The organism is Luteibacter yeojuensis (assembly GCF_000964085.1).
Taxonomy (GTDB): Bacteria; Pseudomonadota; Gammaproteobacteria; order Xanthomonadales; family Rhodanobacteraceae; genus Luteibacter; species Luteibacter yeojuensis_A.
In genome coordinates, this window is sequence record NZ_JZRB01000025.1 from 1 (window position 1) to 56,904 (window position 56,904).

Below are 56,904 nucleotides of genomic sequence, written 5' to 3' on the forward strand. Positions count from 1 at the left end.
GAGCCCACCCCTGTGGGCGACGGCGTTTCGCGAGGAGCCGTCGCCCACAGGGGTGGGCTCCTACGGGGGGGTGCGGTTACTTCACGCTTTCCTTGGCACCCAAGGGCACTACGGCGGCTTCTGATGCATCGCGGCGGCGCACCGGCGCGGGGCGCGGCAGGGAGGGCGACGTGCGCCCCAGCGTAATGTTTTTTGAAGCCCGCACGTCGCGGTTCGCGAACGTCCAGATCTCGCCCGTTTCGGTGATGAACACCGTCCAGTACAAATCTGACTCCGGACCGTAATCGATGAGGAAGTGGGCGAAGCCTTCGCCCTTGGGGGTATTCAGCGGCAGTGGCGGGTTCAGTTGCAGCATGGTGTCCTCAGCCCTTCTTGTGCTGGTTGTCTTCGCCCGAGTCGTCGACCGGATCGCCTGACGAATCAGTCTCGCGCGGGCGCGTCGGGTTCCGCGGGTTTTCCGGCATGTCGTTCTGGCCGGGGTGCTTCTCGGGGGCATTCTTTTCGTTGGCCACGGCGGTGCTCCGTCCTCGTTGGGAGCCCAGCGTCGCGGCCTAGCCCTGAAGGCCGGGTGCTGGAGCCGTGAGGGCGATGTCACGACGGCCGCGAGCCACATCACCGTGTGTCCACGCCAACGCCCGGACAGTCACGCCATGAAGATGGCAACCTTCAACGTGAACGGGATCACCTCGCGCCTGCCGCATCTGCTCGAGTGGCTGGAGCGCGAGCAGCCCGATGTAGCCTGCCTGCAGGAGCTGAAGGCACCCGATCGCGGCTTCCCGCTGCAGGCGATCCACGACGCGGGCTATGGGGCCGTGTGGTCCGGGCAGGCGTCGTGGAACGGCGTGGCCATCCTCTCGCGCGGCGAGGATCCCATCGAAAGCCGGCGCAGCCTGCCGGGCGATGCCCGGGACGTGCACAGCCGCTATATCGAAGCCCTCGCCCACGGCGTACTCGTCGGTTGCCTTTACCTTCCGAACGGCAATCCGAGACCCGGCCCGAAGTTCGACTACAAGCTGGCCTGGTTCGAGCGTCTCATCGCCTACGCACAGCCACTGTTCGATACAGGCTACCCTGTGGTGCTCGCTGGCGATTACAACGTCGTGCCCACGGATGCCGACATCTATGATCCGAAGAACTGGCGGCGCGATGCGCTGCTGCAACCGGAATCCCGCGATGCCTACGAGCGGCTGCTCGCGCAGGGCTGGACCGATGCTCTCCGCGCGGCGCACCCCAACGAGCAGGTGTTCACATTCTGGGATTACTTCCGCCAGCACTGGCCCCGGAACCGTGGTTTGCGCATAGACCACCTGCTCCTCTCGGCCAATCTGGCGAAGCGCATCAAGGCCGCCGGTGTCGATCGCTGGGTACGCGACCTGCCGAAGGCCAGCGACCATGCGCCGACCTGGGTGGAATTCGCCATGCCGCGCCGGAACGGCTAGCGCTTCTTCAGGGCCTCCGGCTTGTGTGCCGCCATGGCGCCTGTCTTTTCGCTGCGGACGAGGTATTCGGGATTATCTTCACTGGCTGCCACCACGTGGCCCTTGATCTTCGACGGCTGGACAAGTTTCTTGACGACCTTGCCCTTCACCTTTCCCTGTGAGCTCTCCCAGCTCACGTTGTCGCCGCGGCTCGGCTCGCTTGCCATGATGCTCTCCGGTTACTTGCGGTACGCCAAGAATCCCGCTGGACCCGTGGCAGTGGCGTGACGCATGGCCCAGCGGCCCGTCACAGAATCGCCAAAAACCTGCCCCACGGCGCGGCAGCTTTGCTAGATTCGGCCCAACACGGCCACGACCACCCCGATGCCCCACGAGCGCCACGCACGGCTCACCCACCTCGTCGACCGCGGCACGCGTGCCAGCGTGGCCCTGGTGGTGCTGCTTACCTTCGCGGGCGTGGCCACGGCGCTCGGCCTGCTCGCCACGCAGGGCATCGTTGGCAAGCGCTACGAGGTGCTCATCGCCACCAATGCCATCGGGCAGGACGTGCACGACATGCGCGCCGCCATCGGCGCCTGGGTGCTCCGTGACGAACCCAACGCCCGGGCCATGTGGCGGCAGGCGGTGGGTTCCGCCCACGACCACATGGCCATGCTCGGCGGCAGCCTGGGCCGCGACCGCCGCGAAAACGAGCTGGTGGCCCAGCTCGGCAAGAGCCTGCAGGATCGCGTCGACACGGCATCGCCCCTCCTCGCCCGCTCGGCCGCGAGCGAGCGCCAGCGCTACATCGACGAGCTGATGGGCGCCGACTACCAGTCGCGCAACGACGCCGTGGCCCACGATGTCAGCGCACTGGCCGCGTACGAGCGCCTGCGGCTGCAACAGGGCAAGACCCGCCAGGACCTGGTGCTGTCGATCGCCGGGCTCGCGCTCGCCGGCCTTGTCGCGTGGTCGGTGGTCACCCTGCGGCGCTCGCGGCACATGGCGGGCGCCCTGCTCGACAACTGGCGCGATGCACTGGCCGCCACCCAGCAGGGCCGCGCCGAGCTGCACGCGTTCACCGATGCGGCGCCCCTTGCCGTGTTCCACGTCGACGCGAATGGCGTTCCCCTGTGGTTGAACGCGCAGGCCGTGCAATGGGTGGGCACCCGCAAGGGCGCCGATGTCGCCAGCTTCATGCGCGAGAACATCGAACCGAGCGACCAGGCACGCGTCGTCGATGCCTGGCGCAACCTGGTCACGCATGGCGATCGCTTCGAGCAGGTGTTCCGCTTCCGTGGCGACGACGGTCTGCTCGTGTGGGCGCACGCCCACGCCACCCCCGTACGGGTGGACGGGGCCACCAGTGGTTTCGTGGCCGTGCTCCAGGACATCACCGGCGCACGCATGCTGCAGGAGGAGCTCGACCACTCCCGGCGGCGCCTGCGCCGCATGACCGACGCCATCCCGGCCCTCATCGCGCGGGTGGACGCCGACGAGGTCTACCGCTTCGTCAACGGCACCTACCGCGACTGGTTCGGCGACGCGGCCCCGCGCATTGGCCAGACCCTGCGCGACTTCGTGGGCGAGCTCTACTACCAGCGCGTGGCGCCAATGATCGCCCGCGTGCGGCAGGGCCAGGCGGTGCGCTTCGAGATGAACCAGATGAACCTGCACGACCGCCTCTTCACCGGCGATGTCACCTACACGCCGGAGTTTGGCGACGACGGTGCGTTCAGCGGTTTCTACGTGATGGTCACAGACATCAGCGAGCGCAAGCGCCTGGAGGAAAGCCTGTTCGCGGCGAAGGAGCTGGCCCAGGTCACGCTCGATTCCATCGGCGACGCAGTGCTCACGACCGACATCACCGGTGCCATCACGTTCCTCAACCAGCGTGCCGAGGACCTGCTGCTGCGCCCCGCGATGCGCGCGCGCGGCATGCCGATCGAACACGTGGTGAAGCTGCGCGACAGCAACGACGAGCCGAGCGAAACCTCGCTCATGCGTGCGATCACGGAAGAACGCACCGTCGACATGCTGCAGCCACGCCAGCTGCTGCTGGCCGACGGCTCCCGGCTCGATATCGAGGATGTCGCCGCGCCCATCCGCGACCGCGACGGCCACGTCGTGGGCGGCGTGCTGGTGCTTCGCGATGTGTCGGTGGCCCGGGCCGTGGCCGACCGCATGCGCCAACTCGCCGAATCCGACCCGCTCACGGGCCTGCCGAACCGCATGGTGTTCGAAGAACGGCTGAAGGGCTCGCTCGCCCACCTGAAAGCCGACGAGAGCCTCGCCGTGCTTTACATGGACCTGGACGGCTTCAAGGCCGTCAACGATGTGCATGGCCACGCGGCAGGCGATGAGCTGCTGCGCCAGTTCGCGGGCCGCTTGCTGCGCCGCACGCGCAAGACCGATACGGTGTGCCGCCTGGGCGGCGACGAATTCGTGGCGTTGCTCGCGCCGCCGGTATCGCTCCGTGACGCCATGGTGCGCGCGGAGGAGTTCATCAACGCCGCCAGCGAGCCCTTCTCGTGGCACGGCATGCCGCTGCACGTGACGCTGAGCGTGGGCATCGCCGAGGCGCCCTTGCATGGCGTGGATGCCATCGCGCTGGTGCGGCGTGCGGACGATGCGTTGTACGAGGCGAAAGCCGCTGGCAAGAACAGGGTTTCCGTTTTGTAGGTAGCGCCCGCGTTCCTGTGGGAGCGCGCTTGCGCGCGATGCCTACAACAAAGCGCTAGCCGCCCGCCGCCCCGCCGCAAGGATCTCCTCCGACAGCGCCCCATCCTTGGTCGCCCGCGCCATCTGCAGCGCACCGTTGATCAACGCATATAGCGCGATGGCCCGCTCGCGTGCGGGGCCCTCCTCCAGCCCCGGCCACTGCCGCGACAGCCGCGCCACCAGCGTTTCCATGCCCTCGGCGAAGGCTTCGCGCACGGGCTCCGAGCGCCGGGCCACGTCGCCCACGAGGGTCGATATGGGGCAGCCCTGCTGGGGGTTATCACGGTGTTTCGTCGACAGGTACGAATCAATGTATGCCTGGGTGTTGCCACCCGTGGCGATGCGCTCGTTGAGGAAATCGAGCCGCTCGGCCATGGCGAACGCCACGACTTCACGGGCCAGGTCCTCTTTCGAGGCAAAGTGGTTGAAGAACGCGCCGTTGGTGAGCCCGGCGTCGTGCATCACCGAAGCGATGCCCTCGCCTTCGAAACCGCGCTCGCGGAAATTCGCCGCGGCCGTTTCGATGATGCGCTGGCGTGTCTTTTCCTTATGGCCTTTCGCGTACCGCATGGTCACCTCGAAACATCAGCCACCTTGTCGGCCGGGGCTTCCCAACCGCCACCCAGTGAACGGAACGCGCCGACCGCGGCGCGCGCATCGTCTGTGCGCACGCGGGCAAGCAAATCGCGCGAGGCAAGCAGCTGGCGGTCCTCGTCGAGCACCTCAAGCAGGCTCACCGCACCCCCTTTGTACGCATCCTGCGCGGCATCACGGGCCCTGGCATGGGCCTTTACCTCGTTCTCCAGCACGGCGTGCTGCGCTTCCAGCTGGGTGAGCGACACGATGGCGTTTTCGACGTCCTCGGTCGCCTTCAGCATGGCCCCACGATACCGCGCCAGCGCCTCGGCGTACGCGCCGCGTGCCTGGCCGACCTCGGCATCGACGCGCCCGAAGTCGAACAGCCGCCAGTGCAGCCCCAGCGCGCCCTGCGATTGGGCGGCCGCCCCGGTGAACAGCTTGCCGCTATCGAGCGAGGCGAACCCCAGCAGCCCCGACAGGGACACCTGGGGATAGTACTGCGCCAGCGCCACGCCGATACGGGCGTTGCTGGCGGCCAGCTCCCGTTCCGCGGCGATGACGTCGGGCCGCCGGCGCAACAGCGATGCGGGGCCGCCCGCGGCGTCCACCGTCGGCACCTTGGACGAGGCCGGGGTGGAGGCGATCTCGCTGGCATAGGTACCCGGAGCCGCCCCCATCAACACATCGAGGCGGTTGAGCTGCGTATCGAGTTCGGCCTGCAGCGGCGGCACGGTGGCCTGGGCCTGCAGCAGCAGGGCCTCGGCCTGGGCCACCTCGCGTTCGGTGCCAAGCCCGTGGGTGAGCCGCAGCCGCACCAGGTCGACCAGGCCCTGCTCGTTGCGGATCTGTTCGTTGGCGATGCCGATGCGCGCCTGTGCCCCACGAACACGGAAATACGCATCCGCGGCCTCGGCGACCAGGGTGATGCGGACGCCGGCATGCGTGGCTTCCGCGGCCTCCCGTGCCGCGTTCGCGGCTTCGTCACCGCGACGCAGCCCACCGGCCAGGTCGAGTTCCCAGCTCGCGCCGGCACCGATGTCTTCGTACGTTTGGTCGCGGTCGTAGCCCGGCGTGGCACGTGCCAGCTTGCCCAGCGGGCTAAGCTCGGACTGGCGCAGGCGCGCGCCGTTCGCATCCAGGCTGCCCTGCGGCAGGCGCTCGGCGTGGGCCTGCCGCGACGCGGCCTCCGCCTGCCGCACGCGGGCGGCGGAAGCCGCCAGGTCCAGGTTCTGGCCCAACACGCGCGATACGATTGCCGTGAGCTCCGGATCGTCGAACCCTTGCCACCAGGCGTCGAGCGCGGGTGCCGGCGCGTCGCCCTGGCGCTGCGCCAGGGCCGCCCCCTGGTGCCACGTGGAGCCGGCGGGGACATCGGGCTTCACGTAATCGGGCCCGACCGTACAGCCGGCGAGCAGCATGGGGACAAGCAAGGCAAGCGGTTTAGTGCGCATCGGCGGAAGGGCCCTTCGGTGGTGCCACCTTGCGCATCAGCGGCACCATGGCCGTCGCGATCACAAAGCACACCATGATGGAAAAGAACGCATCGCTGTAGGTCAGCGTCTGCGCTTCGCGGTACGTGAGTTGCCACAGCTGGTGCAAGGCGGCTTCTGGCGTCGCCCCCGTGCCTTCAACGCCCTGCAGCAGGGCGTTCATCGGCTCGTTGGCGGGCGTGAGGTGCTCGGCCAGCCGCTGGAAATGCAGGTTGGTGCGGTCGTTGAGGATCGTGGCGCACGCGGCGATGCCGATGGCGCCGCCGAGGTTGCGCATGGTGTTGAAGAGGCCCGAGGCGTGGCGAAGGCGCGCGGGCGGCAGGCCGCCCAGGGTCAGCGTGACCACGGGCGGCACGGCCAGTTGCTGTGCCATGCCGCGCAGGGCCTGCGGGAACAGCAGCTCCGCACTGCTCCAGTCGTGCGTGATCGGCGTGAACTCGAACATCGAGATCGCGAACAGGCCAAGGCCCGCCATCATCAGCCAGCGCAGGTCGACGCGGTTGGCGAGGAACGCGTACACCGGGATGGTCAGTATCTGGAACACGCCCGTCGAAAACACCGCCTTACCGGTCTGGAACGCGCTGTACCCCTCCACGCGGCCAAGGAACAGCGGCGTGAGGTAGATGGTCGCGAACAGGCCGATGCCAGTGACGAACGAGAAGAAGGACCCTAAGGCGAAGTTGCGGTCCTTGAGGGCACGCAGGTCCACCACGGGGTGCTCGGCCGTGAGTTCGCGCCAGATGAAGAGCACGCCGGCCATCAGCGTGGTCCACGCCGTGGTGCTTATCACCCGGTCCTCCATCCAGTTCCAGCGCGGGCCCTCTTCCAGCGTGTATTCAAGGCAACCCAGGAACACGGCGATCAGCACGATGCCAACCCAGTCACCCACCTTGAGCAGGCTGAGGTCGGGCTCGTCGATCTTCACCCGCATGGGTACCACCACCGTCACGAAGATGCCCGGCAACAGGTTGATGAAGAACAGCCAGTGCCATGAGTAGTTGTCGGTGATCCAGCCACCCAGCGTGGGGCCGAGCGTGGGTGCCAGCGACGCGAGCGCGCCAATGGTGGCGGCAGCCACCACGCGCTGCTTGCCCTCGAAGAACACGAACGCCGTGGTGAACACGGTCGGGATCATCGAGCCGCCAAGGAACCCCTGCGCGGCGCGGAACACGATCATGCTCTGGATATCCCAGGCCATGCCGCACAGCAGGCTCGTCAGCGTAAACCCCGCCGCCGAGGCCGCGAACAGCCAGCGCGTGGAGAACACCCGCGAAAGCCAGCCACTCAGCGGGATGACGACGATCTCCGCGATCAGGTAGCTCGTTTGCACCCACGCGGTGTCGTCGGCACCCGCCGAGAGGCCGCCACCGATATCGCGCAGCGACGCCGACACGATCTGGATATCCAGCAGCGCGATGAACATGCCCACGCACATGCTGGCGAAGGCGAAGATCTTCTGGCCGTGGGTGAGTTGGGCGACCGGGCTCATGGGGCGGCGTTCGTATCGATGGTGGCGGTGACCGACAGGCCGGGGCGCAGCAGGCCGAGGTCGCCATCCTTGCCGTCCAGCGCCACGCGCACGGGCACGCGCTGCACGATCTTGGTGAAGTTGCCGGTGGCGTTTTCCGGTGGCAGCACGCTGAATTGCGCGCCGGTGGCGGGTGCCAGCGACACGACATGGCCGTGGAACGGGTGGTCGGGCATGACGTCGGCGCGCACGTCCACCGCCTGCCCCACCTTCATCCGTGCCAGCTGGTCTTCCTTGAAGTTCGCATCCACCCACAGGCCGTGAGCAGGCACCACCGAAAGCAAGGGGCTCCCGGCCGACGCGAAGGCGCCCGCGCGGGCGCGGCGGTTGCCGATGGTGCCGTCCACGGGCGCACGCACCTCCGTGTACGAGAGGTCGAGGTGGGCGGCGTCCGCCTGCGCCCGCGCCTGCGCCAGCGCGGCATCGGCCTGGTGTTTCTGGGTGCCGATGACATCGAGCTGGCGGCGGGCCGCTTCCACCGTGGCAGCGGCCTTCTGGCGGTCGGCGTCGGCGGTTTGCGCCGCCGCCCGCGCCTTCTGCGCGGCTTCGACCGATACCGCCGACCGGCTGGCGAGGTCGCCGTAGCGGGTATCGTCCAGCCTGGCCCGCGTGGCCTCGGCGTCGGCCGCGGCCTTGGTCGCCTCGGCCTGGTGGATGACGCTCTCCTGCAACGCGGCCACCGCGTCGAGGTTGCGCAGCGCGGCTTCCTGCGCCGCCACCGCGGCGTCGGCCTTCGCCACCGCCGCGCGGTAGTCCCTGTCGTCGATGCGTACCAGCAGGTCGCCCCGGTGCACGGCCTGGTTATCGGTGACCGCCACTGCCTGGACGTAACCCGGCACCTTCGAGCCAATGACGGTGACGTCGCCGCCCACGTAGGCGTCATCGGTGTCCTGGATGAACCGGCCCGTGGTCCACCAGTGGGCGCCATAGGCCAGCACGCCAAGCAGGAGCACGGCACCTGCCGCGAGCTTGAGGGGTTTGCTACGCCGCGCCGGGGCGGCGGGCGAATCGATGACAGCGGACACGGGGACACCCATAAGTCAGTTGAATTACGTACATACTTTTATGGATGATCGAGTAACTTTCAAGAGGCAAGTGACTCTTCGGGGCAAAAAAAAGCGCCGCTCCGGCTGATGGTCCGGGCGGCGCTGGGCCTGGCGATGGGGGATTCCGGGGGGCGCCAGGCAAATCCATGGTGCCGGTGAGACACCCCGGCTAGCGTGACCGGCGTCGCGTTTCCGCCCCCCCACCATTTATGCGTACTGGTCGAAGCATGCCGTCAGGCACGGTCGCGCGGCGCCCGCGCGCCCCTACCATCGGTTCACGACCACCCATGGGAGGAACACCATGCGCCGCACGTGGATCCTGCTCACCCTTGTCGCCCTCGCCTCGCCGGCCAGCCATGCCGACGAAAAGCCCAGGATGCTCTTCCTCGGCACTACCCACCTTGCGAACCACAACAAGGACGTGGCCAACACGCATGTGGAAAACGTGCTCGTACCGAAGCGCCAGGCGGAGATCGAGGCGCTCGTCGACCAGCTCGCGGCATTCCGGCCGACGCACATCGCGCTGGAGCTACCCTACGCCAGCCAGGGGGATCTGGACGCACGGTATGCGGCCTACCGCGCCGGCACGTACACGCTGAAGGCCGACGAGACCGACCAGATTGGCATGCGCCTGGCGAAGAAGCTGGGCCTGGCGCGCGTCGATGCGGTGGACTGGAACGGGAGCCCACCCGGCGACGAGGCCAGCTACGATGCCAAGGCATGGGCCCAGGCACACGGCAAGGCCGACCTTTACCAGGCCTACGTCGACCGCTGGAAAGCCTTCGCGGCCCGCGATACCGCGTATCTGCCGGGCCACACCGTGACGCAGTGGTACCTTCGCTTCAACGACCCGGCGCGCATGCGCGAAGACGGGGCCAACTATTTCGACATGGCCAGGTTCGGCGACGACACCGACAACCCCGGGGCAGCGTGGGTGGGCCACTGGTACGCGCGTAACCTGCGCATCTTCACCCACATCCGCGACCTCGCCACGAAGCCCACCGACCGCATCCTCGTCATCTATGGCGCGGGCCACGGCCCGTTCCTGCGCAAGGACGCCGTCGACTCCGGCGTTTTTGAACTGGTGGAGCCGCAACAGTATTTGAAAGCTCCGTATCCGTGACGCCTGGGCAAAGGTGCTTTTCCGCGCGACGTATCACAGCCGCCGCGGCGCGGCCCCAGTGATAGGTGCAGGCGGCTCACGTCGAGCCGACCCCACTATCAAGGGAACCACCATGGGCAAGCTGCAAGATAAGGTCGCCATCGTCACGGGCGCTTCCAAGGGCATCGGCGCGGGCATCGCGAAGGCGCTGGCGGCCGAAGGTGCCGCCATCGTCGTCAACTACGCCTCCAGCAAGGCGGGGGCCGAAAAAGCGGTGGCCGAGATCACCGCCGCGGGTGGCAAGGCCGTGGCCGTGGGCGCCGACGTGACGAAGGAAGCCGACGCCGGCAAGCTGGTCGACGCCGCCATCGACAACTTCGGCCGGCTCGACGTCGTCGTGAACAATTCGGGCGTGTATGAGTTCGCGTCGGTGGAAAACAACACCGAGGCCCTGTATCGCCGCATGTTCGACACGAACGTGCTTGGCCCCCTGCTCGTCACGCGCGCGGCCTCGCCGCACCTTGGCAAGGGTGGCAGCATCATCAACATCGGGTCCGCCGTCACCCGCCTGACGCCGGCCGAATCCGCCATCTACACGGGCACCAAGGGCGCTGTCGACGCCATCACCGGCGTGCTTTCCCGCGAGCTTGGCCCGCGCGGCATCCGCGTGAACTCGGTGAACCCGGGCATGGTGGAAACCGAGGGCACCCACACCGCCGGCTTCATCGGCTCCGACTTCCAGGGCTGGGCCGAAGGCCAGACGCCGCTGGGGCGCATCGGCCAGGTCAGCGATATCGCGCCGATCGTGACCTTCCTCGCTTCGGACGACGCGGGCTGGGTGACGGGTGAATTGATCCTTGCTACCGGTGGCATGCGGTAAACGAGCAGAAGCATCGCCAGCAAGCTGGCTCCTACATTCTTTGTGTGGGAGCCAGCTTGCTGGCGATTACGGCGACTGCATCACCGGCGTCGTCTTCTCGAGGATTTTCATCGCCTCGGCGTTCTTCCGCTCCCATTCCTTAAGGTCGAGCGGTGTCTGCGGCGTGGTGTCGTGCCGGGTTGCCCGGGGCATGCGCGCGGGCGACATGTCGCTGGCCGCGGCACCCGTTGTATAGCCGCGGAATGGCGCTCCCGGTGCGGCATCCCGAGGCGGCGCCGATACCGCCGGTACTGACACTGTTTGCAGCGGCTTCCGGATGCTATTCACGATAAACGCCCAGAGCGCCAGGCTCGCCGCGGTCGCAACCAAGGCAAACGCGTACATCGCGGCGGCGCGGCTTCTACCCTGCCGCGGGGACGGACGATGCCGGCCGGCGGCCGCCATCCACGATGGTTCGCGGGCCACCAGCGACGCGGGTGCCAGCACGGGCTCTTCGATCGGACCGATCATCTGGCGCACCGTGGGGCCGTCAACCAGCGTAATGCCGGGAAAGCGGGACGCCGATTCCAGCGCAGCGCGGGTGAACTCGCCCGACGTGACGAGGATCGCCCCGTTGGCTCCCTGCGTGTGCATGACGCCGATGAGCTCGTGTACCGGGTTGTGCGGCACCTGCAAGACGTTCCAGTGCTTGCACTGGACCACGATGTATTCAGCGCCGCGGAAGAGCTTGAGGTCCACGCCGCCATCGGTGGCGGCCAGGCCGTTACCCGTGCCGGTGTATTCCACCCGGTAGCCCTGCCCTTCATAAAAGGCGCCGACGCGGCGCTCGAAGTCATCCCAGCCCACCCGGCTCAGGGCATCGTCCCATCGCTCACGGACACGCTTTGCGTGACGGCCGCTCATGCGCCCGGCCCACCGCGCATGCGTTCCCTACCGCGCCTTCCGGCGCCCTGGCGATATTCCATGGTGGCTCCCCGTATGCCCGGGGAAATGGCCCCCTTGGCCGCCACCGGACAGGCCGATGGTATGCGGTCTCCCGGCGGTTGGGTAGACGCAAATACAGGCCTCCGCGGGGGGCGGCGCGGGCGAGCCCGACAGAATGCGTAGGGGTTCGCCGCGGCGTGGCCTTTTCGCCTTGAACGTAGCCGCGAGGCTGGCAGCATCGAGGCAGGTCACGGTTTCGCGAGGGTCGCAATGCATGGTTGGGCGGGTTGGGTGTCGGCAAACATCGTGCTGCCGCTTTTGGCACCCGTTGCCATGGTCAGCATCGTTTACGCGTTCGCCGACGCGAAGCGTCGCGCGCATTTCTCGCCGCTGTTGATCGTGAAGGACGGGCAGCTTGCCTGGGCAGCCGTGATTTTCACGACCTCGGCGCTCTACGAGCACGAAGAAGCTGTGCGACGGATGAGTCAGGCGCCGTCGGGGCTCACGCTTTTCCTGCTCATCGGTATTTTGTTGTCCAGCTGCCTTATTCCACTCATCGGTTTGATCTTCCCGCAACGCAAATTGTCCGTTCGTCTCAATGGGCGGCAGCGCTTTGTGCACTACAAAGTGTTCGCCGGCTCCCTCTTCGTCGCCGGCGTAAGCGCTATTTGTGACTCGGGCGTCCACTTCGGCTGGCTCAACTAAGGATAACCTCATGGATTGCGAGCACACTTCCACCGATATCGAGTACCGGGAGATCCCGACCTGGATGTTTGCCCTCTTCATGGGGTTCCAGTTCGTGCTCCTGGTGATTGCGGTCGGCACCGGGCTCTACAACACGTATTTCCGTTAGCGAAGCATTTTTGTGCAGGAATGCCCTCTCCCCCCTTTGTAGGATCGTGGTAAGTTCAAGGCAGCAAGAAGCGCAAGCCAACGCCCGCCCCTCCGGGGGTGGGGTCCAGCCAGGTTTCCCTCGGAGTTCTTGCGATGGCACTTACCCGCCGCGAGTTCATCAAGCTGACAGGCATGGGGCTGGCCGCGTCCAGCCTCGGCGTCATGGGCTTCGGGGCATCCGGCGTGGCGCAAGCCGCGGCCGTCCGCCCCTTCAAGCTCACCCACGCGACAGAGACGCGCAACACCTGCACCTATTGCTCGGTGGCCTGCGGCATCCTCATCTACAGCATGGGCGACAAGGCGAAAAACGCCAGATCCAACATCATCCACATCGAGGGCGATCCGGATCACCCGGTGAACCGGGGCACCCTCTGCCCCAAGGGCTCGGCCCTGCTCGATATCGTCCACGCCCCCACGCGCCTCAAGGCGCCGCGGTACCGCGAGCCGGGCGGCACGGAGTTCAGGGAAGTCACCTGGGATTTCGCGCTCGATCGCATCGCCCGGCTCATGAAGGATGACCGCGACAAGCACTTCATCGCCACCAATGCCGCCGGCACCACGGTCAACCGCTGGACCAGCACGGGCATGCTCGCGGCGTCGGCGTCCTCCAGTGAAACCGCCTACCTCACCTGGAAGGTAGCCCGTTCCCTCGGCATGGTGGTGTTCGACAACCAGGCGCGCGTCTGACACGGACCGACGGTGGCCAGTCTGGCCCCATCATTCGGTCGCGGTGCGATGACGAACACCTGGCAGGACATCAAGAACGCCAATGTCGTGATCGTCATGGGTGGCAACGCTGCCGAGGCGCACCCGTGCGGCTTCAAATGGGTGATCGAGGCGAAGATCGAGAACGGCGCCAAGCTCGTCGTCGTCGATCCGCGCTTCACGCGCACGGCCTCCGTGGCCGATTACTACGCGCCCATCCGCCCGGGTACCGACATCGCGTTCCTAAGTGGCGTGATGCACTACCTGCTCACGAACGACAAGATCCAGCATTCGTACGTCAAGAACTACACCAACGCCAGCCTGCTGGTGAAGGATGAGTTCACCTTCACCGATGGCCTCTTCAGTGGCTTCAACGACCAGACCCATAGTTATGACAAGGGCAGCTGGGACTACGAGATCGGCGACGACGGCTTCGCGAAGGCCGACGACACCTGGCAAAACCCGCGCTGCGTCATCAACCTGCTGAAACAGCACGTCAGCCGCTACACACCTGAGATGGTGTCGCGCATCTGCGGCACGCCGCAGGATAAATTCCTGCATATCTGCGAACTCATCGCCGGCACGTCCGCCCCCGACCGGGCCATGACCAGCCTCTTCGCGCTGGGCTGGACCCAGCACACGGTAGGTGCGCAGAACATCCGCGCCATGGCCATGGTGCAACTGCTTCTGGGCAACATCGGCGTGGCGGGTGGTGGCATGAACGCACTGCGTGGGCATTCCAACATCCAGGGCCTCACCGATATCGGCCTGCTCTCGAACCAGATGCCGGGTTACCTCAACCTGCCCACCGACAAGGAAACCAGCTTCGACGAGTACATGAAGACGCGGCAGTTCAAGCCGCTGCGCCCCGGCCAGACCAGCTACTACCAGAACACGAAGAAAATGACCGTCAGCCTGATGAAGGCCTTGTTCGGCGATGCCGCGACGGTCGACAACCACTGGGGCTACGACCTGCTGCCCAAGCTCGACATCCCGCTGTACGACATCATCAAGGCCTTCGAGATGATGAACAACGGGCAGATGACGGGCTACATCTGCCAGGGCTTCAATCCCCTGCAGGCATTCCCTGATCGCGGCAAGATCCGGGCGGGCCTCAGCAAGCTCAAGTTCCTCGTCACCATGGATCCGCTCGATACCGAAACCTCGCGCTTCTGGCAGGATTTCGGGCCGCAGAACCCGGCCAGGTCGCGCGAGATCCAAACCGAAGTCTTCCAGTTGCCCACCACGTGCTTCGCGGAAGAAAACGGCTCGCTGGTGAACTCGGCACGCTGGCTGCAGTGGCACTGGAAGGCCGCCGATGCCCCCGGCATCGCCAAATCCGACCTTTGGATCATGTCGGGCCTGTTCCAGCGGCTGCGTGCGCTCTACCAGAAAGAAGGCGGCGCCTTCCCCGATGCGCTCATGGGCATGACGTGGAAATACACCGACCCGTGGGAGCCCGACCCGGAAGAACTGGCCAAGGAGATGAACGGCAAATTCCTCGCCGATGTCACCGACCCGGTCACCCAGGTCACCTCCAAGGCGGGCACCCTGCTCGACGGTTTCGGCCAGTTGCACGACGATGGCAGCACCGCGTCGGGCTGCTGGATCTTCGCCGGCTGTTTCACCGAGAAGGGCAACCAGATGGCCCGCCGCGATGCCACCGACCCCCGCGAGCAAGGCATCGCACCGAACTGGGCGTGGGCGTGGCCGGCCAACCGGCGCATCCTTTACAACCGGGCCAGCGCCGACCCCGAGGGCAAGGCCTGGAACCCGAAGAAGCCAGTCGTGGAATGGAACGGCAGCAAGTGGGTGGGCATCGACGTGCCCGATTACGTCGTGACCCAGAAACCCTCCGCCAACGATGGCCCCTTCATCATGACCGTGGAAGGCCAGGGCCGCCTCTTCGCTCGCAACCTCATGGCGGAAGGCCCCTTCCCGGAGCACTACGAACCCATGGAATCCCCCGTGGTGAACGTGCTGCATCCCAAGGTCGGCCCGAACCCCGTGGCGCGCGTCTTCGACCACGACCGGTCGAACTTCGGCAAGCCGGGTGATTTCCCCTATGTCGCGACCACCTATCGCCTCACCGAGCATTTCCACTACTGGACCAAGCACGCACTGATCAACGCCATCCTGCAGCCGGAGGAATTCATCGAGATCGGCGAGGCGCTGGCGAAGGAGAAGGGGATCGACCAGGGCGGCTGGGTCAAGGTGTCGTCCAAGCGTGGCGAGGTGGTGTGCAAGGCCTATGTCACCAAGCGCATCAAGCCGCTGATGGTGGACGGCAAGGCCACGCACGTCATCGGCTGCCCCATCCACTGGGGCTTCACCGGCCAGGCGAGGAAGGGGTACGGCGCCAACACGCTCACCCCGTCGGTCGGAGATGCGAATACGCAGACGCCGGAATTCAAGGCGTTCCTGGTCAACGTCGAAAAGACGTCGGCTCCCGTGGGCTGAGGCGAACGACATGTCCGATATGCAATCGCAAGACTACGTCCGCCGCTCGGCCTCCACCATGACGCCGCCCTCGGCGCGCAACGTCGAGGACCAGGTCGCCAAGCTCATCGATGTCAGCCGCTGCATCGGCTGCAAGGCCTGCCAGGCCGCGTGCATGGAGTGGAACAACCTGCGGCCGGAGATCGGCCATTTCGAGGGCTCGTACGAGAACCCGAACGACCTGGGTCCCAGCGTATGGACCCTGATGAAGTTCAACGAGTACGAGAACGAGCAGGGCAACCTCGAGTGGCTGATCCGCAAGGATGGCTGCATGCACTGCGAGGACCCGGGGTGCCTGAAGGCCTGCCCGGCGCCGGGCGCCATCGTCCAGTACGCCAACGGCATCGTCGACTTCATCAGCGACAAGTGCATCGGCTGCGGCTACTGCGTCAAGGGCTGCCCTTTCAACATCCCGCGCATCAGCAAGACCGACCACAAGTCGTACAAGTGCACGCTGTGTTCCGATCGCGTCACGGTGGGCCTCGAGCCGGCCTGCGTCAAAGCCTGCCCCACGGGCGCCATCATGTTCGGTGCCAAGACCGACATGCAGCACCAGGCGGCCGAGCGCATCGTCGACCTCAAGGCGCGCGGTTTCGCCCATGCGGGCCTGTACGACCCACCCGAGGTGCAAGGCACCCACGTGATGTACGTGCTGCACCATGCCGACAAGCCCTCGCTGTATTCCGGGCTGCCCGACAAGCCGCACATCAGCACCCTCGTGCAGGCGTGGAAAGGCCTGTACAAGCCGCTCGCCGTCGCCGCCGTGGCGCTTGCCGCCATCGGCGCCTTCTTCCACTGGATCACCATTGGCCCGAACGAGACCACGGAAGAGGACGAGGCCGAGGCCCGCCGCGAGATGCGTGAAACCGAGGAGGAACAGGCGCCATGACCCGTCCCGCCAACACCATCACGCGGTACACCACGGTGAACCGCATCAACCACTGGATCAACGCCGGGCTGTTCATCCTGCTGCTGGTTTCTGGCCTGTCGATGTTCCACCCCATCCTGTTCTGGCTTTCGGGCCTGTTCGGTGGCGGCCAGTGGGCCCGCGCCGCCCACCCGTGGCTGGGCATCTGCCTCATGGTGAGCTGGGTGGGCATGATCATCCAGTTCTGGCGCGAGAACCTGCCCAACCGCGATGACGTGGCGTGGTCGAAGGCCATCACCCACGTGGTGCGCAACGACGACGGGCACGTGCCACCCATCGGGCGCAACAACCCGGGCCAGAAGCTGGTGTTCTGGTCCATGACATTCCTGATCCCCGTGCTGCTGTTCTCCGGCCTGCTGGCCTGGGAGGTGTATTTCGGCAAGGCCACGTCGATCGAAGTGCAGCGCGTGGCCATCCTCGTGCACAGCCTGTGCGCCTTCGCGGCGGTGCTGGTGTTCGTGGTGCACGTGTACGCGGCCATCTGGATCAGTGGCTCGGTGCGTTCCATGACCCAGGGCTACGTCACCCCGGGCTGGGCGTGGCACCATCATCGCAAGTGGTTCCGCGAACTCATCGCCCACCGGAAGCAACCGTGAAGCAAGCCCAGCTCCCGCCCGACGCCAAGTGGTCCGGCCCCGCCCATGCCGGCGTGAAGTCGCCCCAGCCCATCGCCCTGCCCGATCGCCAGCGGCGTTTCGCCAGCACGGCGGCACGGCTCGAATCCCTTGCCGCGGGGCATCCGCTGGAAGCCTGGCTGCGCTTCCTCGCGGCGGTGTCGCATGCCCAGCACGCGGTCGCCACGACCCTGGCGCCCTCGGGCACCGTGGCCACCGAGGTCGTAGCCCGGGCCGTCGAGGCACGCCTGCCACCCCTGGCCGCCGACGGCCACGCGCGCGACGCGGCATGGCGCGAAGGCCTTCGCCTGCTGCTGGGTGAAGTGGAGTCGACGAGCCTGCCGCCGCCGGCCGTCGAGGCGATCGAACAGCTGCGGGCCATGGACGACACGGCCATCGACACGCTCGCCGACCAGTTCCTCCGTGGCGCCGTCGCCGCCGCCGACCAGGCGGCCGCGGTGTACATCGCCGCTGCGCTCCAGGTGTACTTCACCGTGTCGGCCTCGCGCCTCGTCGCTGCCGACCTGCGCCTGCTCGAGCAGCGCTCGCTATGCCCCTGCTGCGGTTCACCCAGCGTCGCCGGCATGGTCACGGCCAGCGGCATCACGCCGGGCACGCGCTTCCTGCACTGCTCGCTGTGCGCCACGGCCTGGAACCACGTGCGGGCCTCGTGCATCACCTGCGGTGGCACGCGCCACCTGCAGGTGCAGGCCATCGAAGGCGATAACGGCCTGGTGAAGGCGGAAACCTGCGGTGAATGCCACACCTACAGCAAGCTGCTGTACCAGGTGAAGGACACGCAGGCCGACCCGGTGGCCGACGACCTGGCATCCCTTGGGCTTGACCTGCTCGTGGGCGAGGCCGGTTTCGCCCGCCACGCGCCGAACCCGTTCCTACTGATGGGCGACACGGCCGACGTCGACTAGCCAGCCTCCATGCGATGGGGCTACGCTGCCGCGCATGGACATGGCCGACCCGTCGAACAGTGCCCTCCGCCAGCTTCCCGCCGTCGCCACCGTGCTGGCGGCAGCGGACGTCCTGCCGCTGCTTGACGTCCACGGGCGCGTGGCAACCACCGAGGCCATACGGCACGTACTCGAGCAGGCCCGCGCGGCGATCCTTCGTGGAGCGACCGCCGTGCCGGATATCGCGGCCGTGGTGTTCGCGGCGGGCGCCTGGCTCGCCGCCCGGCGCTCCACCCTCCGGCCCCTCTTCAACCTTACCGGCACGGTGCTGCACACGAACCTGGGCCGCGCCGTACTGGCCGAGGCCGCCATCGCGGCGGCCACCGAGGCCATGCGCCATCCGCTCGCCCTGGAATACGACCTCGACGAAGGCGGCCGCGGCGAGCGCGACGACCACGTCCGCGGCCTGCTGCGCGAACTGACGGGCGCCGAAGACGCCACGCTGGTGAACAACAACGCGGCCGCCGTGCTGCTCTGCCTCAACACCCTGGCCGCCGGCCGTGGCGCCGTCGTCTCGCGTGGCGAACTCATCGAGATCGGCGGGGCCTTCCGCATGCCCGACATCATGGCGCGCGCCGGTGCGCTGATGGTCGAAGTCGGCACGACGAACCGCACGCACGCCGCGGACTACCAGCGCGCGATGGACGCCGACACCGGCGTCGTGCTGAAGGTGCATACCTCGAACTACCGCATCCAGGGCTTCACGGCCGAGGTCGGCGCGCGCGAGCTCGCGGGTATCGCCGCGGGCGCGGGCGTGCCGCTGCTCAACGACCTTGGCTCAGGCAGCCTCGTCGACCTCTCCGCACATGGGCTCGCGCGCGAGGCCACGGTCCGCGAAGCCGTCGCGGAAGGCGCGAACCTGGTCACCTTCTCGGGGGACAAACTGCTCGGGGGCCCACAGGCCGGCTTCATCGTCGGCGACGGTGCGCTCATCGAAGCGATCAACCGCAACCCGCTGAAACGCGCGCTGCGCGTGGACAAGATCCGCCTCGCCGCCATCGAGGCCACCCTGCGCTTGTACCAGGACCCCGACCGCCTCGCCGAGCGGCTGCCGACGCTGCGTTTCCTTGGCCGCACGCGCGATGCGATCGCCGCCCAGGCCGCCCGGCTGCGCGACCCCGTCGGCAACCGCCTTGGCGGGGGCTTCAGGGTCGAGGTGGGCGACTGCGCAAGCCAGGTCGGCTCGGGCGCCCTGCCCATGGACACGCTGGCCAGCGCGGCGTTGGCGCTCCACCCCGCCGGTAGCCAGCGCACGCTCGAGGACCTGGCCACGCGGCTGCGCGCGCTGCCGCGCCCCGTCATCGGCCGCATCACCGACGGTGCCTTGCATCTCGACCTGCGCTGCCTCGACGAGGCCGAAGAAGCCCTTTTCCTCGCGAACCTCGACGCCCTCGCCCCATGATCGTCGGCACGGCCGGGCACATCGACCATGGCAAGACGTCGCTGGTCCGGGCCCTCACGGGCGTCGCCGGCGACCGGCTGAAGGAAGAAAAAGCACGCGGCATCACCATCGACCTGGGCTTTGCCTACCTGCCGCTGCCGGATGGGCCCACGATAGGTTTCATCGACGTGCCGGGCCATGAGAAGTTCGTACGCACGATGGTGGCCGGTGCCAGCGGCATCGACCTTGCGCTGCTCGTGGTGGCGGCGGACGACGGTGTCATGCCGCAGACCCGCGAGCACCTCGCCATCCTCGACCTGCTCGGCGTGCAGCGTGGCATCGTCGCGCTAAGCAAGGCCGACGCCGTGGCGGCGGAACGCGTGGACGCCGCGGCGCGCGAGGTGCGCCGCGCGCTGGCGGGCACGACGCTCGCCGATGCCGACATCGTGTCTGTCTCCGCGGTTACCGGCCTTGGCATCGACGAACTGCGCGCACGCCTGGCGGCCGAGGCCTGGCAGCGCCCTGGGCGCCATGAGGACGACCGCTTCCGTCTCGCGGTCGATCGCGTGTTTACGCTGCAGGGCATCGGCGTGGTCGTCACGGGGACGGTGCTTGCCGGTGCCGTCCAGGTCAAGGATCCGGTGGTACTAAGCCCGTCCGGGCTCGTCGCTCGCGTGCGTTCCGTGCACGCGCAAAACCAGGAAGCCGACGAGGGCTGCGCTGGCGACCGCGTCGCGCTCAACCTGGCCGGCCCGGGCATCACCAGGGATGCGATACGCCGCGGCGACATGGTGCTGGATCCCGCGCTGCACGCGCCGACCGACCGCATCGACGCGCGCCTTCGCCTGCTGCCCGGCGAGCCGCGCGCCATCGCGTCCTGGTTCCCTGCCCGCCTGCACCATGCCGCCGCCGATGTCGGCGCGCGCATCGTCCTGCTCGAAGGCGAGCAGCTTCACCCGGGCGAGGTGGCCGACGTGCAGCTCGTACTCGACCGCCCTATCGCCGCGGCGTCACTCGATCGCTTCGTGCTGCGCGATACGACGGCCCAGCGCACGGTGGGCGGCGGCTTCTTCATCGACCTGCGCGCACCGTCGCGGCAGCGGCGCACGCCGGCACGCGAGGCAGAACGCGCCGCGCTGGCCGAACACGACGCAGCCGCAAGCGTCTCGCGGCTACTCGATGTCCCGCCGTATGCCCGCGGCCTGCGGGCCTTCGCGCGCGACCGCGGCCTCTCCGATACCGCCATGGCGCGCATGGTGCCCGGGCTCGCGCATGTCGCCTTCGATACCGGCGACGACCATGTCGTACTCAACGCCCTGCGATGGGGCGCGTTCGTCGACGCGCTGGCGGAACGCCTGGGTGCGTTCCATGCCGAACATCCCGACCAGCAGGGCCTGCCGCGCGAAACCGTACGCCGATCCATCGTGCCACGCCTGCCGCCCACGGCGTTCACGCAGGCGCTGCAGCATCCCGATGTCGCGCGCCATGTCGCGCGCGACGGTGCCTTCCTGCGCCTTGCGGCCCACGTGCCGACACCGAGCCCCGAGGACGAAGCGGCGTGGCGCGCCATTGCGCCTCTGCTTGGTGGCCATGAACGCTTCCGCCCGCCGCGCGTGCGCGATATCGCCGCGTCACTTGGCCGCCCCGAAGCCGAGGTGCGGCAGCGCATGCGGTCGGCGGCGCGGCGCGGGTTGGCGGACGAGATAGCGCACGACCACTACTTCCTGCGCCCCGTGGTGCACGAGATGGTGATGATCGCCGCCGACGTGGCGGCGCATTCGCCGGATGGCCGATTCACCGCCGCGCAGTTCCGCGACCGGCTCGACAATGGCCGCAAGGTGGCCATACAGATCCTCGAATTCCTCGATCGGCAGGGTGTTATGCTCAATCGCGGCACGTTGCGCACGCTGCGGCCTGGGTATGTCGATTTGTTCGCTGGAAGAGATTCGTCCCCGGTGGGGCGTCCGGACTTCAAATCCGGGTGAGGCAGCCAGACTGTTTCGGGTGGGTTCGACTCCCATTCTCTTCCGCCACCCGTTGCGTCACGCCACCTCCACCCCCGGCGCGCCCTCGACCACTCGGCCGATGATGCTCGCGCGCGGGTAATCCGCCGCTTCGATCTGGTCGCGAATGACCTCGGCGCGATCGGCGCTGCACGCCACCAGCAAGCCGCCCGACGTCTGCGGATCGACCAGCAGGTCGCGGCGCCAGTCGGGCATGCCGGCAGGCAGCGCGACGCCATCGCCGTAGCTGGCCCAGTTGCGCCTCGACGCGCCGGTGACGAAACCGGCCTGGATCAAGTCACGCGCCTGCGACAACCATGGCACGGACGATTCGTCGATGCGCAGGCGGCAGCCACTGCCGCGCGCCATCTCAAGGGCATGGCCCAGCAAACCAAAACCGGTGACATCGGTGACCGCGTGCACGTGGTCGTCTTGCGCCAGGGCATGGCCCACGCGATTCAACAGCGTGGTCGACGCGATCATCTCGTCGTAGGCCGCCTGCGCGAGCGCCTGTTTCTTGAACGCCGCCGAGTACACGCCCACGCCGATGCCCTTGGTCAGGATCAACGCGTCGCCCACGCGCGCACCGCTGTTGCGGCGTACCTCCGCCGGCTTGCACAGGCCCATGGCGGCGAGACCGTAGATCGGCTCCGCCGAGTCGATCGAATGGCCGCCCGCGATGGGGATGCCCGCTTCGGCACACACGGCCTCGCCACCGGCAAGGATGGCGCGCACGGTCTCCACGTCGAGCTTGCCCAGCGGCATGCCAAGGATGGCCAGCGCCATGATGGGCTTGCCACCCATCGCGTAGACATCGGAAAGCGCATTGGTGGCCGCGATGCGGCCGAAATCGAACGGATCATCCACCACGGGCATGAAGAAATCGGTGGTGGCGATGACGCAGGTGGTGTCGTCGACCTGCCATACGGCCGCATCGTCGCTGCTTTCGGTGCCGACGAGCAGCTGCGGGAAAGGCATGGCCGGCGCCTTGCCCGCAAGCAGTTCCTGCAACACGGCGGGTGCCAGCTTGCAGCCGCAGCCGCCGCCGTGGGCGAGATCGGTAAGGCGAACACGGTTCGTGGGGGTGTCCATGCGGCGAGCATACCCCGCCCGGCCCCGCACGCGTCTAGACGGAAGCCGGCACCTGCACCGCGCGCGTGGCATCGGCGTCGTCGGGATAGTGGTACCAGTGCGCCAGGGGCGTTGCCTTGTGGCATGCATAGCACGCCGTGAGCTTCCATGCGTGCCCACAGCCGGGGCAACAACCGCCCGTCCAGAACACGTTCCAGCGGGTCATGCATCCAGAACCGGGCTCACCGGGCGCGCAGATCCAGCGGGAGTCCACGCGGGGCTCCCAGCCGCACAGGGGGCAATGGATGTGGGGTTCACGGTCCATGGCATGACGCAGCGGGCAGTTAGCGCCAAGCCTACTCCGCCCGGCCCGGCGAAACCATGCCGCCAGCCGGCCCGGCGCACCCAACCGCACACCATAGGCCGATAACCGCGTCGTGGGAAGCCTTTTCGCCCGGCCAGCGTTCACCACGGGAAACGCAACGTTTCGAAAATGACGACCGCATCACTTTGAACGTCTAGACATTTAGACGTCTATTCGTTATCCCTAGGAACTCATACCGCATCGCAACACGGCGATGCGCCCAAGGGGAAGCCCACGTGAAGCAGATCCGCAGCACCGCCACCCGTCGCCGGCTGTTCGTTGCCGTTGCAACCATCCTCGCCGGCACCCAAGCCCATGCGCAGTCCACCACCGGCGCGATCACCGGCCAGGCGCCGGTCGCCGCGGGCGAAACCGTGCTTATCCAGGGTGACTCCGGCCTCAGCCGCGAGGTCGCCGTGGATGACAAGGGCCGCTACGCCGCCGGCCAATTGCCGCTGGGCAACTACACCGTCATCCTCAGGAAAAATGGCGCCGAGGTGCAGAAGCGCAGCGGCGTTGCCCTGCGCGTTGGCGCTTCCGTCGATGTATCGTTCGCGGCCCAGGAGGCGCAGGCGCTGGATGCCGTCACGGTCACCGGCAACGCCCTGCCCGCCATCGACGTCGCCGCGGTCGATTCACGCAGCGTCATCACCGCCGACCAGCTGGCGAAGCTGCCGCTGGCGCGCAACGCGGATGAGGTGGCCCGGCTCGCGCCCGGCGTCATCGCCAACAGCGGCGGCTACACGGGCCCCACGGGGCAACGACTCAACAGCTTCGGTGGCTCCGCCGCCAGCGAGAATGCTTACTACATCAACGGCTATAACGTCACCGATCCGCAGCGCGGCCTGGGTGGCATCTCCCTGCCCTATGGCGCCATCGACCAGCAAGAGGTCTACACCGGCGGCTACAGCGCCCAGTACGGCCGCTCCGATGGCGGCGTGATCAACCAGGTGGGCAAGCGCGGTACCAACGAGTGGCACTATGGCGCGCAGATACTCTGGGAGCCGGATTTCGCCCGCGCGGATTCGGTGAACACGTACTACACCAACGGGCTGCCGGCCTCGCCCGTGGCGGGCTCGCTGTACAAGCCCAACCGGCCCAACCGCGACTGGGTGACCACGGTGAGCAGCTATGTCGGTGGCCCACTGGTCAAGGACAAGTTGTTCTTCTTCCTTGCCGGCGAATTCGAGCGCGAGGAAGGCGTGACGCACAACGCCGTCGACAATGTCAGCCCCGACGTGCATTACCGCTACGACTCGCCGCGCTGGTACGGCAAGCTCGACTGGAACATCACCGACAGCCACATACTGGAACTGACCAGCGCCTCGAGCAAGCGCGAAACGCAGGGCACCATCTACGATTACGACTACACCAGCGGCGTGCGCGGCGATCGCATCGGCACGGCCGACAACATCAAGACGGGCGGCGACCTGTGGTCGGCGAAGTACACCGGCTACATCACCGACAACCTCACGGTATCCGCGCTGTACGGCAAGATGAAGCTCGACCAGTACGACCAGCCCGGCGATTATGATGAGTCGCTCACTTACGTCGATGGGCTCATCAACCAGAATCCCGCGTTGAATGGCGGTTCGCCCCGCGGCAACAACCAGACGGTGCAGACCCTGGTGGACCCGGGTCGCAGCACCCGCAGCACCAACACGCGCATCGACGTCACGTATACGCTCGGCGACCACACCCTCAGCGCCGGCATCGACAACCAGGTCACCCAGGCCATCGACCAGGGCTCCACCGCATCGGCGGGCGGCTATTACTGGAGCTACGGCAAGGCCGACCCGAACGTCCCCATCTCCACGGGCCTGGGCGTGCCGGCTACCGGCGGCTTCCCCAATGGCGGGCAAGGCTATTACGCCATACGCCACGTCGTCAGTTCGCTGGCCAGCGTCCGCGCCACGCAGCGGGCGCAGTACATCGAGGACAAGTGGCAGGTGAGCGACCGCTGGCTGCTCTCCCTCGGCCTGCGCAACGACCAGTTCGAGAACTTCAACCGCGATGGCGACGCCTACGTGACCCAGCACCGCCCGCAGTGGGCGCCGCGCCTCGGGTTTAGCTGGGATGTGAACGGAGATGCCAGCTTCAAGGTGTTCGGCAACGCCGGCCGCTATTACCTGGGCCTGCCACTCAACCCCGGCCTCAACGCGGCCGGCGCGTCGTTGAGCACGTCGCAGTACTTCACGTACGGCGGCATCGATGCCCAGGGGCTGCCCACCGGCCTTACCGCGTTCTCGCAGCCGGTGTCGTCGAACAACTACTACGGCATCCTGCCCGATCCGCGCACGGTCACCGCGCAGAACCTCAAATCCGAGTACCAGGATGAATTCATCCTCGGCTTCCAGAAAACCGCTGGGGCGAACTGGGTCTACGGCGCCAAGGCGACGCAACGCATACTGCGCAGCGCCATCGACGATTACTGCGATGTCGACCGCATCACCGCCAAGGCCGCCGCGCTCGGCTACGACGTGGCGGCGACGAACAGCTGCTACCTGTTCAACCCGGGGCGCGCCAACACCTTCACGCTGATCGACGTCAACGGCAACGACGTGAGCGTACCGCTCAGCAACAAGGAGCTTGGCTTCCAAAGCCTGAAACGCCGCTACTACGCGCTGGAAGGCTTCCTCGAGCATCCCTTCGACGGCACCTGGTACGCGAAGCTCGATTACGTGTTCTCGCGCAGCTACGGCAATACCGAGGGCCAGCTCCGTTCCGACCTGCAGCAGACCGCCGCGTCGACCAGCGAAGACTGGGACAACAGCTTCATCATGGAGCACACCAACGGCGTCACGAACAACGACCACCGCCACCAGTTGAAGCTCTACGGCTACTACCAGGTCACGCCGGAGTGGCTGGTTTCCGCCAACCTCAGCCTTGTTTCGGGCTCGCCAAAGATCTGCCTGGGCTATTACGGCCCGGATTTCACAGACCCGGGCAAATACGGCGGCTCGTACCACTACTGCGATGGCAAGCCGTCGCCGCCGGGGTCGCAAGGCAGGCTGCCGTGGATCCGCCAGCTCGACATCGGCACCACTTACCGCCCGGCCTTCGCGGACGGCAAGCTGGCCTTCACCGCCAGTGTGTTCAACGTGGCCAACGAGCAGCGCCCGCTCAACATCTATCCGTATTCGCAGACCGATCCCGGCGTGGCCGACCCACAGTATGGCCAGGCGCAGGTGCGCCAACTGCCGCGTTACGTGCGGTTTGGCGTGACGTACGATTTCTGATCCGCGGTTGGCAACTGGAACGAGATGGGCACCTTGATGCTCAGGGGCCGGCCCAGCGTGGGCCGGAACACCCATTGGCGGGTCGCGTCCAGCGCGGCCTTGTCCAGCCGCGGGTCGCCCGTGCTCGCCATCATGCGCACGTCGGTGGGCGTGCCCAGGCTGCCGAACACGATGAGTACCATGGCCTTGCCGGTGGCCCCGTCATCAAGCGCCGCCTGCGGGTAAACCGGGCGTGGGGCGTAGATCGGCATGCTCGCCTCCGTGATGGCGCCGTGGCGGTCCGTCCTTGAAACATGGGTGAATGGGTTGCTTGCATGGCCCGTGGCGGTGTCGATGAGCAGCGCCACCGGCAGCTCGGTCGCGGGCGCCGGCAACGCGGGGAACCGCTGGCCCGCATAACGGGCCAGGAAGCACCGGGTGAACATCGTATCGGGCATGACCCGGGCGCTGGCCAGGGCACCCCCGGCCGTGACCACGCCGCTCACCACCATCGCATCCATGTCCGCGGGCGGCGCCAGCGCTTCGCAGTGGCGGATGATGGCCAGGGTGTTATCCATGCCGGCGCCGGCATGCAGCACGCGGGTGTATTGCACGCCGACCGTCGACAGGGCTGCCGCGGAGGCACGCGTGAGCACGCCTTCGCCGTCATGACCGGTGGCAGCCGCGCCGCAAACCGACGCGATCGCCAGGCATCCCGTGCACAACGATACGACGGCGCGCATGGCTCCTCCCGCGCGAGACCACGCGGCTCGCCCTTGCAAGGATTCTATCGGCTCGCCTGCGCGCGTCAGCCACGACCTTGGGTTAGCCCGGATGGCCTATGCATGGCGACTGGGCGCATCGCGGATCATGAGCGCGGCCGCCACGGCGGAGAGCGCGGCCAGCACGGTCGAGACGACCATCACGGCGCGAAAGCCCGTGACGAATGCGGAACGTATCGCCGTTGTCGCGGCCCCGGCGCCCGTCGGCACATCGATGCCCGCCAGTTTCGCCCGCTGCGCCATGATGGCATCGACCGTGGCGGGTGACAGGTGCAAGCCGGCAAGGTTCACCTGCAGGGCGCCATCGAACGCATGGGTAAGCACGACGCCGAACACGGCGATGGCCACCAGCCCCGCGACGCGCGAGACCGCATTGTTGACGCCCGATGCCGTGCCCGCCAAGCCAGGTTCCAGGGCGTTCATCACGGTCGTGGTCAATGGCGCGATGGTGATGCTCATGCCGAGGCCGAGCACGATGGACGCAGGAAAGAAGGTGGCCCAGTACGAGCCGCCCACCCCGGGCACGATGTAGAGCGCGAAACCACCCGAGGCGACCAGCGGGCCGATGATGAGCGGAAGCCGTGCACCCACCACCTCCACGAGGCGCCCCGCGACGCGTGACAGCACGAACATGATCACGACGAAGGGCAGCAGCGACGCGCCGGCCGCCGTCGCGCCGTAGCCCTGCACCTGGATCAGGTTCAGCGGCACGAAGAACATGCTGCCGCCAAGCGACGCATACAGCAGCAGCGTCAGCAGGTTCGCGCCGGCGAAGTTGCGGTCGCGGAACAGCGCCAGGGGGAGCATGGGCGACGCAACCCGCCGCTCGACCATGATGAACGCCATGAGCGCGACGGCGGCCACGACCGCCGCGCCGACGACAGCCGGTGCGAGCCAACCGTGGAGGGGTGCCTCGATCAAGGCGTAGACCACGCCCGCCAGGCCCAGCGTGGCCAACAGCGCACCGGCGATATCGACCCGCCCCGACTCGGCGCCCCGGCTTTCCGGTACGCGCCACCGGCACAACGCGACCAGTGCGACACCCAGCGGCAGGTTGATCAGGAAGGCCCAGTGCCATGACACGTGTTCGACGAGGAACCCACCCAGCACCGGGCCTAGCGCCGCGGTGACGCCGCTGAACGCCGACCACGTGCCGATGGCCCTGCCACGTCGCTGCTTCGGGTAGGCGGATGTGATGAGCGAGAGGCTGCCCGGCACGAGCAATGCGGCCCCCAGGCCCTGGATGCCCCGCGCGACGATGAGCGCGCCGATACCCGGCGATGCCGCGCAAGCCGCCGACGCCAGTGTGAACACCACCGCGCCGATGGCGAACACCTTGCGCCGGCCCAGGCGGTCACCCAGCACGCCGCCCACGAGCAACAGCGCCGATACCAGGAGTGCGTACGACTCCATCACCCATTGCGCGTCGGCCGTGGTGGCGTCCATGGCGTGCTGGATGGCGGGAAGCGCCACGTTGACGATCGTGCCATCCATGAACGCCATGCCGGACCCAACGATGGCGGCCACGAGCGTCCAGCGCCGCGCCGCCTCACTGCAATCCACGGCGGTATCGGTGCCTGTGATGGCGGTGGCCGGCGTCATGGGTTGAGCATAGCGCGTCCGGCCACGGCGGGCTGACACAGGCTCGGATGCCGCCTACGCAACGTGTCGGTGCGGGCCTACGCGACACGCCTGAAAACGCGGCTATGGTCGTCCCATCGTGTTTGCCACGCTATGCGGAGACCACACAGGGGGCACGCGCATGGCTTGGTTCATCGTAACGCTGGTTGTGCCTGGTGTTACGCCCGCATTCTTCTTCTGGCTTCTTTGGGCCGTCAAATGGAACCGCAGGCGTGATGTGCATCCCTTTCTCATGGTGAAGGACGGTCAACTCGGATGGTCGACCATCGCCCTCTGCTCCGCGGCACTCCTCGAAGTGCCTGCCGGCTGGCCCATTGTCCGGGGGCTTTTGGTCCTGCTGATCATTGTCTCCGCCATGTGGGCAGTGGTTGGTGCCATGGAGCCGGTCCCCTACCCAGATACGCCGCCTGGCGGGCGGAATCTGTGGCGGCTTTCGCTAACGGCCTACGTGGCGGCCTCGGCCACGTTCGCCTTCGTCCACTACCAAGCATGGAGCTTCTCCTGATGAACGAGCACACGCCCATCGCCAAGCCTGCCACCTGGCGCTCGCCGTACACCGTACGGGTCTACCGCGTCGCCACGCCGGTCCGCATGCACTACCACGTGGCCGCGCACCCGTTCTCTCCCCACCGCAACCTCCTGGTCAACGGCCTTGGCGCCCTGCTCGCGCTGTACGCGCTGGTCACCATCGTCTCCACCGTGTTCTTCAGCGCATGACTGCCCGCGCCTACCCGGTGGCCCACGCCGCCCAGCTCGCATTTGACAATTTCCACGACGTCGACATCCTGTCCTTCATGAGCGAAATGACGAATCTGCAATGGGAGCGCCCGCACCGCGTCGTGCTGGTGACGGGCGGCAGCCGCGGCATCGGCCGCGCCACCGCCGAACTGGCCGCGTCGCAAGGCTGGAAGGTGGGGGTCAACTACGCGCGCGATACCGATGCCGCCGACGAGGTCGTCGCGGCCATCCGGCATGCGGGCGGCTCCGCCGTGGGCCTGCGGGGCGACATCACCCGGGAAACGGATGTCATCACGCTCTTCGACAGCCTGGCGGAGGCCTTCGGCCCGGTCACCGCGCTCGTCAACAACGCCGGTATCGTCGCGCCTGCCGCCCCCCTTGCCGACATGGATATCGCACGCCTCCGCACCATGTTCGACACGAACATCCTGGGCTCCTACCTCTGCGCGCGCGAAGCGGTGCGCCGTATCGCCACCGATCGTGGCGGCCCGGGCGGTGCCATCGTCAACGTGTCGTCCGCCGCCGCGCGCCTGGGTTCGCCCAACGAATACGTCGACTACGCCGGCTCCAAGGGGGCCATCGATACGCTCACCATCGGCCTTGCCAGGGAGATGGCCAGCCGGGGCGTCCGCGTCAATGCGGTGCGCCCGGGCATCACCGATACCGATATCCACGCCAGCGGCGGCCAGCCGGATCGCGCATGGCGCCGCGGGGCCACGGTGCCGCTCGGCCGGCCTGGCCGGGCGCACGAAATCGCCACCGCCATCGTCTGGCTTCTTTCCGACGAGGCCTCGTACACCACGGGCTCCATTCTCGACGTCGCGGGCGGCCTATGATCCGCCCGGCGGCCCTCAGTTCGTGGCGAGGTCCACCGACGCTTCGGCCGTCAACGGCAGGAAGGTAAAGCTTTCCTGCAAATAGAGGCGCACTGAACTGGCGTCGTGGGTGTCATAGCCGATCGACACGTCCTGGCCCAGGTGCAGTTCGTAGTCACCGCCGCGCGCCGTCACCAGCAGGCCACCCTCGATGGCGGGCGCCCACACGATGCCTCCGTTGAGCATGCCGTGCAGCTCGCGGTACACCGGGTAGCCCTCGTCGGTGGCCCCGTTCAGTGCGGCGTACGCCCTGGCCCCCAGCGCGAGCCGGTACGGGCCATTCACGCCCGCCAGCCGCAGTTCGCTCAACGCCTTGGCCACCGCGCGCGGGTACGCCGCGATGTCGGCAGGCAAGGCGACCGGCTTGTTGTCGGTGGCTTCGCGGATACCCGTGATGCCACCCGCCTTGTAGCCATCGAACACCGCGCGGTCCTCGGCAAACGCCAGCGCCTTCGCGGCATCCTTCAGCGGCTGCAGGTCAGGGTCGTTCGAACCACGCGCCACGCCATCCAGTTCATCGCGCGAAAGCGTGAACGGCACGCGCAACTCCACCAGCGAGGCCACCTGGCGCTGCAACGCACGGATACCCTCCCCCGGCGCCGCCACCTCACGGACGTGGCCCGTGGCCACGCCGCCGTAATCGTAGCCACGCGGGCCGATGACATCGACCATGCGCCGGGCGGCCATGTATTCCTTCAGCGTGCGGGTGGCTTCGTCGTCGATCTGCTTCCACGCGCCACCGCTGATGGGCGCGAGCTCTCGGAAAAGGTTACCCATCGGTGTTCTCCATGCGGATGGCACCGATACCCAGCGAGCCATCGCCCGCGCTGCCGGTGCCGTTGGTGTCAGGATCGGGGCTTGCACCCGTCGCGCCCGGTGCGTCCGGAATGGCGGCAAGGAAGCTGGCGGCCGGCACGAAGAAGAGGCAACCCGTCCTGGCGGTACTGAAATCGAGCAGGCGGTCGTAGTTGCCCGGCGGATTACCGACGAACATGTTGTCGAGCATCTTTTCCGTCCGCGAAGGCGAGCGCGCGTAGCCGATGAAATACGTACCGAACTCGCCCTTGCCGACGTCGCCGAACGGCATGTTGTCGCGAACGATATCCAGTTCCTCGCCGTTTTCGACGATGGTGGTGAGGTTGTTATGGGCGTATGAGGGCTTGGCCGCGTCGTCGAGTTCGATATCCGAAAGCTTGTGCCGCCCGACGATTTTCTCCTGCGCCTCGACCGGCACCTCGTTCCAGCGCTTCAGGTCGTGGAAGTATTTCTGCACGATGACGTAGCTGCCGCCCGCGAACGCCGGGTCTTCGTCGGCGACCACCGCCGCCTCCACGGCTTCGATGCCCACGGGGTTTTCGGTGCCATCGACGAAACCGATGAGGTCGCGGTCGTCGAAGTACTTGAAGCCATGCACCTCGTCCACCACCTGCACGGCACCCTCCAGCCTGGCAAGCACCTGCGTGGCCAGTTCGAAGCAAAGATCCATGCGCCGCGCCCGGATGTGGAGCAGCACGTCGCCGGGGGTCGAGGGCGCGTGGTGCACGCCATTGATCTCCCGGAACGGGTGGAGCTCGGCAGGGCGCGGGCCGGCGAACAGGCGGTCCCACACCGAGGAGCCGAACGCCATGACGCAGGAAAGCTGGCCGTCCAGATCGCGGAAACCCACGGCCCGCAGCAGGCCGGCCAGGTCACCGCATATGCCGCGCACGGCCCCGGCGGCCGCCGTGCCCGGGTTCACGGTCAGCACCAGGAACATGGCCGATCGCGAGAGCGTGGCCACCACCGGCTGCGGGACTACATTCGCCACGGGACAGGCCTTGTCGGGTTACAGACGCCGAGCATCCGTCACGCGCCCATGGCGTGGCAAGTGCTAAAACACGCGCCTCGCCATTCGCGTCCCGGGGAGCTGCCATGCGCCATGTCACGGGCTATTTCAGGAACCAGGGCGAAGCGGCCTCGGTGGTCAGCCGGCTGCTGGGCCGCGGCGTGCCGCGCGAGCACGTGTTCACCCTCAACGAAGACGACTTCCGCGGCCTGCCGATCCGCGGCGGCCACGCTGACGACAAGGCCGACCACACCACCGGCGAGCTGCGCAGGAAACTCATCGCGGCGCTGGCCTCGGGGCGGCCCGAGGCGATCGGCAACAGCGTGGTCACGGTTGTCGCCGGCAGCGGATGGAGCGACCTCAGCCTGCGCGCCATGATGGAAGAAGGCGGTGCCGAGTCGGTGATCGCCGACGGCGAACTCAACGCCGGGGAAGCCGGCGATGAAGCGCTCGCCACGCCCGACGGCACCGCGCGCGACGTAAACCGGGCCATCGAAGCCTCGCGCCGCGGCGCGGCCGGTAACACGCACCTGCACCACCAGGGGGCAACGCCGTCGCCCTAAGCGTCGACGAACGCCACGAAGCGGCGGCCTTCCGCAAGGTCCACCGATTGCGTGGCACGGGCGCCCGCGGACTCGAGCAGCCACATGGTGCGCAGCCGGTGTGAGACGAGGGTCCAGGGTGGCGCGTGCTCGGTGCCGGTGGTGGCACGGGCCGCCAGCGTGGCTTCCAGTGCCTCCCTCAGGTGCGCCGGCGCCGGCGAATACACCACGGTGCCCTCGTTGCTGAGGCCCGCCTCCGTGATCCCGAGGCGTGCGCAAAGGTCACCCTTGGCCATCGCCTCCTCGTAGTCATCCTCGCGACGGCGCACGACAGCGGCGGCGACCACGGGGTCAGCCCATGTGCCGTCGTCGTTCTGCAGCACCTCGCGCTGCTGCCATGCCTCGGGCGGGCACAGCTTGATCGCCGGGTCGACGCTGATGAATGGATTTACCTCCGCAGGGTAAACGCGGCACGCCGTGGGCCGGCGCTCGTAGATGCCGCAGCCCATGTCCTCGCGCAGGTTCGGGCAGGCACCGGAAAAACTTGCGACCAGGGTGACGATGACGCGTACCGGGAGGCTGCCGCTGGCGGCAAGGAACGAGCGTTTGCGCTTGTGCCATGCAAGGCCGTTGTCGGCGGCGGGTTCTTCCGGCCACGGGATGGCTTCGCAGAAGACCTCGACGCTCCCGCCGTTCTCGATCCACGTCAGCGACTCGGCAAGGCTGAGCGGCAAGCGCAACCCATGGCAGCAGCGGCCGCACATGGTGCAGGAAAAATGAAGGGGCATCGTGGGCGACCCATGGGCGATCCCTGCATTCTATAGGTTCGCGATGCCGCCTAAAATCAGGTCGATAATGGAACGACATTCCACTGTGAGCCTTCCCATGCTTTTCCCCATCGCCATCATCGGCGCCGGCCTTGGCGGCCTCGTGCTTGCCCGTGTCCTGCACGTGCACGGCATCCCCTCGGTCGTGTACGAAGCCGACGCCTCCCCTGATGCCCGCCCCCAGGGCGGCATGCTCGACATCCACGACTTCAACGGGCAGGTGGCCCTGAAGGCCGCTGGCCTGTACGACGCCTTCCTGGGCCTCGTGCACCCGGGTGGCGAAGCGACGCGCGTGTTGGCTCACGATGGCACGGTGCTTTACGACAAGGCCGATGATGGAAACGGCGGCCGGCCCGAGGTGCCGCGCGGCGCGCTTCGGCAGATGCTGCTCGACGCGCTGCCGGCGGGCACCATCGCATGGGGCAAGAAGGTCGCCAGCGTCGTCGGGAACGGCGATGGCACGCATGCCGTGACGTTTGCCGATGGGGATACCGCGACGACGTCCCTGCTGGTCGGCGCTGATGGCGCCTGGTCGCGCGTGCGGCCGCTGCTCACCGACGCCGCGCCGGCCTACGCCGGGTTTTCCTTCGTCGAAACCTGGCTGCGTGATGTCGACGCGCTCTACCCGGCGTCGGCCGAGGCCGTGGGTGGCGGTTCGTTCTTCGCACTGCAGCCCGGCAAGGGCATCTTCGCCCACCGCGAGCCCGATGCCGTGATCCACACCTATGTCGCCCTCTGCCGCCCGGAGAGCTGGTTCGACGCCATCGATTTTCGTAGCGCGGACAGCGCCGTGCCGCCTATCGCGGCAGAATTCGACGGTTGGGCGCCCGCGCTACGCGCCCTTCTCACCGAAGGCGATGGCGCCCCCGTGCTCCGGCGCATCCACGCCCTGCCCACCGGCCTACGCTGGCTGCGCGTGCCGGGCGTGACGCTGATCGGCGATGCCGCCCACCTGATGCCGCCCTCCGGCGAGGGCGCCAACCTCGCCATGGAGGACGGCGCGGAACTGGCGCTCGCCATCGCGGCGAACCGGGACGACATCGAAGCTGCCCTTGCGAACTACGAAGACGCGATGTTCGCGCGCGCCGAAAAGTCCGCCAACGAGGCGGCGGAACTGACCGGCATCCTGTTTGGCGCTGGCGTCCCCGGTAGCCTGGTGCACATGTTCAGCGCGCACGCGTAGCGGGCGTATAGTCCGGGGATTACCCTTGCCTTGGCACCCCCATGAAACGCATCGGCTTCCTCTCCTTCGGCCACTGGACCGATTCGCCGCATTCGGCGACGCGCTCGGGCCGAGATGTCTTGCAGCAGTCCATCGACCTGGCGGTTGCCGCAGAAGAAGTCGGCGTGGACGGCGCCTACTTCCGGGTCCACCACTTCGCCAACCAGCTGGCCTCGCCCTTCCCGCTCCTGGCCGCCATCGGCGCGCGCACCCAGCGCATCGAGATCGGCACGGGCGTCATCGACATGCGCTACGAGAACCCGCTCTACATGCTGGAGACCGCCGGCGCCGCGGACCTCATCAGCAACGGCCGCCTGCAGCTGGGCATCAGCCGCGGTTCGCCGGAACAGGTGATCGATGGCTGGCGGTACTTCGGCTACGAACCCGCCGAGGGCGAGACGGACGCCGACATGGGCCGCCGGCACGCCGAGGTGTTCCTGCAGCTGCTCGATGGCAAGGGATTCGCCGAACCGAATCCGAACCCGATGTTCCCCAACCCGCCGGGGCTGCTTCGCCTCGAGCCGCACCCCGAAGGCCTGCGCGACCGCATCTGGTGGGGCTCCAGCTCCAACGCCACCGCCGTGTGGGCGGCGAAACTTGGCATGAACCTGCAGAGTTCGACGCTGAAGGCCAACGAGACGAACGAGGCCTTGCACATCCAGCAGGCGAAGCAGATCAAGGCCTACCGCGCCGCCTGGGCCGAGGCCGGCCACGCCCGCGAACCGCGTGTCTCGGTGCTGCGTTCGATCTTCCCGCTCATGAACGATACCGACCGCGCCTATTTCGGCCGTAGCAAGAGCAGCGACCAGGTCGGCTTCATCGACAACATGGAAGCCGTGTTCGGCCGCACGTATGCCGCCGAACCCGACGTGCTGGCGAAGGAACTGGCGGAAGACCAGGCCATCGCCGAAGCCGATACCATCCTGCTCGCCGTGCCCAACCAGCTGGGTGTCGACTACAACGTGCACCTGCTCGAATCGATGCTCAAGCACGTGGCACCGGCGCTGGGATGGCGATGAAAACCATCGGCATCCTCGGTGGCATGTCGGCCGCCTCGACGCAGACGTATTACCGGGAATTGTGCCGCCTGGCGAGCGAACGCCTGGGGGGCCTTCATTCACCCGAGCTGCTTATCCGCTCGCTCGACTTCGCGCGGATCGAAACCTTGCAGAAGGCCGGCGAGTGGGAGCGTGCTGGCGAGATACTCCAGGCGGAGGCTCGCGCACTCGAGCGCGGCGGCGCGGCTTTCATCGTGCTGGCCACCAACACCATGCACAAGCTTGCTGGCCAGATGATGGAAGGCGTCGGCATCCCATTACTGCATATCGCCGACGCCACGGCGGCGCGCATCCATGCCACTGGCATGCGCCGCCCCGGTCTCATGGCCACCGCATTCACGATGGAGCAGTCGTTTTATACCGACAGGTTGCATGCCGCGGAGTTGCATCCTTTCATCCCGCGCGCGGGCGACCGTGCCGAGACGCATCGCATCATCTACGACGAGCTTTGCCGGAACATCGTTAATGAGCGAAGCCGCGATGCCTACGTGGCCATTGCCACGCGGCTTATCGAACAAGGTGCCGATTCGCTCATCCTGGGGTGCACGGAGGTCGGCATGCTGCTCAACCAGGGCAATGTGGCCGTACCCGTGTTCGACACCACCCTCATCCACTGCGAGGCGGCTCTCGAGGCTGCCCTCGCGTGATCGGCCAGCGGCGCACCGCACTGCGTCATAAACGAAGCTGAACCGGCTGTTCATGCGGCTCGCAGCACTTTGCGCCGCAGCGAAACCTGCTGCCAGCTAAACCAGTTGTTAGTGCCATGTCGACGAAACGCTAAGCGCGCGTCACGACGCGGGGCGACGTCGCGCTTATAGCCGAGATCGGCAGGTCATTTTGTTGAACGGGGTCGCAAAACACGTTCCCGTGACTATCGGCTTCGTAGCGTCGGCAACTAAGCTAAAAACGCAGTAATACCGCGAGCGGGACGCTCCAGGACAACTCCAAAGACCCTTTTGATGGATGCGCGCACATGCACGCACGGTTAGTGCTGCCCGCCATTCGCATTACCTGATTCGCCTAGCAGATGTAACAGGCGAATCGCGACCTTGCACCTTATTCGTGCTTCGTGAGTTGTTCATCAAAAGCCCGTTATAACCATTGGGACGGCTATTTCACCTTGGGAACAACTGCCCACGCATGATGACGACAACTGATCAGTCGCGTGACACCGATACCCTGGACCTCAACGCGCTGTTCGGCACGCTTCTGGACCACAAGTGGGTGATTGTCGCGGTTACCGGCGCCTTTTTTATCCTCGGCGTGCTTTACACGGTCATCGCAACGCCTATTTACCAGGCCACTTCGGTGGTCCAGGTCGAGCAGAAGACGCCGGCGCTTCCAGGCCTGAGTGATCTCACGCAATCACTCGGCACCACCGCCTCGCAGGCCACGACGGAAATCGCGCTCATCACGTCGCGACTCGTCATCGGCACGGCCGTGGACGAACTCCGCTTCAATGTCCAGGTCGATCCGCAGCGCATGCCGCTGCTGGGCGATTACCTCTCGCGCGGCCACAAGCCGGGCGACCTGGGCAAGGTTCGCTTCGGGCTGAGCCGATACGGCTGGGGTGGCGAGGTCGTCGACATCTTCAAGCTCGAGCTGCCGGACAACCTCCTCAACCACAAGCTCGAGCTGCGCGCCGGCGAGAACCACCAGTTCACGCTGCTGGACGACAACGACAAGGTCATCGCGCAGGGCGCGGTGGGCCAGCTGGTGAAAGCCGGCGACGTCACCGTGCAGATCCGCCAGCTCATCGCCAACCCGGGCGCGCGCTTCGACGTGGTGGAGCAGCCCCCGCTCACCACCATCAACAAGCTGCAGACCGATGTCACTGCCCTTGAGCAGGGCAACGACTCGGGCATCATCGGCCTTACCTACAACAACGCCGACCCGGTGCTCGCGCAGGCGCTCCTCGACCACATCACCCGCGCCTACGTGCGCCAGAACGTCGAGCGCAACTCGGCCGAGGCAGCCAGCCAGCTGAAGTTCGTGAAGGACCAGCTGCCCAAGGTGCGCACCGAACTCGACCGCGCGCAGGGGGCCCTCAATGCCTTCCAGACCCAGGCGCATACGGTCGACATCAGCATGCAGACCAAGGGCCTTCTCGACCAGATCGTAAGCGTCGAGAACAACATCCAGCAGCTGCAGATGCAGCAGGCGGACATCGACCGACGCTTCACGCACGACCACCCGGCCTACCAGGCCCTGCAGCAGCAGATGGGCACGCTGCAGGCACAGAAGGCGGCGATGGAGAAGCAGGTGGGCGGCCTGCCCGATACGCAACAGGAGCTGCTCAAGCTCAACCGCGATGTCCAGGTCAGCACCAACACCTACACCAGCCTGCTCAACCAGGCGCAGCAGCTGGATATCGCCCGCGCAGGCACCGTCGGCAACGTGCGCGTCGTCGACCAGTCGGTGGTGGACATCAACCAGCCGGTGCAGCCACGCAAGCTGCTGGTGGTCGTCATCGCCACGGTGCTGGGTGGTTTCCTGGCCCTCGCCTACATCTTCCTCAAGCAGATCCTCAACCGCGGTATCGAGAACCCGTCGGTCATCGAGGACCTCGGCCTGCCGGTGTACGCCTCGGTACCGCTGAGCAAGACGCAGACCGGCGGCCGCAAGGGGCTGCTCGCCATCAACGAGCCCGCCGACCTTGCCGTGGAGGCGTTCCGCAGCCTGCGCACCAGCCTGCATTTCGCCCGGCTCGAGGCGAAGAACAACATCCTCATGATCACGGGTGCCAGCCCGTTTGCCGGCAAGACGTTCGTCTCCGCGAACCTCGCGGCGGTGATCGCGCAGGCCGGCCAGCGCGTGCTGCTGGTGGATGGCGACATGCGCCGTGGCACGCTGCACCAGCAGCTGGGCATCCGCGCCGGTGATGGCCTCTCCGACGTGCTCGTGGGCAAGCAGCCGCTCGACGCGGTGATGAAGAAGGACGTGGTGCCCAATGTCGACTTCGTCAGCCGCGGCCAGGTGCCACCCAACCCGGCCGAGCTGCTGATGCACGAGAACTTCACCCAGTTCATCGAATCGGTGGTGGCGAAGTACGACCTTGTCATCATCGATACGCCGCCCATCCTCGCGGTCACCGATGCCGCGGTCATCGGCCACCACGCCGGCACCAGCCTGCTCGTGGCCCGCTTCGGCCTCAACAAGGCCGCCGAGCTTGCCCTGGCCCAGCAGCGCTTCGAATACAACGGCGTGGAGCTCAAGGGCGCCATCTTCAACGCGGTGGAGCACCGTGCCGCGGGCTACTCCACGTACGCCTACTACAAGTACAAGACCGAGCCCACGTAAACATGACGCGCATCCTCATCGTCGGAAACCACACGTGCGGCAACCGCGGCGATGCCGCCATCCTCCGCGGGCTGCTCGAATGCCTGGAGGGCGCCATCCCGGGCTGCCAGGCCACCATCCTCAGCCGGTTCCCGACCAGTTCCTCGTGGATCATGGGGCGCACGCTCGAGGTGGATACGCTCAACGCGTACTACAACGAGAATGCGAAGGGCCGCCTGGGCGGCCTCAAGGCGAAGCTGCTGCGCCGCTTCATCCCGTGGCTGCTCAACGCGCACGCCACCGGTTCGGCATGGGCGCGGCACATCGACCTGCCGCGCCGCCACCGTGACTACATCGAATCGCTGAAGGCGTACGACCTCGTCATCCAGGTGGGTGGTTCGTTCTTCGTGGACCTGTATGGCCCCACGCAGTACGACCACGCCCTGTGCGCGCTCCTTGCCGGCAAGCCCATCTACATGATCGGGCACAGTGTGGGACCCTTCCAGAACCCGCTGTTCCGCAAGATCTCGCAGGACGTGATGGCGCGCGTGGATGCCCTCGCGCTACGCGAGGAAGTGAGCCTGAAGCACATGGCCGATGGGCAGGTGCCCGTCGACAAGGTGCGCACGGCCGCCGACACCGCATGGCTGGTCTCCACGGGTGCGGCGCCTCCCCTGCACAACGAGCCGACCGTGGCGGTCACGTTCCGCGAGCTGGCACCGTTCGACAAGCGCCTTGGCATCAGCCAGGAAACCTACGAGAAGGCGTTCGCCGAGCTACTCGACGCAGTGGCCGACGAGGGCTACCGCATCCAGGCGCTCTCCACGTGCACGGCCATCGACGGCTACCCCAAGGATGACCGCATGATCGCGCTGCGCGTGCGCAACCACATGCGCCGGGCCGATGCCATGGACGTGGAGATGGGCGAACTCAGCGACGTGCAGCTGGGCGACCGCTTCGCCCGCTGCGTGCTCACCATCGGCACGCGCCTGCACAGCGCCATCATGTCCATGAACTTCGGCACGCCCGCCGTCGCCCTGGCCTATGAGCACAAGAGCGAAGGCGTGATGAAGCGGCTCGGTACGTCCGAGCTTTCCATGCCCGTGAAATCGCTGCTCGACGGCACGCTCAAGGCCAAGGTGCTTGGCCTGCTCCAGGACGAGGCCCTGCGCCCGCGCATCGCCCAGGCCGTGGCCCGGGAGAAGGCGTTCGCCCGCGAGGCGGTGCTTGCCACGGTGGGCGTCGGGTCCTGACCATGACCGTGCTCTTCGTCCTCGCCGAGTTTCCGCGCTACTCGGAAACCTTCGTCATCGACCAGATCGTCGGCCTGCTCGACCGCGGCTTCGACGTGCGCATCCTGGCGGTGAGCCGCGGCGCGGAGCCGAAGCCGGGCGACGTGGTGGCCGAGCGTGGCCTGCTGGGCCGCGCCACGTTTATCTTCGACCGCGCGGCGAGCACGGCCCGCCGCTGGTCCATCCTCGTCGACCGCGTGAAGCAGGTGGCGCCGGCGCTGGGCAACGCGCGCGTGCGGCGGGCACTTTCCGTGAAGCGCTACGGGCACGTGGCCCGCAGCCTCGCACTGGCGGGGGCCGCGCGGCGCCTGTCCAAGCCGATCAAGGCCGACGCGATCATCGCCCACTTCGGCCCCACGGGCGTGCTCGCCGTGCACCTGCGGGCGCTGGGGCTTATCGACGGGCCCATCTACACCGTGTTCCACGGCTACGACCTCTCCCAGCACAGCGTGCTCGCGCGGCACGCGGGCGATTACAAGACCTTGTTCGCCAGCGGCGACCGCATGCTGCCGATCAGCAGGCGATGGCAGCACAAACTGGAGGCACTCGGCTGCGAGCCGGCGAAGATCCAGGTGCACCGCATGGGCGTGGACCTCGACAGCTTCCCGTTCCAGCCGCGACGCGCCGAAGCCCACACGCCCGGCCGCGCGCTCCGCGTGCTCACCGTCGGGCGGCTGGTCGAAAAGAAGGGTGCGCCCTACCTTTGCGAAGCGGTGGCGCAGGTCGCGGCCCGTGGCGTGCCCATCGAGCTCGAGGTCATCGGTGATGGCCCGCTGCAGGCGCAGCTCGAGGCCTTCGTGGCCACGCGCGGGCTCGGTGCCCACATCCATATCCGTGGCCGCCGCGACAAGGCCTATGTGCAGGCGGCGTTGCGCGGTGCCGATGTCTTCGCCCTGCCCAGCGTCACGGCCGAGGACGGCGACCAGGAAGGTATACCCGTCTCCCTGATGGAAGCCATGGCCTCGGGCGTGCCCTGCCTGTCCACCCTGCACAGCGGCATCCCCGAGTTGATCGAGGACGGGGCCAGCGGCTGGCTCGTCCCCGAGCGCGATGCTGGTGCCCTCGCCGACAAGCTGGAGGCCATCCAGCGCGGTGACTACGACCTCGCCGACGTGGCGCGCCGCGCGCGCGCCACCGTCGAGTCGCGCTTCAACCAACGCCAGCTGCACGACCAGCTGGCCGCGCAGCTGGCCTGACGGGGGGCACGCATGGCTTCCGTCCGCAAAGACGCCGCCTGGACCGCGGGTTCCACCGTGGTCTCGGCCATGAGCCAGCTGCTGCAGATCGCGCTGCTGGCCCACCACGTCGACGCACACCTGCTCGGCGCGCTGGCCATCGTCAACGTGGTGAACGCCGTCGCGACGATGATCCAGGACATGGGGCTCTCCAGCTACCTCATCCACCGGCAGGACATCAGCAAGCCCGAGCGCACCTCGCTGTTCCTCATCAGCGCGGGCCTCGGCGTCGTATCCGCGCTTATCCTGTTCGTGGCCTCGTACGGCATCGCGGAGTTCTACCATTCCGAGGTGCTGGGTGGGCTCTTGCGCCTGTCGACCCTCAACTTCCTGATGCTGGGCGTGGCAGCGCAGTACCAGGCCAGCCTGATCAAGGCGTTCCAGATCCCGCGGCTGGCCCGCGTCGAGGTCGCCGGCCGCCTCTCGGGGCTCGCCACGCTGGTGATCATGGTGTTCGCCTTCAACGCATCGATCGAAGCCGCCGTGTGGGCCATGGTGGTGAACAGCATCGTGCGCCTGGTGCTGTTCATCGCCTCGGCCGATCGCGAATGGCACCCGGGCCGCGAGTTCGACCGCAAGATCATCGGCGAGGCCTTCCGCTACGGCGCGTTCCAGTTTGGCTCGCAGGTGATCAACCAGCTGCGCAGCCAGGCCGACCAGGTCATCCTGGGCAAGTTCCTCGGCCTGGCCTCGCTGGGTGTGTATTCCCTGGCGAAGGAGCTGGTGCTGCAACCGACCAAGCTGATCATGCCGGTGGCGGCGCGCCTCGCCCTGCCCCGCCTCGCCACGCTGCAGGATGACCCGGCCGCCCTGCGCCGCGTGTACCTGCTCGGCCTGCGCGGCGTCTCCATCTTCAGCGCGGTGGTGTTCATCGGCCTTGCCGTGGCGGCGCCGCTCGCCGTCACCATCCTCTATGGCCACCGTTACGACGGTGTCGCCTCGTTGATCCCGCTGATGTTGTTGTTCGGCATGCTGCGCCCGCTGGGCTCGCTCATCGGTGCGCTCAGCCAGAGCCAGGGCCGCTCCGACATCGAGTTCGCCTGGAACCTCAAGATCTGCGGCATCACGCTGGCGGTGAGCATCGCCGGCGCGCTTTCGCGCTCGCTCGAGGTCATGTCGGTGGCGCTCGCCTTCAGCCAGGTGCTGTCGACGATACTCTCGTACTACTTCTTCTCTTCGAAGATCATCAGCATCACCGCGCGCGATTTCTTCAGCGCGTGGACGCTGGAAACGATCGTGCCCTACGCCTTCCTCATGGTGGCCGTGGCCATCTACCCCACCGACGACTGGAAGGCCTGCGCCATCCGCTTCGCCTTCGCCGTGCCACCCCTGCTGTGGGTGGCTTGGCGCAGCCGCGGCGTGTTGCTGTCGCGGCCGGCCGCACCCGTGGGCGCCTGAGATGCACGCCCGGCCCCCTCACTACCAAGGAGCGACGACGCCATGGCGCTGGTAAGTGTCTATATCCCCACGCGCAACCGCTCCGGCCTGCTGCGCCGGGCCATCGACTCGGTGCTGGAGCAGACCTACGCCGAGGTCGAGATACTGGTGTGCGACGAAGCCTCCGAGGACGATACGCCGGAGGTGATGACCGACTACATGCACCGTTACCCCGGCAAGTTCACCTACCTCCGCAACGATACGCCGCAGGGTGCGTGCCGGGCGCGCAACCGCTGCATCGAGCACGCGACCGGCACCTACGTCACCGGCCTGGACGACGACGATTTCTTCCACCCCCAGCGCATCGAGTGCCTGGTGGCGCTGTACGAAACGCACAAACCATCCTTCGCCTGCACGCGCTTCAAGTACTTCCAGGACCTGCTGCAGGTGGAACCCCTGCGCGAGCGGACCTACCCGGCCGCGGACCTGGCCAGGGGCGAGCCGCTGACGCTGCCCGCCCTGCTCTACGCCAACCACGCCGGCAACCAGGTGCTGACCGAACTGTCGCGCATGCGCGAGCTGGGCGGCTTCGACGAAGACATGCCGTCGTGGCAGGACTACGACATGTGGATCCGCCTGGCCGAACGCTACGGCACCGCGGTGCGTTCGCGGCACCTGCTCTCGTTCGTGGACGACGACCGCAGCCGCGCCCGCATCCGTAACTCGACCAAGCGCGCGGAAGGCAGCCAGCGCTTCATGGCCAAGCACGCGGCCCTGATGAGCCCCGACCAGCAGCGCAACCACCGCAACATCCAGTTCGTGATGAACCGCGAACGGCCGCCGCTGGGCGAGATCGCGCGCAACTTCTCCGTGGGCGGCTACAAGTCGACCATGAAGGTGCTCATCCACAAATTCTTCGGCGTGGCGATCGGTTGATGCAGATCAACAAGACCCGGGCGCTGGCGATCACCCTCATGGCGATGATCTTCGTCCAGATCCCGCTTGGCCACAGCAGCACCAGCAAGACGCACATCAATGTGTACCACCTGCTGCTGCTTGCCATGCCCGTGCTGTACATCCCGGCGGTGCGCTACCTCAAGCTCAACCCCGCCACCGCGTTCCTCGCCACGCTCACCGCCACGTCCATGGCCGCGGCGGCCACGTATGGCGGTGGCCTGCGTTCCACGCTCATCGTCTTCATCGCCGCCTCGTACTTCCTCGGGCTGGTATTCGGCCACAAGCTGGCCGAGTTCGAGCTGCGCAAGATCTTCATCTGGATGCTGGGCTGCTGCATCACGTTCATCATCCTGCGCGATATCGCCTACGCCAACGCGCTGGGTTCCATCTACACCCGCAGCGAGACGGCATCGAGCGTGCTGTACATGTCCACGGGTGGCCGTAACATCGAGGCCAGCCTGCTGGCGCTGCTGTCGATCCTGCTGATCGGCACGCGCGCCTACCCCATCGCGGCTGGCATCGCCTTCCTCACCAGCGCCACCATGCTCTCGCGCGCCGGCCTGATCGGCGCCGCCATCTCCATCTTCATCGCCTCGTGGCAGCTGCGGAAGACAAAGCATTATTACTTCTACACGTTCTTCTGCACGGCCATGGTGGTGCTGGTCATCGGCCTGATCCTGTCGCAGGTCATCGACGTGCCGGTGCTCGACCGTTTCAACCTGCAGGCCGAGACCCAGCTGGAACACAAGAACGTAGGCCGCCTGGCCCTGTGGACCAATGCCGGTATCGCCCTCAAGCAGAACCTGCTGGGCTACGGCGTGGGCAACGGCGTGCCGATCATGGAACAGATATCGGGCCTCACGTTCGTCGAGAACAACGTCCACAACATCTACCTGCAGTTCCTGCTCGAGGGCGGGGTGCAGTCGCTGGTGCTGTTCCTGGTCATGTGCGGCCACATCTTCTTCTCGAAGACCGAGGGCCAGAACCGCAACATCAAGGCCTTCCTTCTCCTCTACCTCATCCTGGCATTCATCGAGTTCAGCGGCTACGAAGCGTACTTCTGGTTCTTCGTCGGCATGTTCTACGCCCGCCAGCAAGTGCGCCACAAGCGCCTGGTGGCCGAGGCCGGCGAGCGCACGCGGGCGCGCCGGGCCTGGATGCGCAGCAAGAGCCCCCTACCCCCGCCGGAGACCGCGCATGCTCGCTGATTTCCGCGCCGACGCGCGGCGCCTCAAGTCGTTGCCGGGCTGGCGCGGCATGGTGTGGTGGATGCTGGACCAGTCGTTCTGGGTGATCCTCACCTACCGCATCATCGCCACGGCCCGCGGCACCGTGCTGCACACCCCGCTGCGCATCCTGGAGAAAGTGGCCGAATTCGTCTTCAAGTGCTACGTGCCCACCACGGCCACGATCGGGCCGGGCCTGGTCATCTACCATGCGTTCGGCGTCATTATCAACGGCAAGACCACCATCGGCCGCAACTGCACGCTGTACGCACGCGTCTGCATCGGCAACCGGTTCCCCGGCGACGGCACGCCCACCATCGGTGACAACGTCACCATCGGCACCGGCGCCTGCATCTTCGGCCCCGTGGTCATCCCCGACAACTACGTGGTGAAGGCGAACGCCGTCATCACCCCGTCCTCGCTTAAAACCCAAGACCCTTTAGGAGCTACGCCATGAGCGAGGCAGAAGAGAAGCGCCTGTCCATCGTCATCATCACCTGGAACGAGCTCGCCAACCTCGAGCGGTGCCTGCTGTCGCTCGTGGACAAGGTGGATTTCAGCCAGGACGAGGTGATCGTGGTCGATAACGGGTCGAAGGATGGCAGCGCCGAGTTCGTCGCCACCCTGCCCCAGGTGCGCTATTTCCCGCTGGAGACGAACCTGGGCGTGGGCCCCGCGCGTAACCGCGGCCTGTTCCTGGCCCGCGGCAAGTACTGCATGACGCTGGACAACGACACCATTTTCCTCACCAACGACCCGGGCAGCATCGTCGATGAATTCTTTACCGCGCACCCGGAAGCCGGCGTGGTGGGTTTCGAGCTGCTCAACGTCGACCGCACGCGCCAGGATTCCACGCGGCGCTTCCCCCGCTTCTACCAGCCTATCGCCGCGCGCATCGCCGCCACGCGCAAGCTGGCCTTCGTGCAGCGCGAACTCGACCGGCACCTGATGACCGACACGGTGTTCGAGAACGAGGCCGACCCGATGGAAGTGGACTACGTGCTGGGCGCCAACCAGACCTTCACGAAGAAGACGGCCGCGCTGCTCATGGGCTATGACGACCGCATCTTCTTCGGCCCCGAAGACGCCGAGTTCTGCGTGCGCACGCGCAAGATGGGCCTGCGCAACTATTACTCGCGGCGCATTTCCATCGTGCATGACTACAAGCGCCGTACCCGCAAGTTCTCGCGCCTCACCATCAAACATCTTGCAGGCTTCGCGTACATGCTGAGGAAACATGGGGGCGTGTACCGTTACTCCCTCAGCGAGCGTCGCTAACCCCCGGAGGCACCATGCAGCGCCGTACCTTCCTTCGCCACACCACCCTTGCCCTCGCCACGGCCGCCGTGCTGCCACTGGCACGCGTGCGTGCCGCCAGCACCAGTGGCGGGCGAACGTGGTATGTCGATGGCAGCGGCGGCGATGACGGCCACGACGGCGGCAGCGAGGCCCAGGCCTTCCGCAGCCTCGGCCGGCTGAACAAGGAGACGTTCGGCCCGGGCGATCGCATCCTGTTCAAGCGCGGCGGCGACTACCCCGGGGCGTTCCTGCCCAAAGGCTCGGGCAGCGCCGGTGCGCCCATCGTCGTGGATGCCTACGGCCAGGGCGCGCTGCCGCACCTGCACGCCGATGGCAAGGCGCCCTCCACCGTGCGCCTGCAGAATGTCGAATACTGGACGGTGCGCAACCTCGAGATCTCGAACCAGGGCGCGCAGCCCGCGCCACGGCGCACCGGCGTGCATCTGTTCCACCAGGATTACGGCGTGGCCCACGGTATCACGCTGCAAGGCCTGCACGTGCGTGACGTCAATGGCGTGCCGGTGAAGAAAGATGGCGGTGGCAGCGGCATCCTCGTCGAAGCCAAGGGCAAGGACAAGCCCAGCTCGTACGATGGCCTGGCGATCACCGACAACGTCATCGACAACACCCAGCGTGACGGCATCCTTTTCCTCGGGGCCGGCAGCCGCAAGGGCGCGCTTGGCAAGGGCGTGGTCGTGCGGGGCAACCGCATCACCAGCGTGCCGGGCGATTGCATCCTGGTGAAGGGCTGCGACGGTGCCATGGTGGAGCACAACACGGTGAGCAAATGCGGCCCCCTGCCACGCGGCGAGGCCGCCGCCGGCATCTGGCCCTTCGACTGCGACAACACCACCATCCAGTACAACGAGGTCAGCGACCACAAGGCTTTTGCCGATGGCCAGGCCTACGACTCCGACTTCAACTGCCGCAACACGGTCATCCAGTACAACTACAGCCACGATAACGTCGGTGGCATGGCGCTGGTCTGCAACGATGGCCGCAACGCCAGCGCCATCGGCAACACCGGCACCATCGTGCGGTTCAACGTCAGCATCAACGATGCCCTGCGCAAGACCGACAGCGCCACGTTCCGTATCTCCGGCCCCGTGGATGGCGCGCAGATCTACAACAACATCGTGATCATCCCGGACAAGCCCATCGCCGGCGCCGAGGTCACGGCCTTCAAGGCCACCAAGTGGCAGGGCGTGCCCAACAGCATCGCCATCCACGACAACATCGTGGTATCGCCGCAGTCGCCGGGCATCGACATGCAGCTGGCCCAGGGTACGAAGCTGGGCGAGAACCGCATGTTCGCCACCGCGGCCAACGCCCCGCGCGCGCAAGGCGTGCAGGCGGCCTCCGCGGCCGACCACGCCACGCTGGACCGGTTCCGCAGCCACCGCCCCACGCTGGCCCAGGTGAATGCCCTGGTGAAGGCCTGCTTCGCCAACGGCAAGCCGGTGCCGAACGCGCTGGAACTGATCGGCAAGCTCACGACGGCCTGATCAGGCCGCGCCATCCCCCAGCGTGCGCCGCCCGGCTTCGCGCCGGGCCGCCAGCGCCTGGATAAGCCGCTTGCCCAGCGCCTGCCCCGGGACTTCCACGAAGCGGTAGGTGATCGTCGCCAGGACGATCGTGCCCGCGAGCGCCACGGCCACTGTGGCGACGAAGTACGCATCCGGCCCCAGGCGCGTGCCGGCATGCACCTTGTCCAGGAGCTTGCGCGCCACCTGCAGCATGAAGAAGTGCGTGAGGTAGCCGCTGAAACTGATCTTGCCCACGTGGCACAACAGCGGGTTCACCAGCCAGCGGTAAGGCTGGCGGTTCAGGCACAGGGCGATGAGGGCGAAGGCGCCGCCGTAAAGGTACACGGCACGGCTATCGGCGGTGGCCTGGGGCACGACGAGGAGGACGAGGCCGGCGCCGGCGAACAGGGCCGCGTTCGCCGCGCGGTTTCCCGCGTGGAAGAACCGCGAGAGCGGCCCCGTGTCGGTGAACAGGATGAAGTAGGCGCAGATACCGTAGAGAAAGATCGGCAGCTGGTTCGGCAGCCACACGAACATGAAGCGTTCCCAGAGGTCCGCGTCAGCGATGGGCGGGTTGGCGACCAACACCGGACCAAGGAACACATCCAGGGCGAGGAACAGCAACAACGCGCCCAGCGCGCGCGGGAAGTCGCGGATGAACAGGAAAACCAGCGGGAACACGATGTAGAACGACATTTCCACGCCGATGGACCAACCACCCGGCACCACGTCGTTCGCGCCGAGCAGCCATGCCGGGCTCCAGCCATTGGTGAAGGTCAGCGTGCCCAGGAGGGTGCCGACCGGCGGCAGGGCGTGCCCCTTCAGCAGCACGGGCGCCAGGCAATAGACGCCGAACGCGACATAGAACATCGGGGCGATGCGGAAGACGCGGCGGATGTAGAAATTCACCCACTCGCCGGATTCACCGAGCCGCTTGCCCGCTGACAGGAACAGCGTGAGCGCACTGACCACGAAGAAAAGCTGCACGCCACGCGCGCCCTGGTCGGCGTAGCGGCTGAGCCAGGGCGACATGCGGGCTGGGTGGCCCATGGCCTGGTAGATCTCGACGTTGCGCTGCGCGTGGCTCACCAGTACCGCGATGATCGCGAGCCCGCGCAACGCGTCGATGAAGTCCAATTGCAGCTTCGGCCGTGCCTGCATCAGTACCGTGGTTCCAGGTGCCATTTCCAGGCACTGGACAGGATATCCTCCATGCGGGCCATCTCAGGGCGCCAACCCAGGGCATCGCGGGCCTGCTGGCTCGAGGCCACGAGCACGGCGGGGTCGCCGGCGCGCCGTTCGGCGAATTCGTGTGGCACCTCGCGGCCCGTCACTTTCTCCGCGGCCGCGATCACTTCGCGCACCGTGAACCCTTCGCCGTTGCCCAGGTTGAACGTGAACGCGCCCTCGTTCTTCGCCATGTAGTCGATGGCGAGAAGATGCGCCGACGCGAGGTCGTTGACATGCACGTAATCGCGCACGCAGGTGCCGTCGCGCGTGTCGTAATCGGTGCCGAACACCTTCAGGCCCTTCCCTTGCCCCAGCACGGCCTTGAGCACGTTGGGGATGAGGTGGGTCTCGGGGTCGTGGGCCTCGCCAATGGTGCCGCAGCACGAGGCGCCCGCAGCGTTGAAATAACGCAGGGCCACGGACCGCAAGCCGTAGGCCTTCGAGGCATCCGCCAGCACGCGCTCCACCATGAGCTTGCTATGCCCGTAGGGATTGATGGGTGCGGTGGGATGGCTCTCGTCGATGGTGTCGGAGACAGGGTGGCCAAACACCGCCGCCGTGGACGAGAAGACCAGCCGGTCGACGCCCGCGTGGCGCATGGCACCCAGGAGCGTGAGCGTGTTGCCCACGTTGTTTTCGTAGTAGATGTACGGGTCGACCACGGATTCGCCTACCAGCGAACGCGCGCAGAAATGCATGACCGCATCGAAGCGGTGCTCGCCGAACACGCGGGCAAGCCGGGCGGCGTCACCGATATCGCCGTGGACAAAGGTGGCGCCCGCGGGCACCGATGCGCGGTGCCCGGTCGACAGGTTGTCGTACACCACTACCTCGTGCTGCTTCTCGAGCACATGGCGCACCATGTGCGAGCCGACATAGCCGGCACCGCCACAGATCAATAGCTTCACCGCGTCTCCTCGGCGATGGGCTCCGGCGGCTGCGCCACGCTGGCAGTGATGCCGGTGCGCGCGGAGGTCTGCTTCTCGCTGTGCACGAAGCCCTTGAACAGGGTTAGGAAGATGATCCACAGGTCGAAACCGAGCGACCAGTGGTTGATGTAGTACAGATCGTGCTCGATGCGCTTGGTGAGGTCGGTATCGCCACGCCAGCCGTTGACCTGGGCCCAGCCCGTGATGCCGGCCTTCACGAGGTGCTTGTGCATGTAGCCATCGATCTCGCCCTTGAACTGCTCCACGAACATGGGGCGTTCCGGGCGCGGGCCAACGATGGACATGTCACCACGCAGCACGTTGAGGAACTGCGGCAGCTCGTCGAGGCTCGTGCCGCGGATGAACTTGCCAAACTTCGTGGTGGTCTTGTTCTGCGCACCACCCCACTTCACCTGGCCGCTCTTCTCCATGTCCACGGGCATGGAGCGGAACTTCAGCATCTCGAAGTCCTTGCCATCCAGGCCGATGCGGCGCTGGCGATAGAGCACCGGGCCCGGGCTGGACAGCTTCACGCCGATGGCCAGCGCAATCATGATCGGCGAGATCATGATCAGGATGAGGCTGGCGATGACACGGTCCTCGATGTTCTTCACCAACCACTTCTGGCCCTCGAGCGGGCTGGAGCGCAGGGTCACGATGGGTACGCCGGCGCAGTCTTCCATCTGGTGGTTGATCAGCTGCTGGCCGAGCAGGTCGGGCACGAACTTGACCGTGACCACGTGCTGGTCCATGCGGTTCATGACGTAGGTGATGGCGCGGTTGGCGCTCACCGGCAAGGCGATCAGCACCTCGTCCCATTCGCCGCGCTCGAGGATCTCTTCGAGTTCGAGCAGCGAACCGACGGCAGGCACGCCATCGGGAACCGACGTGTCGTAGCTCGTCTTGACGTAGGCGGTGATATCCATGCCCAGCGCGGGGTTCGCGCGCACCTGTTCGAGCATGTGCATGCCCGATTCCGTCGCACCGACGAGGAGGCAACGACCGATACCTTCCCCACGTTGGTGCAGGCGACGCAACGCAACAAGCGCGATGAGCCGCACCAACGCGAAACAGGCAAGGCCGAGCGCGTAAGTCAGCGTTACCCAACCGCGCGAATACGTATCGCCGATCTTAAGAAAATATCCTAGGACCATGAGAGCCGCGAAGGCGCCGGTCCACGATGCTGCAATGCGGAAGAAATGACTTACAGGACGTTCGCCAAGTGGTTGCTCATAAACCCGAAATGCCGTTGAGATAACCAGCGTCAACAGGATAAGCATCACCATGGCCGCCGCGTAGGTGCGGTCCATGGCCTCGCCCTGGAACCGGGCAAGGTAGGCGACGTGCGCCGCGGCGACGACGCTCATCAGGTCGCCGGCATGAAGCTCAAGATCAACTAAGGCATTGATTTTTTTCAGTTGCATGACAAGTACCTTCTGCCGATCGACACCAACGGCCAAGCCGTCATGCCAAGGTACGTGCCCCCTGTAGGGCCTGCGGGCTTGCTTCCTGAAGCCCGTATCGACCCAACACGCAGTTATCCGGATCCGTTTAGCTCCGGATCCAGCAAAGTCACCAATTGCATACCACGGTGGATTTGTGAGGATGCTGCATCGCCACGAAATTGACAGCAATCGGGCAATGGTTAAACCCTGACACACGTCACAGAAACAATTCCTGAATCCTGTTGTTCAGCGGAACGACTTGCTTCCACCATTGGCATGGTAGTGAGCTACATCCCATCGCATCAGCGCCCATGTGGCGTGCGTAGTTCTACCTACGAAACAGGTGTGAAACCCGCTGGTGTGATCGCCCCCGCACTTCAATCATGAACGTGTTCATGAACGTGTTCATGCTCGGATGCGTGCGGCGTGTTTTCATGTATCACGCGTGTCATTCGGCCGCGCTATGTTTTCCCACCATCGCAGGAGCCCAGACCATGAAACGTCTGCTAATCGCATGCGCCCTCGTTGCCGTCGCCGCCCCGCTGTGGGCCCAGACCACGCAGCCCGCGGCATCCCAGCCCTCGTCGCCGCAGGCCGCCAACGGCAACACCGCCAACCCGCAGGCACCGCGCGTGGCCACGCCGGGCCAGGCCCGTGCGGCCTCGCAGGGCGCCGTTGCGCCCGCTCGCGTTGGCGCTGGCACGGCCGCCATGGCCGCCGCCACCGGTGCCACGGCGAATTCCGCCACGGGTACGGGTAATGACGGCACCGGCGGCACGGGTGGTACGGGTGGTACCGGCGGCACTGGTGGTACGGGTGGTACCACGGGCACCCACTAAGGCTGTCCTAGGAAAATGGACGTCCAAACGTCCATGGTGTTCCCGATTTGTTAATGCACCGTCGGTATAAGTAGGCGGATGTCCGCTTCGGGCCGTCGTTCTACTCAAGGAATCCGCGCACGATGAAGTTCCTGCCGACCCTCGGCCTGGCCGGATGCTGCGTGCTGTTGCACGCATGCGTCCTGGCCCCAGGCCAGCACATGAAAACCGGCGAGCTGAACGATAAAGAGAGCGCCACCGGCGCGCGCTACCAACTCGTTCCCATCACCCCCAAGCTCCTTGCCATGGACAAGGCTTCGGCCGTCCCGGCGGGGCTCGACCCGGCGCTCACGGCCTACAAGCCCGCCGATTACCACATCGGCCCGGGTGATTCGCTCTACATCACGGTATGGGAGCACCCCGAGCTCACGTCCCCGGCGGGCTCGCAGCAGCAGACAGCCGCCAATGGCCGCCTCGTCCGCTCCGACGGCACCCTCTTCTACCCGTACGTGGGCCAGGTGAAGGCCGCGGGCATGACGATCGAGCAGCTGCGCACCGAGATCTCCAACCGGCTTACCAAGTACATCGCCAAGCCGCAGGTCGATATCAGCATCGTGAACTTCGCCAGCCAGCGCGTGACGCTGGGCGGCGCCTTCACCAGCACCGCGCCGCAAAACATCACCGTCACGCCGCTGACGCTGGCCCAGGCGGTGGGCACCGCCGGTGTCAACGCCACCGTCGCCGACCTCTCCAACGTGGTGCTTCGCCGCGATAACCAGGAATACCACCTGGACCTCGATACCCTCTCGCACACGCTGCAGGGTGGCCAGGACATCTACCTGAAGGGCGGCGACAACATCTACCTGCCCTACAACGATAACCACGAGGTGTACGTGCTGGGCGAAGTGGTGCGCCCCGAGGCCATCTCGTTCAAGACCCGCAACCTCAGTCTCACCCAGGCGCTGGGGCGCACGGGCGGCCTCAACCAGACCAGTGCGCGCGGCAAATCCGTCTACGTCATCCGTGGCGTCGAGGATATGGAAAAAGCCCCCGCCACCATCTACCAGCTCGACAACACGTCGCCCTCCGCCTACGCGGTGGCTGCCCAGTTCCCCGTGGAGCCCGGCGACGTCATTTACGTGGGCCCTGCAGGCATCACCCGCTGGAACCGCTTCATCAGCCAGCTGCTCCCGCTTTCGGGCCTCATCAGCAACGCGGCGAACGCCCAGTACAACCTGGATCGCGATCGCCAGCTGTAATGGCGGCAGCTGGAGACATTTTCCCGGCTATACAGGCGACATGAATGAAGGTCACTATCTTCGGCACCGGCTACGTGGGTTTGGTCACCGGTGCCTGTCTTGCGGAAATGGGCAACCACGTCGTGTGCGTGGATATCGACGAAGCCAAGGTGGAAGGCCTGAAGAAGGGGGTGATCCCCATCTACGAGCCCGGGCTGGAGCCCATCGTCAAGCGTAACCACGCCGCTGGCCAACTCGATTTCACCACCGACCCGGCCTCGGCCATCGCGCATGGCGAGCTCATCTTCATCGCCGTGGGCACGCCGCCCGACGAGGACGGCAGCGCCGATCTCAAATACGTCCTCGCCGTGGCCCGCACCATCGGCCAGCACCTCGACCGCTACGCGGTGGTGGTGAACAAGAGCACCGTCCCCGTCGGCACCGCCGACAAGGTGCGCGATGCCATCACCGAGGTGCTCAAGGGCCGCGACGCCGGCATCGAGTTCGACGTGGTCTCCAACCCCGAGTTCCTGAAGGAAGGCGACGCCGTCGAGGATTGCCTGCGCCCCGACCGCATCGTGGTGGGCTCGTCCAGCGAGCGCGCCGTGGGCCGCCTGCGCAAGCTCTACGCCCCGTTCAACCGCAACCACGACCGCATGGTGGTGATGGACGAGCGTTCGGCCGAGCTCACGAAATACGCGGCCAACGCCATGCTGGCGACCAAGATCAGCTTCATGAACGAGATCGCCAACATCGCCGAGCGCGTTGGCGCCGATGTGGAGCTGGTCCGCCAGGGCATCGGTTCCGATCCGCGCATCGGCTACCACTTCATCTACCCCGGTGCCGGCTACGGCGGCTCCTGCTTCCCGAAGGATGTGCAGGCGCTCGAGCGCATTGCCCGCGCGCACGACTACGATGCCCGGCTGTTGGCCATGGTCGAGGCGGTGAACCACACCCAGAAGACCCGCCTCTTCGCGCAGATCCAGCGGCATTTCAACGGCAACATCGCAGGCAAGACCATCGCCCTGTGGGGCCTGGCGTTCAAGCCCAACACCGATGACATGCGCGAAGCGCCGAGCCGCCGCCTCATCGAGGCGCTGTGGGATGCCGGTGCGAAGGTGCGTGCGTACGACCCCGAGGCCCGCGAGGAAACCCAGCGGATCTACGGCGAGCGCGCCGACCTCGTGCTCTGCGAGAAGCCCTACGAGGCCCTCGACGGGGCCGATGTGCTGGCGCTGGTCACCGAGTGGAAGGCCTTCCGCAGCCCGGATTTCGGGCGCATCAAGGCGGCCCTGAAGGAGCCGGCCATCTTCGACGGCCGCAACCTTTACGATCCGCAGGTGGTGGAAGACGCCGGGCTGGCCTATTACGGCATTGGCCGCGGGCGTTCGTTGCAGCGTTAACGGGACGCCATCGCCCGCAAGCGGGCTCCCACGAAAGCCGGGTCAACCGGCCGCGTGGGAGCCCGCTTGCATATGCGGGGCAGTTTTCCCTGAGGGACAGTTTTCTGCTGGGGGAAGTTTTCTGTTGGGGGGCAGTTTTCTGTTGGGGGGGCAGTCTTATGTGGGAGCCCGCTTGCGGGCGATGCCTCCCACCTACTGCGAAATCTTGCCCAGGTTCTTGTCGAACAAATCCGCATCAAGATCATTGGTGAGCGTGTACAAGGTGTACCGCTTGTTGAGTCGCGCACCACCATCGCGCACCAGCGGCTGCCACATCAGCGTGGCGCGGTTGCGCGACGAGCTCGGCAGCAGCGCATCGAACGGGATAGACACATAGATGCCCTTGTCGAAGCTGCCTTCGCCATAGCCTGAGCTACCCGATTTGTTGGTGACCGTGGCGTAGGCGCCCATGCGGGTGCCGTTGGCGAACTGGCGCGACACATCGATGGTGGTGCCCCAGTCGCCTGCGAGATAGCGGCCCACGCTCACGGCGAGCGTCACGTCGTGGAAGCCGGTATCGAGGTAACCCGTGGCCTGGCCTGTCACCACGTGGTAGCGGCGCAGCGAGAAATCCTGGTCGAAACCGCGTGACTTCACCCAGTTGATGTCGCCGCCCACCGCCCAGTGCTCGCCGAAGGGCCGATACAGCACCTCGCCGCCCACGCCCGCATACATGCTTTCCAGCGCACCGGCATAGGCCATGCCGTAAAGATCCTCACCGAGCTTGCGCGTCCCCGTGAGCTGGAAGTTCGGCATGGTGATGTCCGAGCTGGTGAGGTACTGGCGCACGTTGGTGCGCACGCGCGGCAGGTTGCTGGGCGCGTCGTAGCGGAACTTGTCGTAGTTGTTGGCGATGTTGACGGCCAGCACGCCATCGAGCCACAGGTGGCGGTTGAAATTGAACGTGCCGTAGGCCGCGCCGTAAACCTGGTAGAGCACGAAGGCATCCGGGCCGCCAACGTTCTGCTGGTAACCGATGGACGTGCCGCCGGTGAAGCGCTTCAGTGGCGCCGCATAGAGCAGCTCATCATCGCGCGCCGTGACGGGATCCTGTTCGACACTGCGACGGAACGTCGGGAGGTCGATCTGGTGGTCGAGCAGCTCGATGAAACGCGGGCGGTGCACGCTGGTATCCACCGTGGCAAGGCCATTGCGCTCGCTCTCCACGGTGACCCAATCGATGCTGCCATCGACGCGGTTATCCACGATGCGCGTGGCGCGGCCGGCGGCCTCCGCGGTGTAGAAGAAGCGCTCCTGCTCGCCGGTGATCACCAGTTCCGCGCCGCGGCGGCGGATGCTGCTGACGTTGATGCCCGCGTTGGCGTGCAGTGTCTTGGCCATCGCGGCCCAATCGACGTTGGCTGGCGCCTTGCGATCGGCCTGCGGCCCGTCGGCCACTGCCGCGTCGGGCGGCGTGGGCACGGCCAGGCCTGCCCCCATGGCCTGCCCCGTGGCCTGCGTGGGGCCCGTCGGCACCTCGCTGGCCGGGGTGCTGGTGAACGACACGGGCTCCGGGGGCGGGTCGAACGACTTCTGCGGCCCCACGTGCCTGGCGAGGTTGGAATGCAGGTTCAGCGCCACCGTGCCGATGTTGCCTCGCTCGTAGCCCAGCGTGAGGTCGACATTGCCATTGAGGCGGAACACCGCGCCCAGGTTGACCGGCCAGCGCTGCGGCTGGTTGTTGTTCTGCGGCTGGTGCTTGTAGTCATTGCCATCGAGCTCGGCCTTGAGCACCAGCCAATCCCACGGCGAGTGGTACTCCACGCCACCG

At 66.7% G+C, this 56,904-nt stretch carries 51 protein-coding genes and 1 tRNA gene (1 of these 52 only partly in view); 33 read left to right on the forward strand and 19 right to left on the reverse strand.

Annotation, left to right across the window (positions count from 1 at the left end; all coding sequences use genetic code 11):
- Positions 1-76: 76 nt before the first annotated feature.
- A complete protein-coding gene (locus tag VI08_RS11880; RefSeq protein ID WP_045829812.1) occupies positions 77-355 on the reverse strand; it encodes a hypothetical protein in 279 nt (92 codons plus the stop codon).
- A gap of 7 nt (positions 356-362) precedes the next feature.
- A complete protein-coding gene (locus VI08_RS21785; RefSeq protein ID WP_157006677.1) occupies positions 363-512 on the reverse strand; it encodes a hypothetical protein in 150 nt (49 codons plus the stop codon).
- Positions 513-650: 138 nt separating this feature from the next.
- Here VI08_RS21785 and xth point away from each other — a divergent pair, with 138 nt between their 5' ends.
- Positions 651-1,439, forward strand: a complete 789-nt coding sequence (xth, locus tag VI08_RS11885; protein ID WP_045829813.1) for an exodeoxyribonuclease III — start codon at positions 651-653, stop codon at positions 1,437-1,439.
- Here xth and VI08_RS11890 read toward each other — a convergent pair.
- Positions 1,436-1,645, reverse strand: a complete 210-nt coding sequence (locus VI08_RS11890; RefSeq protein ID WP_045829814.1) for a DUF2945 domain-containing protein — start codon at positions 1,643-1,645, stop codon at positions 1,436-1,438. The genes xth and VI08_RS11890 overlap by 4 nt on opposite strands.
- 157 nt (positions 1,646-1,802) lie before the next feature.
- Here VI08_RS11890 and VI08_RS20870 point away from each other — a divergent pair, with 157 nt between their 5' ends.
- Entirely contained in the window at positions 1,803-4,100 is a 2,298-nt protein-coding gene (locus tag VI08_RS20870) for a bifunctional diguanylate cyclase/phosphodiesterase (RefSeq protein ID WP_052697851.1), read from the forward strand.
- Between the two features lie 42 nt (positions 4,101-4,142).
- On the opposite strand, the gene VI08_RS11900 is transcribed toward VI08_RS20870, so the two are convergent.
- From VI08_RS11900 to VI08_RS11915, 4 genes are read right to left on the reverse strand one after another with little or no spacing between them, the layout of a single operon-like run.
- Positions 4,143-4,709, reverse strand: a complete 567-nt coding sequence (locus VI08_RS11900) for a TetR/AcrR family transcriptional regulator (protein ID WP_045829815.1) — start codon at positions 4,707-4,709, stop codon at positions 4,143-4,145.
- Between the two features lie 2 nt (positions 4,710-4,711).
- A complete protein-coding gene (locus tag VI08_RS11905) occupies positions 4,712-6,169 on the reverse strand; it encodes an efflux transporter outer membrane subunit (RefSeq protein ID WP_045829816.1) in 1,458 nt (485 codons plus the stop codon).
- The gene (locus VI08_RS11910; RefSeq protein ID WP_045829817.1) at positions 6,159-7,697 is read right to left on the reverse strand and encodes a DHA2 family efflux MFS transporter permease subunit; all 1,539 of its coding nucleotides are present in this window, start codon (positions 7,695-7,697) and stop codon (positions 6,159-6,161) included. The genes VI08_RS11905 and VI08_RS11910 overlap by 11 nt, the downstream gene beginning before the upstream one ends.
- Positions 7,694-8,761 (reverse strand): HlyD family secretion protein, encoded by a 1,068-nt coding sequence (locus VI08_RS11915; protein ID WP_269745840.1) that lies wholly within the window; start codon positions 8,759-8,761, stop codon positions 7,694-7,696. Before VI08_RS11915 ends, VI08_RS11910 begins: the two co-directional genes overlap by 4 nt.
- Before the next feature lie 322 nt (positions 8,762-9,083).
- On the opposite strand from VI08_RS11915, the gene VI08_RS11920 reads away from it, so the two are divergent.
- Both VI08_RS11920 and VI08_RS11925 read left to right on the forward strand, forming a co-directional pair.
- Positions 9,084-9,905 carry a DUF5694 domain-containing protein gene (locus tag VI08_RS11920; protein ID WP_045829819.1) on the forward strand — a complete coding sequence of 274 codons (822 nt, stop codon included), beginning with the start codon at positions 9,084-9,086 and terminating at the stop codon, positions 9,903-9,905.
- 112 nt (positions 9,906-10,017) lie between these two features.
- Positions 10,018-10,764, forward strand: a complete 747-nt coding sequence (locus VI08_RS11925; protein WP_045829820.1) for a glucose 1-dehydrogenase — start codon at positions 10,018-10,020, stop codon at positions 10,762-10,764.
- Between the two features lie 66 nt (positions 10,765-10,830).
- On the opposite strand, the gene VI08_RS20875 is transcribed toward VI08_RS11925, so the two are convergent.
- Positions 10,831-11,667, reverse strand: coding sequence for a restriction endonuclease (locus tag VI08_RS20875; protein WP_084621469.1), 837 nt, complete (start codon positions 11,665-11,667; stop codon positions 10,831-10,833).
- A 312-nt stretch (positions 11,668-11,979) separates the two neighbouring features.
- Here VI08_RS20875 and VI08_RS20880 point away from each other — a divergent pair, with 312 nt between their 5' ends.
- From VI08_RS20880 to VI08_RS11990, 9 genes are all read left to right on the forward strand, one after another.
- On the forward strand, positions 11,980-12,393 hold the full coding sequence (locus VI08_RS20880; protein WP_157006680.1) for a hypothetical protein: 414 nt from the start codon (positions 11,980-11,982) through the stop codon (positions 12,391-12,393).
- A 10-nt stretch (positions 12,394-12,403) separates the two neighbouring features.
- Positions 12,404-12,541 (forward strand): hypothetical protein, encoded by a 138-nt coding sequence (locus VI08_RS21790; protein WP_157006683.1) that lies wholly within the window; start codon positions 12,404-12,406, stop codon positions 12,539-12,541.
- 134 nt (positions 12,542-12,675) lie between these two features.
- On the forward strand, positions 12,676-15,747 hold the full coding sequence (fdnG, locus tag VI08_RS11945; RefSeq protein WP_157006686.1) for a formate dehydrogenase-N subunit alpha: 3,072 nt from the start codon (positions 12,676-12,678) through the stop codon (positions 15,745-15,747).
- A gap of 10 nt (positions 15,748-15,757) precedes the next feature.
- Positions 15,758-16,675: a formate dehydrogenase subunit beta gene (gene fdxH / locus VI08_RS11950; RefSeq protein WP_198148934.1), complete on the forward strand. Its 918-nt coding sequence runs from the start codon at positions 15,758-15,760 to the stop codon at positions 16,673-16,675.
- A complete protein-coding gene (locus tag VI08_RS11955) occupies positions 16,672-17,310 on the forward strand; it encodes a formate dehydrogenase subunit gamma (protein WP_045829823.1) in 639 nt (212 codons plus the stop codon). Before fdxH ends, VI08_RS11955 begins: the two co-directional genes overlap by 4 nt.
- Positions 17,307-18,254: a formate dehydrogenase accessory protein FdhE gene (gene fdhE, locus VI08_RS11960; protein WP_052697854.1), complete on the forward strand. Its 948-nt coding sequence runs from the start codon at positions 17,307-17,309 to the stop codon at positions 18,252-18,254. Before VI08_RS11955 ends, fdhE begins: the two co-directional genes overlap by 4 nt.
- 34 nt (positions 18,255-18,288) lie before the next feature.
- Positions 18,289-19,695, forward strand: a complete 1,407-nt coding sequence (gene selA, locus VI08_RS11965) for an L-seryl-tRNA(Sec) selenium transferase (protein ID WP_045829824.1) — start codon at positions 18,289-18,291, stop codon at positions 19,693-19,695.
- Complete coding sequence (gene selB, locus VI08_RS22560; RefSeq protein ID WP_084621483.1) at positions 19,692-21,659, forward strand: selenocysteine-specific translation elongation factor; 1,968 nt, start codon at positions 19,692-19,694, stop codon at positions 21,657-21,659. Before selA ends, selB begins: the two co-directional genes overlap by 4 nt.
- Positions 21,612-21,707: transfer RNA gene (locus VI08_RS11990), tRNA-Sec, on the forward strand. The genes selB and VI08_RS11990 overlap by 48 nt, the downstream gene beginning before the upstream one ends.
- 9 nt (positions 21,708-21,716) lie before the next feature.
- Here the strand turns inward: VI08_RS11990 and selD are convergent.
- Positions 21,717-22,769 (reverse strand): selenide, water dikinase SelD, encoded by a 1,053-nt coding sequence (gene selD / locus VI08_RS11995; protein ID WP_045829829.1) that lies wholly within the window; start codon positions 22,767-22,769, stop codon positions 21,717-21,719.
- Between the two features lie 34 nt (positions 22,770-22,803).
- Entirely contained in the window at positions 22,804-22,974 is a 171-nt protein-coding gene (locus VI08_RS22245) for a hypothetical protein (RefSeq protein WP_232309539.1), read from the reverse strand.
- A gap of 374 nt (positions 22,975-23,348) precedes the next feature.
- On the opposite strand from VI08_RS22245, the gene VI08_RS12005 reads away from it, so the two are divergent.
- On the forward strand, positions 23,349-26,351 hold the full coding sequence (locus VI08_RS12005) for a TonB-dependent receptor (RefSeq protein WP_084621471.1): 3,003 nt from the start codon (positions 23,349-23,351) through the stop codon (positions 26,349-26,351).
- Here VI08_RS12005 and VI08_RS20885 read toward each other — a convergent pair.
- Together VI08_RS20885 and VI08_RS12015 are read right to left on the reverse strand one after the other, a co-directional pair.
- The gene (locus VI08_RS20885) at positions 26,318-27,073 is read right to left on the reverse strand and encodes an energy transducer TonB (RefSeq protein ID WP_052697855.1); all 756 of its coding nucleotides are present in this window, start codon (positions 27,071-27,073) and stop codon (positions 26,318-26,320) included. The two genes, VI08_RS12005 and VI08_RS20885, sit on opposite strands and share 34 nt — an antisense overlap.
- A 96-nt stretch (positions 27,074-27,169) precedes the next feature.
- Positions 27,170-28,714 carry a DHA2 family efflux MFS transporter permease subunit gene (locus VI08_RS12015; RefSeq protein WP_045829831.1) on the reverse strand — a complete coding sequence of 515 codons (1,545 nt, stop codon included), beginning with the start codon at positions 28,712-28,714 and terminating at the stop codon, positions 27,170-27,172.
- Positions 28,715-28,874: 160 nt separating this feature from the next.
- Here VI08_RS12015 and VI08_RS12020 point away from each other — a divergent pair, with 160 nt between their 5' ends.
- Genes VI08_RS12020 through VI08_RS12030 form a run of 3 tightly spaced genes read left to right on the forward strand, consistent with a single transcriptional unit; the run spans position 28,875 to position 30,327 of the window.
- Positions 28,875-29,258 (forward strand): hypothetical protein, encoded by a 384-nt coding sequence (locus VI08_RS12020; RefSeq protein WP_045829832.1) that lies wholly within the window; start codon positions 28,875-28,877, stop codon positions 29,256-29,258.
- Positions 29,258-29,470, forward strand: coding sequence for a hypothetical protein (locus tag VI08_RS12025; RefSeq protein WP_045829833.1), 213 nt, complete (start codon positions 29,258-29,260; stop codon positions 29,468-29,470). Before VI08_RS12020 ends, VI08_RS12025 begins: the two co-directional genes overlap by 1 nt.
- Positions 29,467-30,327 (forward strand): SDR family oxidoreductase, encoded by an 861-nt coding sequence (locus VI08_RS12030; protein ID WP_232309540.1) that lies wholly within the window; start codon positions 29,467-29,469, stop codon positions 30,325-30,327. Before VI08_RS12025 ends, VI08_RS12030 begins: the two co-directional genes overlap by 4 nt.
- A 15-nt stretch (positions 30,328-30,342) precedes the next feature.
- On the opposite strand, the gene VI08_RS12035 is transcribed toward VI08_RS12030, so the two are convergent.
- Positions 30,343-31,143: a family 1 encapsulin nanocompartment shell protein gene (locus tag VI08_RS12035; protein WP_045829834.1), complete on the reverse strand. Its 801-nt coding sequence runs from the start codon at positions 31,141-31,143 to the stop codon at positions 30,343-30,345.
- Positions 31,136-32,173 carry a Dyp-type peroxidase gene (locus VI08_RS12040; RefSeq protein WP_045829835.1) on the reverse strand — a complete coding sequence of 346 codons (1,038 nt, stop codon included), beginning with the start codon at positions 32,171-32,173 and terminating at the stop codon, positions 31,136-31,138. The genes VI08_RS12035 and VI08_RS12040 overlap by 8 nt, the downstream gene beginning before the upstream one ends.
- Positions 32,174-32,277: 104 nt before the next feature.
- On the opposite strand from VI08_RS12040, the gene VI08_RS12045 reads away from it, so the two are divergent.
- Positions 32,278-32,754 carry a hypothetical protein gene (locus tag VI08_RS12045; protein ID WP_045829836.1) on the forward strand — a complete coding sequence of 159 codons (477 nt, stop codon included), beginning with the start codon at positions 32,278-32,280 and terminating at the stop codon, positions 32,752-32,754.
- Here the strand turns inward: VI08_RS12045 and VI08_RS12050 are convergent.
- Entirely contained in the window at positions 32,751-33,521 is a 771-nt protein-coding gene (locus tag VI08_RS12050) for a YkgJ family cysteine cluster protein (protein WP_045829837.1), read from the reverse strand. The genes VI08_RS12045 and VI08_RS12050 overlap by 4 nt on opposite strands.
- Before the next feature lie 97 nt (positions 33,522-33,618).
- Between VI08_RS12050 and VI08_RS12055 the strand changes: the two genes are divergently transcribed.
- The 12 genes from VI08_RS12055 to VI08_RS12110 all read left to right on the forward strand — a co-directional run bounded on the left by VI08_RS12055 (position 33,619) and on the right by VI08_RS12110 (position 48,010).
- Positions 33,619-34,743, forward strand: coding sequence for an FAD-dependent oxidoreductase (locus VI08_RS12055; RefSeq protein ID WP_045829838.1), 1,125 nt, complete (start codon positions 33,619-33,621; stop codon positions 34,741-34,743).
- A 41-nt stretch (positions 34,744-34,784) separates the two neighbouring features.
- A complete protein-coding gene (locus tag VI08_RS12060; protein WP_045829839.1) occupies positions 34,785-35,801 on the forward strand; it encodes an LLM class flavin-dependent oxidoreductase in 1,017 nt (338 codons plus the stop codon).
- Positions 35,798-36,487, forward strand: a complete 690-nt coding sequence (locus VI08_RS12065) for an aspartate/glutamate racemase family protein (protein ID WP_045829934.1) — start codon at positions 35,798-35,800, stop codon at positions 36,485-36,487. Before VI08_RS12060 ends, VI08_RS12065 begins: the two co-directional genes overlap by 4 nt.
- Before the next feature lie 493 nt (positions 36,488-36,980).
- Positions 36,981-39,140, forward strand: a complete 2,160-nt coding sequence (locus VI08_RS12070; RefSeq protein ID WP_045829840.1) for a polysaccharide biosynthesis tyrosine autokinase — start codon at positions 36,981-36,983, stop codon at positions 39,138-39,140.
- Positions 39,141-39,142: 2 nt separating this feature from the next.
- On the forward strand, positions 39,143-40,372 hold the full coding sequence (gene wcaK, locus VI08_RS12075) for a colanic acid biosynthesis pyruvyl transferase WcaK (protein WP_045829841.1): 1,230 nt from the start codon (positions 39,143-39,145) through the stop codon (positions 40,370-40,372).
- 2 nt (positions 40,373-40,374) lie between these two features.
- Positions 40,375-41,607 carry a glycosyltransferase gene (locus tag VI08_RS12080; protein ID WP_045829842.1) on the forward strand — a complete coding sequence of 411 codons (1,233 nt, stop codon included), beginning with the start codon at positions 40,375-40,377 and terminating at the stop codon, positions 41,605-41,607.
- 12 nt (positions 41,608-41,619) lie between these two features.
- Positions 41,620-43,044 (forward strand): MOP flippase family protein, encoded by a 1,425-nt coding sequence (locus tag VI08_RS12085; RefSeq protein ID WP_052697856.1) that lies wholly within the window; start codon positions 41,620-41,622, stop codon positions 43,042-43,044.
- A 42-nt stretch (positions 43,045-43,086) separates the two neighbouring features.
- Positions 43,087-43,959, forward strand: a complete 873-nt coding sequence (locus tag VI08_RS12090; protein ID WP_052697857.1) for a glycosyltransferase family 2 protein — start codon at positions 43,087-43,089, stop codon at positions 43,957-43,959.
- The gene (locus VI08_RS12095) at positions 43,959-45,188 is read left to right on the forward strand and encodes an O-antigen ligase family protein (protein ID WP_045829843.1); all 1,230 of its coding nucleotides are present in this window, start codon (positions 43,959-43,961) and stop codon (positions 45,186-45,188) included. Before VI08_RS12090 ends, VI08_RS12095 begins: the two co-directional genes overlap by 1 nt.
- Positions 45,178-45,663 carry a serine O-acetyltransferase gene (locus VI08_RS12100; RefSeq protein ID WP_045829844.1) on the forward strand — a complete coding sequence of 162 codons (486 nt, stop codon included), beginning with the start codon at positions 45,178-45,180 and terminating at the stop codon, positions 45,661-45,663. Before VI08_RS12095 ends, VI08_RS12100 begins: the two co-directional genes overlap by 11 nt.
- Positions 45,660-46,484: a glycosyltransferase gene (locus VI08_RS12105; RefSeq protein ID WP_045829845.1), complete on the forward strand. Its 825-nt coding sequence runs from the start codon at positions 45,660-45,662 to the stop codon at positions 46,482-46,484. The genes VI08_RS12100 and VI08_RS12105 overlap by 4 nt, the downstream gene beginning before the upstream one ends.
- Before the next feature lie 14 nt (positions 46,485-46,498).
- The gene (locus VI08_RS12110) at positions 46,499-48,010 is read left to right on the forward strand and encodes a right-handed parallel beta-helix repeat-containing protein (protein ID WP_052697858.1); all 1,512 of its coding nucleotides are present in this window, start codon (positions 46,499-46,501) and stop codon (positions 48,008-48,010) included.
- Here VI08_RS12110 and VI08_RS12115 read toward each other — a convergent pair whose 3' ends face one another.
- The 3 genes from VI08_RS12115 to VI08_RS12125 are packed head-to-tail and all read right to left on the reverse strand — an operon-like array spanning position 48,011 to position 51,614.
- A complete protein-coding gene (locus VI08_RS12115; RefSeq protein WP_084621472.1) occupies positions 48,011-49,216 on the reverse strand; it encodes an acyltransferase family protein in 1,206 nt (401 codons plus the stop codon).
- Positions 49,192-50,169 carry a UDP-glucose 4-epimerase GalE gene (gene galE, locus VI08_RS12120; RefSeq protein WP_045829847.1) on the reverse strand — a complete coding sequence of 326 codons (978 nt, stop codon included), beginning with the start codon at positions 50,167-50,169 and terminating at the stop codon, positions 49,192-49,194. Before galE ends, VI08_RS12115 begins: the two co-directional genes overlap by 25 nt.
- Entirely contained in the window at positions 50,166-51,614 is a 1,449-nt protein-coding gene (locus VI08_RS12125) for an undecaprenyl-phosphate glucose phosphotransferase (protein ID WP_084621473.1), read from the reverse strand. The genes galE and VI08_RS12125 overlap by 4 nt, the downstream gene beginning before the upstream one ends.
- 515 nt (positions 51,615-52,129) lie before the next feature.
- Between VI08_RS12125 and VI08_RS21795 the strand changes: the two genes are divergently transcribed.
- The 3 genes from VI08_RS21795 (at position 52,130) to VI08_RS12140 (ending at position 55,094) form a co-directional block, all read left to right on the forward strand.
- On the forward strand, positions 52,130-52,474 hold the full coding sequence (locus tag VI08_RS21795; RefSeq protein ID WP_045829848.1) for a hypothetical protein: 345 nt from the start codon (positions 52,130-52,132) through the stop codon (positions 52,472-52,474).
- A 122-nt stretch (positions 52,475-52,596) separates the two neighbouring features.
- The gene (locus VI08_RS12135) at positions 52,597-53,712 is read left to right on the forward strand and encodes a polysaccharide biosynthesis/export family protein (RefSeq protein WP_045829849.1); all 1,116 of its coding nucleotides are present in this window, start codon (positions 52,597-52,599) and stop codon (positions 53,710-53,712) included.
- Between the two features lie 44 nt (positions 53,713-53,756).
- Complete coding sequence (locus VI08_RS12140) at positions 53,757-55,094, forward strand: UDP-glucose dehydrogenase family protein (RefSeq protein ID WP_045829850.1); 1,338 nt, start codon at positions 53,757-53,759, stop codon at positions 55,092-55,094.
- A 192-nt stretch (positions 55,095-55,286) separates the two neighbouring features.
- Here the strand turns inward: VI08_RS12140 and VI08_RS12145 are convergent, their stop codons facing one another.
- Positions 55,287-56,904 carry the 3' portion of a YjbH domain-containing protein gene (locus VI08_RS12145; protein WP_052697860.1) on the reverse strand. Its footprint extends 644 nt past the window's final position, so only the last 1,618 of its 2,262 coding nucleotides appear in the window; its start codon lies off the right edge, out of view; it ends in the stop codon at positions 55,287-55,289.

What these genes read in the sequence shown, in the direction of transcription:
- fdxH (WP_198148934.1), top strand. Translation starts at nt 15,758, where the DNA reads ATGTCCGATATGCAATCGCAAGACTACGTCCGCCGCTCGGCCTCCACC.
- VI08_RS12055 (WP_045829838.1), top strand. Translation starts at nt 33,619, where the DNA reads ATGCTTTTCCCCATCGCCATCATCGGCGCCGGCCTTGGCGGCCTCGTG.
- selD (WP_045829829.1), bottom strand. Translation starts at nt 22,769, where the DNA reads ATGGACACCCCCACGAACCGTGTTCGCCTTACCGATCTCGCCCACGGC.
- VI08_RS11910 (WP_045829817.1), bottom strand. Translation starts at nt 7,697, where the DNA reads ATGAGCCCGGTCGCCCAACTCACCCACGGCCAGAAGATCTTCGCCTTC.
- VI08_RS12020 (WP_045829832.1), top strand. Translation starts at nt 28,875, where the DNA reads ATGGCTTGGTTCATCGTAACGCTGGTTGTGCCTGGTGTTACGCCCGCA.
- VI08_RS12015 (WP_045829831.1), bottom strand. Translation starts at nt 28,714, where the DNA reads ATGACGCCGGCCACCGCCATCACAGGCACCGATACCGCCGTGGATTGC.
- VI08_RS11925 (WP_045829820.1), top strand. Translation starts at nt 10,018, where the DNA reads ATGGGCAAGCTGCAAGATAAGGTCGCCATCGTCACGGGCGCTTCCAAG.
- VI08_RS12060 (WP_045829839.1), top strand. Translation starts at nt 34,785, where the DNA reads ATGAAACGCATCGGCTTCCTCTCCTTCGGCCACTGGACCGATTCGCCG.
- VI08_RS12065 (WP_045829934.1), top strand. Translation starts at nt 35,798, where the DNA reads ATGAAAACCATCGGCATCCTCGGTGGCATGTCGGCCGCCTCGACGCAG.
- VI08_RS11890 (WP_045829814.1), bottom strand. Translation starts at nt 1,645, where the DNA reads ATGGCAAGCGAGCCGAGCCGCGGCGACAACGTGAGCTGGGAGAGCTCA.
- VI08_RS12140 (WP_045829850.1), top strand. Translation starts at nt 53,757, where the DNA reads ATGAAGGTCACTATCTTCGGCACCGGCTACGTGGGTTTGGTCACCGGT.
- VI08_RS21790 (WP_157006683.1), top strand. Translation starts at nt 12,404, where the DNA reads ATGGATTGCGAGCACACTTCCACCGATATCGAGTACCGGGAGATCCCG.
- wcaK (WP_045829841.1), top strand. Translation starts at nt 39,143, where the DNA reads ATGACGCGCATCCTCATCGTCGGAAACCACACGTGCGGCAACCGCGGC.
- VI08_RS12025 (WP_045829833.1), top strand. Translation starts at nt 29,258, where the DNA reads ATGAACGAGCACACGCCCATCGCCAAGCCTGCCACCTGGCGCTCGCCG.
- VI08_RS12050 (WP_045829837.1), bottom strand. Translation starts at nt 33,521, where the DNA reads ATGCCCCTTCATTTTTCCTGCACCATGTGCGGCCGCTGCTGCCATGGG.
- selB (WP_084621483.1), top strand. Translation starts at nt 19,692, where the DNA reads ATGATCGTCGGCACGGCCGGGCACATCGACCATGGCAAGACGTCGCTG.
- xth (WP_045829813.1), top strand. Translation starts at nt 651, where the DNA reads ATGAAGATGGCAACCTTCAACGTGAACGGGATCACCTCGCGCCTGCCG.
- VI08_RS12095 (WP_045829843.1), top strand. Translation starts at nt 43,959, where the DNA reads ATGCAGATCAACAAGACCCGGGCGCTGGCGATCACCCTCATGGCGATG.
- VI08_RS11900 (WP_045829815.1), bottom strand. Translation starts at nt 4,709, where the DNA reads ATGCGGTACGCGAAAGGCCATAAGGAAAAGACACGCCAGCGCATCATC.
- selA (WP_045829824.1), top strand. Translation starts at nt 18,289, where the DNA reads ATGGACATGGCCGACCCGTCGAACAGTGCCCTCCGCCAGCTTCCCGCC.
- VI08_RS21795 (WP_045829848.1), top strand. Translation starts at nt 52,130, where the DNA reads ATGAAACGTCTGCTAATCGCATGCGCCCTCGTTGCCGTCGCCGCCCCG.
- VI08_RS22245 (WP_232309539.1), bottom strand. Translation starts at nt 22,974, where the DNA reads ATGACCCGCTGGAACGTGTTCTGGACGGGCGGTTGTTGCCCCGGCTGT.
- VI08_RS12045 (WP_045829836.1), top strand. Translation starts at nt 32,278, where the DNA reads ATGCGCCATGTCACGGGCTATTTCAGGAACCAGGGCGAAGCGGCCTCG.
- VI08_RS12035 (WP_045829834.1), bottom strand. Translation starts at nt 31,143, where the DNA reads ATGGGTAACCTTTTCCGAGAGCTCGCGCCCATCAGCGGTGGCGCGTGG.
- VI08_RS11955 (WP_045829823.1), top strand. Translation starts at nt 16,672, where the DNA reads ATGACCCGTCCCGCCAACACCATCACGCGGTACACCACGGTGAACCGC.
- VI08_RS12070 (WP_045829840.1), top strand. Translation starts at nt 36,981, where the DNA reads ATGATGACGACAACTGATCAGTCGCGTGACACCGATACCCTGGACCTC.
- VI08_RS12105 (WP_045829845.1), top strand. Translation starts at nt 45,660, where the DNA reads ATGAGCGAGGCAGAAGAGAAGCGCCTGTCCATCGTCATCATCACCTGG.
- VI08_RS12110 (WP_052697858.1), top strand. Translation starts at nt 46,499, where the DNA reads ATGCAGCGCCGTACCTTCCTTCGCCACACCACCCTTGCCCTCGCCACG.
- VI08_RS12100 (WP_045829844.1), top strand. Translation starts at nt 45,178, where the DNA reads ATGCTCGCTGATTTCCGCGCCGACGCGCGGCGCCTCAAGTCGTTGCCG.
- VI08_RS12135 (WP_045829849.1), top strand. Translation starts at nt 52,597, where the DNA reads ATGAAGTTCCTGCCGACCCTCGGCCTGGCCGGATGCTGCGTGCTGTTG.
- VI08_RS20885 (WP_052697855.1), bottom strand. Translation starts at nt 27,073, where the DNA reads ATGCGCGCCGTCGTATCGTTGTGCACGGGATGCCTGGCGATCGCGTCG.
- VI08_RS11920 (WP_045829819.1), top strand. Translation starts at nt 9,084, where the DNA reads ATGCGCCGCACGTGGATCCTGCTCACCCTTGTCGCCCTCGCCTCGCCG.
- VI08_RS12090 (WP_052697857.1), top strand. Translation starts at nt 43,087, where the DNA reads ATGGCGCTGGTAAGTGTCTATATCCCCACGCGCAACCGCTCCGGCCTG.
- VI08_RS12125 (WP_084621473.1), bottom strand. Translation starts at nt 51,614, where the DNA reads ATGCAACTGAAAAAAATCAATGCCTTAGTTGATCTTGAGCTTCATGCC.
- VI08_RS20875 (WP_084621469.1), bottom strand. Translation starts at nt 11,667, where the DNA reads ATGAGCGGCCGTCACGCAAAGCGTGTCCGTGAGCGATGGGACGATGCC.
- VI08_RS11905 (WP_045829816.1), bottom strand. Translation starts at nt 6,169, where the DNA reads ATGCGCACTAAACCGCTTGCCTTGCTTGTCCCCATGCTGCTCGCCGGC.
- VI08_RS12080 (WP_045829842.1), top strand. Translation starts at nt 40,375, where the DNA reads ATGACCGTGCTCTTCGTCCTCGCCGAGTTTCCGCGCTACTCGGAAACC.
- VI08_RS12115 (WP_084621472.1), bottom strand. Translation starts at nt 49,216, where the DNA reads ATGGCACCTGGAACCACGGTACTGATGCAGGCACGGCCGAAGCTGCAA.
- VI08_RS20870 (WP_052697851.1), top strand. Translation starts at nt 1,803, where the DNA reads ATGCCCCACGAGCGCCACGCACGGCTCACCCACCTCGTCGACCGCGGC.
- VI08_RS12085 (WP_052697856.1), top strand. Translation starts at nt 41,620, where the DNA reads ATGGCTTCCGTCCGCAAAGACGCCGCCTGGACCGCGGGTTCCACCGTG.
- VI08_RS11880 (WP_045829812.1), bottom strand. Translation starts at nt 355, where the DNA reads ATGCTGCAACTGAACCCGCCACTGCCGCTGAATACCCCCAAGGGCGAA.
- VI08_RS12030 (WP_232309540.1), top strand. Translation starts at nt 29,467, where the DNA reads ATGACTGCCCGCGCCTACCCGGTGGCCCACGCCGCCCAGCTCGCATTT.